This is a genomic window from Blastococcus sp. SYSU D00868 (assembly GCF_054050575.1).
This window is the reverse complement of sequence record NZ_JBJGZO010000009.1, coordinates 56,697-113,270: the sequence shown is the minus strand read 5'-3', so window position 1 is coordinate 113,270 and position 56,574 is coordinate 56,697. Positions and strand designations below refer to the sequence as shown.

General features: G+C 75.4%; 57 protein-coding genes (2 of these 57 running past the window's edge). 37 read left to right on the top strand and 20 right to left on the bottom strand.

Features of this window, described 5'->3' with window-relative positions; genetic code table 11:
• Positions 1–225, top strand: partial view of a diguanylate cyclase domain-containing protein gene (locus ACI79F_RS10665; protein ID WP_456545171.1) — the final stretch only. It extends 1,254 nt beyond the left edge of the window; only the last 225 of its 1,479 coding nucleotides appear in the window; the start codon falls outside the window, past its left edge; its stop codon occupies positions 223–225.
• On the opposite strand, the gene ACI79F_RS10660 is transcribed toward ACI79F_RS10665, so the two are convergent.
• From ACI79F_RS10660 to ACI79F_RS10595, 14 genes are all read right to left on the bottom strand, one after another.
• Entirely contained in the window at positions 222–1,064 is an 843-nt protein-coding gene (locus ACI79F_RS10660) for a tyrosine-protein phosphatase (protein ID WP_456545172.1), read from the bottom strand. The genes ACI79F_RS10665 and ACI79F_RS10660 overlap by 4 nt on opposite strands.
• Positions 1,061–1,996 carry a 3-methyladenine DNA glycosylase gene (locus ACI79F_RS10655; RefSeq protein WP_456545173.1) on the bottom strand — a complete coding sequence of 312 codons (936 nt, stop codon included), beginning with the start codon at positions 1,994–1,996 and terminating at the stop codon, positions 1,061–1,063. Before ACI79F_RS10655 ends, ACI79F_RS10660 begins: the two co-directional genes overlap by 4 nt.
• Positions 1,997–2,029: 33 nt before the next feature.
• Entirely contained in the window at positions 2,030–2,215 is a 186-nt protein-coding gene (locus ACI79F_RS10650) for a hypothetical protein (RefSeq protein WP_456545174.1), read from the bottom strand.
• 28 nt (positions 2,216–2,243) lie between these two features.
• The gene (locus tag ACI79F_RS10645; protein ID WP_456545175.1) at positions 2,244–2,459 is read right to left on the bottom strand and encodes a hypothetical protein; all 216 of its coding nucleotides are present in this window, start codon (positions 2,457–2,459) and stop codon (positions 2,244–2,246) included.
• Positions 2,460–2,611: 152 nt separating this feature from the next.
• On the bottom strand, positions 2,612–4,456 hold the full coding sequence (locus tag ACI79F_RS10640) for an acyl-CoA dehydrogenase (protein WP_456545176.1): 1,845 nt from the start codon (positions 4,454–4,456) through the stop codon (positions 2,612–2,614).
• Positions 4,457–4,631: 175 nt separating this feature from the next.
• Positions 4,632–5,084: an ester cyclase gene (locus ACI79F_RS10635; RefSeq protein ID WP_456545177.1), complete on the bottom strand. Its 453-nt coding sequence runs from the start codon at positions 5,082–5,084 to the stop codon at positions 4,632–4,634.
• A gap of 151 nt (positions 5,085–5,235) precedes the next feature.
• Complete coding sequence (locus ACI79F_RS10630; protein WP_456545178.1) at positions 5,236–5,652, bottom strand: LapA family protein; 417 nt, start codon at positions 5,650–5,652, stop codon at positions 5,236–5,238.
• Positions 5,653–5,703: 51 nt separating this feature from the next.
• On the bottom strand, positions 5,704–5,874 hold the full coding sequence (locus ACI79F_RS10625) for a hypothetical protein (protein WP_456545179.1): 171 nt from the start codon (positions 5,872–5,874) through the stop codon (positions 5,704–5,706).
• A gap of 88 nt (positions 5,875–5,962) precedes the next feature.
• Positions 5,963–6,388: a hypothetical protein gene (locus ACI79F_RS10620; RefSeq protein WP_456545180.1), complete on the bottom strand. Its 426-nt coding sequence runs from the start codon at positions 6,386–6,388 to the stop codon at positions 5,963–5,965.
• A 56-nt stretch (positions 6,389–6,444) separates the two neighbouring features.
• Positions 6,445–7,092: a TetR/AcrR family transcriptional regulator gene (locus ACI79F_RS10615; RefSeq protein ID WP_456545181.1), complete on the bottom strand. Its 648-nt coding sequence runs from the start codon at positions 7,090–7,092 to the stop codon at positions 6,445–6,447.
• A gap of 219 nt (positions 7,093–7,311) precedes the next feature.
• On the bottom strand, positions 7,312–7,452 hold the full coding sequence (locus ACI79F_RS10610; RefSeq protein WP_456545182.1) for a hypothetical protein: 141 nt from the start codon (positions 7,450–7,452) through the stop codon (positions 7,312–7,314).
• A 79-nt stretch (positions 7,453–7,531) separates the two neighbouring features.
• Positions 7,532–8,452 (bottom strand): metal ABC transporter permease, encoded by a 921-nt coding sequence (locus ACI79F_RS10605; RefSeq protein ID WP_456545183.1) that lies wholly within the window; start codon positions 8,450–8,452, stop codon positions 7,532–7,534.
• A complete protein-coding gene (locus tag ACI79F_RS10600; protein ID WP_456545184.1) occupies positions 8,449–9,273 on the bottom strand; it encodes a metal ABC transporter ATP-binding protein in 825 nt (274 codons plus the stop codon). The genes ACI79F_RS10605 and ACI79F_RS10600 overlap by 4 nt, the downstream gene beginning before the upstream one ends.
• Positions 9,270–10,199 (bottom strand): metal ABC transporter solute-binding protein, Zn/Mn family, encoded by a 930-nt coding sequence (locus ACI79F_RS10595; protein WP_456545185.1) that lies wholly within the window; start codon positions 10,197–10,199, stop codon positions 9,270–9,272. Before ACI79F_RS10595 ends, ACI79F_RS10600 begins: the two co-directional genes overlap by 4 nt.
• Before the next feature lie 167 nt (positions 10,200–10,366).
• On the opposite strand from ACI79F_RS10595, the gene ACI79F_RS10590 reads away from it, so the two are divergent.
• Together ACI79F_RS10590 and ACI79F_RS10585 are read left to right on the top strand one after the other, a co-directional pair.
• Positions 10,367–11,476 carry an acetamidase/formamidase family protein gene (locus tag ACI79F_RS10590; RefSeq protein WP_456545186.1) on the top strand — a complete coding sequence of 370 codons (1,110 nt, stop codon included), beginning with the start codon at positions 10,367–10,369 and terminating at the stop codon, positions 11,474–11,476.
• A gap of 133 nt (positions 11,477–11,609) precedes the next feature.
• A complete protein-coding gene (locus tag ACI79F_RS10585) occupies positions 11,610–12,488 on the top strand; it encodes a DUF559 domain-containing protein (protein WP_456545187.1) in 879 nt (292 codons plus the stop codon).
• A 73-nt stretch (positions 12,489–12,561) separates the two neighbouring features.
• Here the strand turns inward: ACI79F_RS10585 and ACI79F_RS10580 are convergent, their stop codons facing one another.
• Together ACI79F_RS10580 and ACI79F_RS10575 are read right to left on the bottom strand one after the other, a co-directional pair.
• The gene (locus ACI79F_RS10580; protein WP_456545188.1) at positions 12,562–14,802 is read right to left on the bottom strand and encodes a cytochrome P450/oxidoreductase; all 2,241 of its coding nucleotides are present in this window, start codon (positions 14,800–14,802) and stop codon (positions 12,562–12,564) included.
• Positions 14,803–14,871: 69 nt separating this feature from the next.
• Complete coding sequence (locus ACI79F_RS10575) at positions 14,872–16,332, bottom strand: aldehyde dehydrogenase family protein (protein WP_456545189.1); 1,461 nt, start codon at positions 16,330–16,332, stop codon at positions 14,872–14,874.
• A 61-nt stretch (positions 16,333–16,393) separates the two neighbouring features.
• On the opposite strand from ACI79F_RS10575, the gene ACI79F_RS10570 reads away from it, so the two are divergent.
• The 19 genes from ACI79F_RS10570 (at position 16,394) to ACI79F_RS10480 (ending at position 35,603) form a co-directional block, all read left to right on the top strand.
• Entirely contained in the window at positions 16,394–17,494 is a 1,101-nt protein-coding gene (locus ACI79F_RS10570) for an NAD(P)-dependent alcohol dehydrogenase (protein ID WP_456545190.1), read from the top strand.
• Positions 17,495–17,672: 178 nt separating this feature from the next.
• Positions 17,673–18,737 carry a zinc-binding dehydrogenase gene (locus ACI79F_RS10565; protein WP_456545191.1) on the top strand — a complete coding sequence of 355 codons (1,065 nt, stop codon included), beginning with the start codon at positions 17,673–17,675 and terminating at the stop codon, positions 18,735–18,737.
• A gap of 26 nt (positions 18,738–18,763) precedes the next feature.
• Positions 18,764–20,191 carry an amidohydrolase family protein gene (locus ACI79F_RS10560; RefSeq protein ID WP_456545192.1) on the top strand — a complete coding sequence of 476 codons (1,428 nt, stop codon included), beginning with the start codon at positions 18,764–18,766 and terminating at the stop codon, positions 20,189–20,191.
• On the top strand, positions 20,188–20,850 hold the full coding sequence (locus ACI79F_RS10555) for a flavin reductase family protein (protein WP_456545193.1): 663 nt from the start codon (positions 20,188–20,190) through the stop codon (positions 20,848–20,850). The genes ACI79F_RS10560 and ACI79F_RS10555 overlap by 4 nt, the downstream gene beginning before the upstream one ends.
• 83 nt (positions 20,851–20,933) lie before the next feature.
• Positions 20,934–22,031, top strand: a complete 1,098-nt coding sequence (locus ACI79F_RS10550) for a BMP family lipoprotein (protein WP_456545194.1) — start codon at positions 20,934–20,936, stop codon at positions 22,029–22,031.
• 2 nt (positions 22,032–22,033) lie between these two features.
• On the top strand, positions 22,034–23,662 hold the full coding sequence (locus ACI79F_RS10545; RefSeq protein WP_456545195.1) for an ABC transporter ATP-binding protein: 1,629 nt from the start codon (positions 22,034–22,036) through the stop codon (positions 23,660–23,662).
• The gene (locus tag ACI79F_RS10540; RefSeq protein ID WP_456545196.1) at positions 23,659–24,861 is read left to right on the top strand and encodes an ABC transporter permease; all 1,203 of its coding nucleotides are present in this window, start codon (positions 23,659–23,661) and stop codon (positions 24,859–24,861) included. The genes ACI79F_RS10545 and ACI79F_RS10540 overlap by 4 nt, the downstream gene beginning before the upstream one ends.
• Positions 24,861–25,769, top strand: coding sequence for an ABC transporter permease (locus ACI79F_RS10535; protein ID WP_456545197.1), 909 nt, complete (start codon positions 24,861–24,863; stop codon positions 25,767–25,769). The genes ACI79F_RS10540 and ACI79F_RS10535 overlap by 1 nt, the downstream gene beginning before the upstream one ends.
• Positions 25,770–25,822: 53 nt before the next feature.
• Positions 25,823–26,284 (top strand): VOC family protein, encoded by a 462-nt coding sequence (locus ACI79F_RS10530; RefSeq protein ID WP_456545198.1) that lies wholly within the window; start codon positions 25,823–25,825, stop codon positions 26,282–26,284.
• A complete protein-coding gene (locus ACI79F_RS10525) occupies positions 26,281–26,736 on the top strand; it encodes a nuclear transport factor 2 family protein (RefSeq protein ID WP_456545199.1) in 456 nt (151 codons plus the stop codon). Before ACI79F_RS10530 ends, ACI79F_RS10525 begins: the two co-directional genes overlap by 4 nt.
• Positions 26,737–26,913: 177 nt before the next feature.
• Positions 26,914–27,960 (top strand): zinc-binding dehydrogenase, encoded by a 1,047-nt coding sequence (locus tag ACI79F_RS10520; RefSeq protein ID WP_456545200.1) that lies wholly within the window; start codon positions 26,914–26,916, stop codon positions 27,958–27,960.
• A complete protein-coding gene (locus ACI79F_RS10515) occupies positions 27,957–29,045 on the top strand; it encodes a methyltransferase family protein (RefSeq protein ID WP_456545201.1) in 1,089 nt (362 codons plus the stop codon). The genes ACI79F_RS10520 and ACI79F_RS10515 overlap by 4 nt, the downstream gene beginning before the upstream one ends.
• A gap of 2 nt (positions 29,046–29,047) precedes the next feature.
• Positions 29,048–30,472, top strand: coding sequence for an amidohydrolase family protein (locus tag ACI79F_RS10510; protein ID WP_456545202.1), 1,425 nt, complete (start codon positions 29,048–29,050; stop codon positions 30,470–30,472).
• 32 nt (positions 30,473–30,504) lie between these two features.
• On the top strand, positions 30,505–30,972 hold the full coding sequence (locus tag ACI79F_RS10505) for a VOC family protein (RefSeq protein ID WP_456545203.1): 468 nt from the start codon (positions 30,505–30,507) through the stop codon (positions 30,970–30,972).
• A 192-nt stretch (positions 30,973–31,164) separates the two neighbouring features.
• Complete coding sequence (locus ACI79F_RS10500) at positions 31,165–32,076, top strand: aldo/keto reductase (RefSeq protein WP_456578899.1); 912 nt, start codon at positions 31,165–31,167, stop codon at positions 32,074–32,076.
• A gap of 80 nt (positions 32,077–32,156) precedes the next feature.
• On the top strand, positions 32,157–33,029 hold the full coding sequence (locus ACI79F_RS10495; protein ID WP_456545205.1) for a fumarylacetoacetate hydrolase family protein: 873 nt from the start codon (positions 32,157–32,159) through the stop codon (positions 33,027–33,029).
• 49 nt (positions 33,030–33,078) lie between these two features.
• The gene (locus ACI79F_RS10490; protein ID WP_456545206.1) at positions 33,079–34,263 is read left to right on the top strand and encodes a hypothetical protein; all 1,185 of its coding nucleotides are present in this window, start codon (positions 33,079–33,081) and stop codon (positions 34,261–34,263) included.
• A gap of 147 nt (positions 34,264–34,410) precedes the next feature.
• Entirely contained in the window at positions 34,411–35,199 is a 789-nt protein-coding gene (locus ACI79F_RS10485; RefSeq protein WP_456545207.1) for an aldolase/citrate lyase family protein, read from the top strand.
• Positions 35,196–35,603 (top strand): AraC family ligand binding domain-containing protein, encoded by a 408-nt coding sequence (locus ACI79F_RS10480; RefSeq protein ID WP_456545208.1) that lies wholly within the window; start codon positions 35,196–35,198, stop codon positions 35,601–35,603. The genes ACI79F_RS10485 and ACI79F_RS10480 overlap by 4 nt, the downstream gene beginning before the upstream one ends.
• Positions 35,604–35,664: 61 nt before the next feature.
• Here ACI79F_RS10480 and ACI79F_RS10475 read toward each other — a convergent pair whose 3' ends face one another.
• Complete coding sequence (locus ACI79F_RS10475; RefSeq protein WP_456545209.1) at positions 35,665–36,354, bottom strand: cysteine hydrolase family protein; 690 nt, start codon at positions 36,352–36,354, stop codon at positions 35,665–35,667.
• A gap of 140 nt (positions 36,355–36,494) precedes the next feature.
• Between ACI79F_RS10475 and ACI79F_RS10470 the strand changes: the two genes are divergently transcribed.
• The 14 genes from ACI79F_RS10470 to ACI79F_RS10405 all read left to right on the top strand — a co-directional run bounded on the left by ACI79F_RS10470 (position 36,495) and on the right by ACI79F_RS10405 (position 52,261).
• Entirely contained in the window at positions 36,495–37,883 is a 1,389-nt protein-coding gene (locus ACI79F_RS10470; RefSeq protein ID WP_456545210.1) for an amidohydrolase family protein, read from the top strand.
• Positions 37,868–39,178, top strand: coding sequence for an amidohydrolase family protein (locus ACI79F_RS10465; protein WP_456545211.1), 1,311 nt, complete (start codon positions 37,868–37,870; stop codon positions 39,176–39,178). The genes ACI79F_RS10470 and ACI79F_RS10465 overlap by 16 nt, the downstream gene beginning before the upstream one ends.
• Positions 39,175–39,867 carry a cysteine hydrolase family protein gene (locus tag ACI79F_RS10460; RefSeq protein WP_456545212.1) on the top strand — a complete coding sequence of 231 codons (693 nt, stop codon included), beginning with the start codon at positions 39,175–39,177 and terminating at the stop codon, positions 39,865–39,867. The genes ACI79F_RS10465 and ACI79F_RS10460 overlap by 4 nt, the downstream gene beginning before the upstream one ends.
• A gap of 34 nt (positions 39,868–39,901) precedes the next feature.
• Positions 39,902–40,573: a cysteine hydrolase family protein gene (locus tag ACI79F_RS10455; protein ID WP_456545213.1), complete on the top strand. Its 672-nt coding sequence runs from the start codon at positions 39,902–39,904 to the stop codon at positions 40,571–40,573.
• Positions 40,574–40,795: 222 nt separating this feature from the next.
• A complete protein-coding gene (locus tag ACI79F_RS10450) occupies positions 40,796–41,788 on the top strand; it encodes an ABC transporter substrate-binding protein (RefSeq protein WP_456545214.1) in 993 nt (330 codons plus the stop codon).
• Between the two features lie 41 nt (positions 41,789–41,829).
• On the top strand, positions 41,830–42,747 hold the full coding sequence (locus ACI79F_RS10445; protein ID WP_456545215.1) for an ABC transporter permease: 918 nt from the start codon (positions 41,830–41,832) through the stop codon (positions 42,745–42,747).
• Entirely contained in the window at positions 42,744–43,631 is an 888-nt protein-coding gene (locus ACI79F_RS10440; protein WP_456545216.1) for an ABC transporter permease, read from the top strand. The genes ACI79F_RS10445 and ACI79F_RS10440 overlap by 4 nt, the downstream gene beginning before the upstream one ends.
• Before the next feature lie 58 nt (positions 43,632–43,689).
• Positions 43,690–44,505, top strand: coding sequence for an ABC transporter ATP-binding protein (locus ACI79F_RS10435; RefSeq protein WP_456545217.1), 816 nt, complete (start codon positions 43,690–43,692; stop codon positions 44,503–44,505).
• Entirely contained in the window at positions 44,495–45,874 is a 1,380-nt protein-coding gene (locus tag ACI79F_RS10430) for a dihydroorotase (RefSeq protein WP_456545218.1), read from the top strand. The genes ACI79F_RS10435 and ACI79F_RS10430 overlap by 11 nt, the downstream gene beginning before the upstream one ends.
• On the top strand, positions 45,871–46,359 hold the full coding sequence (locus ACI79F_RS10425; protein ID WP_456545219.1) for a (2Fe-2S)-binding protein: 489 nt from the start codon (positions 45,871–45,873) through the stop codon (positions 46,357–46,359). The genes ACI79F_RS10430 and ACI79F_RS10425 overlap by 4 nt, the downstream gene beginning before the upstream one ends.
• Positions 46,356–49,673 carry a molybdopterin cofactor-binding domain-containing protein gene (locus tag ACI79F_RS10420; RefSeq protein ID WP_456545220.1) on the top strand — a complete coding sequence of 1,106 codons (3,318 nt, stop codon included), beginning with the start codon at positions 46,356–46,358 and terminating at the stop codon, positions 49,671–49,673. The genes ACI79F_RS10425 and ACI79F_RS10420 overlap by 4 nt, the downstream gene beginning before the upstream one ends.
• Complete coding sequence (locus tag ACI79F_RS10415) at positions 49,670–50,185, top strand: thiamine pyrophosphate-binding protein (protein ID WP_456545221.1); 516 nt, start codon at positions 49,670–49,672, stop codon at positions 50,183–50,185. The genes ACI79F_RS10420 and ACI79F_RS10415 overlap by 4 nt, the downstream gene beginning before the upstream one ends.
• Positions 50,182–50,781 carry a thiamine pyrophosphate-dependent enzyme gene (locus tag ACI79F_RS10410; RefSeq protein ID WP_456545222.1) on the top strand — a complete coding sequence of 200 codons (600 nt, stop codon included), beginning with the start codon at positions 50,182–50,184 and terminating at the stop codon, positions 50,779–50,781. Before ACI79F_RS10415 ends, ACI79F_RS10410 begins: the two co-directional genes overlap by 4 nt.
• A 13-nt stretch (positions 50,782–50,794) precedes the next feature.
• A complete protein-coding gene (locus ACI79F_RS10405) occupies positions 50,795–52,261 on the top strand; it encodes an amidohydrolase family protein (protein ID WP_456545223.1) in 1,467 nt (488 codons plus the stop codon).
• A 12-nt stretch (positions 52,262–52,273) separates the two neighbouring features.
• Here ACI79F_RS10405 and ACI79F_RS10400 read toward each other — a convergent pair whose 3' ends face one another.
• The 3 genes from ACI79F_RS10400 to ACI79F_RS10390 all read right to left on the bottom strand — a co-directional run bounded on the left by ACI79F_RS10400 (position 52,274) and on the right by ACI79F_RS10390 (position 55,157).
• Positions 52,274–53,263 carry an isopenicillin N synthase family dioxygenase gene (locus ACI79F_RS10400; protein WP_456545224.1) on the bottom strand — a complete coding sequence of 330 codons (990 nt, stop codon included), beginning with the start codon at positions 53,261–53,263 and terminating at the stop codon, positions 52,274–52,276.
• A gap of 44 nt (positions 53,264–53,307) precedes the next feature.
• Positions 53,308–54,270, bottom strand: a complete 963-nt coding sequence (locus ACI79F_RS10395) for an isopenicillin N synthase family dioxygenase (protein WP_456545225.1) — start codon at positions 54,268–54,270, stop codon at positions 53,308–53,310.
• A gap of 98 nt (positions 54,271–54,368) precedes the next feature.
• Complete coding sequence (locus tag ACI79F_RS10390) at positions 54,369–55,157, bottom strand: IclR family transcriptional regulator (RefSeq protein ID WP_456545226.1); 789 nt, start codon at positions 55,155–55,157, stop codon at positions 54,369–54,371.
• A gap of 271 nt (positions 55,158–55,428) precedes the next feature.
• On the opposite strand from ACI79F_RS10390, the gene ACI79F_RS10385 reads away from it, so the two are divergent.
• Positions 55,429–56,574, top strand: partial view of an aromatic ring-hydroxylating oxygenase subunit alpha gene (locus tag ACI79F_RS10385; protein ID WP_456545227.1) — the 5' portion only. 297 nt of this gene lie beyond the right edge of the window; 1,146 of the gene's 1,443 nt are visible here — the first part of the coding sequence; its start codon is at positions 55,429–55,431; its stop codon lies beyond the right edge, outside the window.

Here is a 56,574-nt window from a genome sequence, read left to right as displayed (position 1 = left end):
GCCGGCGCCGACGAGTTCGTCGTCGTCCTGCCGGGCCTGACCGCCGCCGGGGACGTCGAGGCGGTGCTGACCCGGGTCCGCGCCTGCTTCCGCGAGCCGTTCCGGCTGGCGCGCCGGCCGGTGGAGGTGGCCACCGCCGTCGGCGTCGCCGTCCACTCCGGCGAGTGGGGCGTGGCCGACGACCTGCTCGCCGCCGCCCAGGCCGACTGCCGCCGGGCGGGCTAGTCGCGCAGCCGGGCCCGCAGCGCGGCCTGCTCGGCCGGGCCGAACCCGTGCGCGGTCAGCCAGCCGGCCGGTCCGCCGTGCCGCTCGTCGAGCAGGTCCAGCACGCGGGCCATCGTGTCGGCGCGCGGGGTGTGCCGGGCCAGGTCGGAGTGGTCCATGTCGCCGCGGTAGGTCGGCGAGCTCGCCAGCTTGGCGACCAGGGCCTCGATGACGTCGGCGGTCATCGCGTAGTCGGCGACGATCTCCTCGTGCGGCACGCCGGCCACGGCGAGCGAGAAGGCCACGATGACGCCGGTGCGGTCCTTGCCGGCCGCGCAGTGCACGACCGAGGCGCCCTCGGCGGCGGCCAGGGCGCGCAGCGCGCCCACCACGTTCTCCGGCCGGTGGTCCAGGTAGCCGAGGTAGGAGCGCACGGCCGGCGGCTCGTCCTCGTCCTGCTCGGCGACCTGCCGGGGCAGCAGCGACTCCAGCCAGCCGCCGGGCAGCTCGGGCGCCTCGGCCTCCTCGACGGCGAAGACGTCGGTGTGGTGGCCGCGCTCGGGGAGCAGGCTGAAGTGCCGGTGGGTCACCTCCGGGACCGCGCGCAGCGGGCCGCGGCCCTCCAGGAGCACCTCGGCGGTGCTGCGCAGGTCGACGACCTCGCGGAGGCCCAGCTCGCCGACCAGCCGGCGCACGTCGTCCGCGCTGAGGGTCTGCAGGTTGTCGCTGCGCAGGACGCGCCCGTGCCGCGTCGTCCCTCCGTCGAGAGTGGGCAGCCCGCCCAGGTCCCGGGTGTTGGTGGTCCCGTCGAGGGTGAGCCAGCGGTCGGTGCGCACGGGGTCGGCGGAGCGAGAGGTCACGTCCCGACGGTACGGCGCTCCGGGGACGGGACGGTGACGGGCGGGTGGCCGCCGAGCAGCGCCGCGCAGACGTCGAGCAGCCGCCGCCGCAGGCCGGCGCCGCGCGCGGCGAGCTCCCGCTGCCGGCGCGCGTACTCCGCGCGGCCCTCCGGCGTCTCCACCGCGACCGCCGGCTCCCCGTAGCCGCTCAGGTCGTAGGGGGAGGCCTGCATGTCCAGCACCCGGACGTCGGCGGCCAGCGCGAAGCAGTCCAGCGCCAGCTCGCCGGGCACGGCCGGGCCCAGCTTGAGCGACCACTTGTGCAGGTCCATCCCCGCGTGCAGGCAGCCCGGCTGCTCGAGGTCCACCTGGGTGGCCCGGGTGGGCTGCAGCGCGTTGCGGCCGACGGCCTCCGGGGTGAAAAAGCGGAACGCGTCGTAGTGGGTGCAGCGGATCGGGTGCGCCTCGACCACGGCGTCGGTACCCGCCCGGCCCAGCCGCAGCGGCAGCGGGTGCCGGCGCTCGCCGGCGCGGTAGACCATCGCCCACTCGTGCAGCCCGAAGCAGCCGGTGAAGGCGGGCCGCCCCGCGGTCGCGGCCAGCAGCCGGGCGACGAACCGCACCGTGTCGCCGCGGTCGGCCAGGTAGGCGTCGGCGTCCAGGGCGACCACGCCGTCGGCGTCCGTGGCGTACCAGCGGGTGCCGCCCTGCGGCGCCGGCGTCCCGTCGTCCGCGGGCAGCAGCGCGGCCCCGGCCCCCGGGTGCCAGCGGCGCAGCAGCGCCGGGCGGGTGTCGTAGTAGGTGTAGAGGAAGTCCTCGACCGCGTGCGTCTCCCCGCGCGCCCGGCGGGCGCGGTGCCCCGCCGTCAGCGCGTCGGCGCGCTCGGCGTGCGCCGCGGCCCGCCGTCCCCACTCGCCCGCCGGGAGGCGGGCGGGCGGGAGGTCGGACGGCACCCGTCCACGATAGGAGGGGTGCCGTCCGCGGGGTCAGGACGCGTCGTTGCCGCCGCGGACGACGGAGTCGTCGCGCTGCGCCTCGTCGTCCGTGGTGAGCGTCGTGTCGAGCTCGCCGCGGTCGCCGGCGTTGTCGCCGGTCTGCCCGTCGATCAGGTTCTCGCTGCTGTCGGCGGTGTCCGGGGACTCGCCGTAGCCGGTGCTCTGGGGTTCGCTCATGTCGTCTCCTCGGGTCGCGTCCGCCGGCTCATTCCCCGCCGGGCGGATCGGCACGCTCGGAGAGGGCGACGTCACCCACCGCGCGGGCGGGCAGGTCGTCGCCGTGCTCGGCGTCGCGCTCGAGGGCGTCCTCGCGGGTGAGCGGCACGTCCTCGAAGGAGGCGCCGCTGTCGCCGTCGTCGCCGGTGGCGGAGGACGTGCCGACGTCCTGCTGGATGCGGTCGCTGCCCTGGGGGTCGGTCATGCGGTCCTCCATGCCCGCCGGGGCCGCCCCCACACGCGGCGAGGGCCGCCTCCCGGCGGGGGAGACGGCCCTCGCTCGTGACGTGCTGGAGCGGCCGTCGTGCAGGGGCCCACCGCGAGCTCGCGAGCGGTGGGGGGCACGGGGGTCCTCCGTCAGAACGCGGCCTCGTCGACCTCCATGAGGGAGTTGTCGGTGGCCTCGACGATGGCCCGCTCCCCGGCCAGGCGCGGCAGCACCTGGCTGGTGAAGAAGCGGGTGGCGGCGAGCTTGCCCTCGTAGAAGTGCCGGTCGCGCTCGCTGACCTCGCCGGCCAGCGCGGCCAGGGCCACCTCCGACTGGCGGATCAGCAGCCAGGCGGTGACCAGGTCGCCGACGGCCAGCAGCAGGCGGGAGGTGTTCTGGCCGATCTTGTAGACGTTGGCCATGTCGTCCTGCGCGGCGGTCAGGTGCCCGAACATCGCCGTGAGCATCGTCTGGACCTCGCCGAGGGCGGTCGCCAGGTGCGCCCGCTCCTCCTTGAGCCGGCCGTTGCCGGCCTCGGCCTCGATGGTCCCCTGGATCTGGGAGGCCAGCCAGGTCAGCGCGACGCCGCCGTCCTTGACGATCTTGCGGAAGAAGAAGTCCTGGCCCTGGATCGCCGTGGTGCCCTCGTAGAGGGTGTCGATCTTGGAGTCCCGGATGTACTGCTCGATCGGGTAGTCCTGCAGGTAGCCCGAGCCGCCGAGGGTCTGCAGCGACTCCTGGGTGAGCAGCTGGGTGGCGCGCTCGGAGCCGAAGCCCTTCACCACCGGCAGCAGCAGGTCGTTGACGCGGGCGGCGAGCCGCGCCTCCTCGCTGTCGGCCTGCCCGGCGGCCTGGGCCTCCACCACCTGGTCGCGGAAGCTCGCCGCGTACAGGTACAGGGCCCGCATGCCCTCGGCGTAGGACTTCTGCAGCATCAGCGAGCGGCGCACGTCCGGGTGGTGGGTGATGGTCACCCGCGGGGCGTCCTTGGCGGTGGCGGCCATGTCGGCGCCCTGCACGCGGTTCTTCGCGTAGTCCAGGGCCACCTGGTAGCCGGCCGACAGCGTCGCGATCGCCTTGGTGCCGACGAACATGCGCGCGTACTCGATGATCTTGAACATCTGGGCGATGCCGTCGTGCACCTCGCCGACCAGCCAGCCCTTGGCCGGGACCGGTCCGTCGCCGAAGGTGACCTCGCAGGTCGTGGAGACCTTGAGGCCCATCTTCTTCTCGACGTTGGTGACGTAGACGCCGTTGCGCTCGCCGAGCTCGCCGGTCTCGACGTCGACGTGGAACTTGGGGACGACGAACAGCGACAGGCCCTTGGTGCCCTGCTTCGCGCCCTCGGGGCGGGCCAGCACCAGGTGGATGATGTTGTCGCTCAGGTCGTGCTCGGCCGAGGTGATGAACCGCTTCACGCCCTCGATGTGCCAGGACCCGTCGGCCTGCTGCACCGCCTTGGTGCGGCCGGCGCCGACGTCGGAGCCCGCGTCGGGCTCGGTGAGCACCATGGTGGCGCCCCACTGGCGGTCGATCATGAGCTCGGCGAGCTTCTTCTGCTCGGGGGTGCCCAGCTCCCACAGGACGGTGCCGAACGTCGGGCCGGAGCCGTACATGAACACGGCCGGGTTGGCGCCGAGGATCATCTCGAAGGCGGCCCACCGCAGCGCCACGGGAGCGCCGAAGCCGCCGAGCTCCTCGGGCAGGTCCAGCCGGAACCACTCGCCCTCGGCGAGGGCCTGCACCGACTTCTTGAACGCCTCGGGCAGGACGACGGAGTTCGTCGCCGGGTCGAACTCCGGCGGGTTGCGGTCGGCCTCGGTGAAGGACGCCGCGATGGGGCCCTCGGCCAGTCGGCGGATCTCGGCGAGCACGCCGCGCGCGGTCTCGGCGTCCATCTGGGCGAAGGGCCCGGTGCCGAACCTGTCCTTGGTGTCGAGGAACTCGAAGAGGTTGAACTCGAGGTCCCGCAGGTTCGCGGTGTAGTGGCTCATGCGCGTGTGGCTCCCGTGCTCCATGCCCGTGTACGGCGGGTCCGTACCCGCCAGTAACAAACGCTATTACCGGTCGGTAACAACGGCAAGCGTGCCGGCCCGCGACACGCTCGGACGGAGGAGGACGGGGACGCGCGACGGCGCCGGCCCGGGCGGGCTGGCGCCGGACGCGCGGTCAGGCGGGCTGGGGCTGCTGCCCGATGGACGCCGGGTCCACCAGCCCGAGCTGCACGAGGAAGTCCAGCTGGTCGAAGTAGAGCGCGTGCGAGACGGCCACCCCGCCGGCGACGGTCAGCACGTCGCACTCCCGCAGCCGGATGCGGCGCCCCGTGGCCGGCAGCTCGTCGCCGTCCGGCAGCGCCAGCGGGCCGGTGTGCGTGGCGACGAGGTGCCCCCGGTCGACGGCGGTGTCCCCGGCCTCCAGCTGGGTCGGCAGCTCGAACGTCGTGTCGGGGAACGCGCGCAGGAAGCCCATCAGGTACTCGACGACGCCGGCGCGCCCCTCGATGCGCCCCTCGTCGGGGGTGTCGAGGACGGCGTCGTGCGCGTAGAGCCGGCCGAGCTCGTCGGCGTCCCCGGCCGACAGCGCGGCGGTGATGCGGTCCATGATCTCCCGTGCCTGGCCCATGACGGCTCCCTCCGTCGCCGGACCGGCCGGCGGCCGCCGGCCGGGGAACGGGAGCGATCCTCGGGCGGGGCCGGGGCGGCGACCAGGGTCGTCGGTCGCTGGGCGCGGGGGCGGGCGCCGGCGGCGCGGGTTCAGCGGTGGCGGCGCCGGGTCAGCGGTTCCGGCGCCGGGCGCGCAGGACCGCGCCGGCCAGGCCCGCCACGAGGGCGCCGAGGACCGCCGCGATCAGCAGGGCGAGCACCAGCGGGGCGTCGACGTTGCCGAAGACCAGGCTGATGTCGACGGTCTGGGTGTTGAAGACGACGAACAGCACCAGCACGACGGTGACGAAGAGCAGGAGCGCCAGCGCCGCGCTCCGCCCGACCGTCTTGCCGGTGGATCGGCCCGTCGTCGCGGGCGCGCCGGTGCCGGTGCGGCCGGGTGCCCCGGCCGTGCCGCCCGGGGCGCCCAGGGGTGCACCGCCGGCGGGGCCACCGGGTGAGCCGTGGCCGCCCGGGGCACCGGGGGCCCGCGGCGCGCCGGGGGTGGGGCCGGGATAGGGGTCCGCGGGGGAGCCAGGCGTCGTCACGCCGTCCAGTCTGCCCCTCGAAGGGCAGGTCAAACGGGCGCGAGCGCGCGATCAGTGCGCGTCGGGCTCCGTGCCGGCCGGCGGCCAGGCGGGGCCGGCGATCCCGTCGGCCGGGCCCTCGGTGGCGCCGAGCGACTCACGGTCCTCGCCGGGCGCCTTCTCGGCGCCCAGTGGCTTCGCCTCCCGCTCGGATCCGGCGTTGTCGGCGTCAGGCATCGTCATGGGTCGGCCCGTGCCCGCCCGGCCCCGAGGGGAAACCGGGGGACGGCACGTGGCCGCGGTGCGGTCCGCAGGACCGCCGTGTCGCGGCTCAGTCGCTCAACGCGGGGCCGGCCTCGTGGCGCGGGTGGCCCTGGGTGCGCTCGCGCTGCTTCATCCGCGCCTCGTAGACGTGCCGGTCGCCGCCGGACAGCTCGTTGCGCGCCCGCTCGTCGAACGCGCGGAAGGTCGACCAGTAGCTGGCGTCGTAGTCCTCGACGATCTGGAAGGTCCAGCGGTCGGCGATCACGTTGCGGCCGACGAGGTCGCGGTCGAGGTCGTCGGCGAGCTCGGTGTGGCCGGCCTTGCGGAAGAGTTCGACGGCGTCCTGGAGCAGGAGGTCGGCCTTGCCGGAGTGCTGGTGGAACCCGTAGAGCTGGCCGCGGGCCTGCTCGATGGTCTCCAGGGCCTCCGAGAGCTTGCCGAGGCCCTCCACGGTGGTGTCGTCGAGGTCCGGACGGCTGCGGTCGTTCGTCACCCCTGCATCCTGCGGTCCGGCAGGTCCGGCCGCGCGTCCAGAGGGGACGGCGGTGGTCAGACGGCCGCGGGGGCGGCCACCGCGGCGTCGATCAGCCGCTCGGCCAGCTGGCGCCCGTGGGCTGCCGGGCCGTCCGGGCCGAGCAGGCCGCCGGAGAGGTACATGCCGTCGATGACCAGGTGGATCTGCGCGGCCAGGTCCTCGCCGGCGCCGGGCAGCAGCTGGTCGGCGAGGCGCTCGAGGCGCGCGTGCAGCTCGAACTTGTAGTCGGCGGCCGCGCTGCGGGCCGGGTGCGTCGGGTCGTCGTACTCGCTGCTCACGTTGGTGAAGGGGCAGCCGCGGAAGCCGGCGCGGGTGACGTCGCGCTCGACGATGTCCACGACGGCCAGCAGCGCGGCGCGGGCGTCGCCGTCTAGGCGCGCGAGCTCGGCGTCGACGGCGGCGAGCACGGTGGCGGCCTTGCGGGCGAGGTAGGCGCCGACGAGCTCGTCCTTGCTCTTGAAGAGCCGGTAGACGGTCATCTTCCCGAGCCCGGTCTCCCGGACCAGCTCGTCCATGCCCACGCTGCGCGAGCTGCGCGCGGCGAACAGCCGCTCCGCGGTGTCGAGGACGATCGCCTGCCGCTCCGCGCGGCTGCGGCGGACGGGCACGCCGTCGGGGCCGGAGGCGTCGGCGGGAGCGAGGGAGAGGGCGGCTGCGGTCACGTCCGGATCGTGCACCGGGTCGTGACGGAGCAGTTCGCGGCACGCCGGTCGGTCGGCCAGGTTGGTTGCACTGGGTGACGAGAGGCGCCCGGGTGGGCCGGGGCTCCGGGTGTCGGTGGGACTTCTGTGACGATGCGTGACGCCGCGTCAGGGGTGCGAGGTGCCCGCGTGGCCCCGCCCGGTCGCTCCCGCCGGGCTCCGCGAGGCCGGCGGCGTGCGTCAGGCCCGGCGGATCCGGCGGGGGTTGGCGAGCAGGCGCGAGACGGGACCGGCCGTCGACTGCTGGTCACGGGCCTCGTCGACCAGCTGGTCCACGGTGTCCTCGGTCGCTACTCGGGCGTCGCGCTGCGTGTCCTCCATGCAACACAGGGTCCCCTCCGGACACCGCCGGAAAACAGCCCCCGGGGAGTGAGATGCAGCCCAAAGGCTGAGATCTCCCTCACAGCGCGGTCGCGCGGCCCGTCGTCGGGACGGCGTCGTGGGTGTGCCCGCCGGCGTGCCCGGGGCCGGGGTGCGGCCGGCTGCCGCGCCGCCGGGTCCCCACCAGGACGCCGGCCCAGACCAGCACCGAGACGGTGACGACGAAGAAGCTCGGCGGCAGGTCGACCATCGCCGCCAGGACCAGGCCCACCCAGACCGACAGCAGCGCGACCCCGACGGCGATGCCCGCCACGCGCCCGGGCCGGGCGGTCAGCCGCAGGCCGGTCGCCGCCGGGGTGACGACGAGCCCGAACAGCAGCAGCGTGCCCACCACCTGGACCGCCATCGTGATCGTCAGGGCCAGCAGGACGACGAAGGCGACGCCGAGGGCCCGCACCGGGACGCCGCGGGCCTCGGCGACGGCCGGGTCGACCGAGGCGAAGACCAGCGGTCGGGCGATCAGCGCGAGCGCCAGCGCGACCGCCGCGGTGAAGAGGGCGAAGAGGGTCAGCTCGCCGTCGGAGACCGCGAGCAGGTTGCCGAACAGCACCGACGTCGTCGTGCTCGCGTTGGCGCTGGCCAGCGAGCCGAACAGGACGCCGAGGCCGGTGGCGAAGGCGAGCACGGTGCCGGTGGCGATCTCCCGCTCGGCGACCCGGCGCCCGAGCAGGCCGATGAGCAGACCGCCGCCGACGCAGAACACCGCCAGGCCCAGCGTGATCGGGGCGCCGACCAGGATGGCGCCGGTGGCGCCGGGGAAGCCGATGTGCGCCAGCGCGTGCGCGGCGAAGGCGTTGCTGCGGGTGACGACGAAGTAGCCGAGCAGCCCGGCGGCGACGGCGACCAGCGACCCGCCGATCAGCGCGTTGCGCATGAAGTCGGTCTGCAGCACCTCCCACCAGTCGGACTGGAACTGCACGGCGGCGGCGAGCGCGCTCATGCGAGGTCCGGCCCGGTGGCGCGGGTGAACAGGTCGCCCTGCGCCGTCCGCACGACGCGCACGGTGGTGCCGTACAGGTGGGTCAGCAGGTCCTCCTGGACCACCTCGCCGATCGGGTCGTGGTGGGGGTGCCCGTCGAGCAGGTAGACGGCGTCGGTGAGGACCGGCAGCAGCGGGTTGAGGTCGTGCGCGACGACCATGATCGTGACGTCGCGCTCGCGGCGCAGCTCGCCGAGGAGGGTCACGATCTCCTGCTGGTTGCGCAGGTCGAGGTTGGCCAGCGGCTCGTCGAGCAGCAGCAGCTCGGCGTCGTCGACGATCGCCTGGGCGATCGCCACCCGCTGCTGCTGGCCGCCCGAGAGCTCGGACATGCGCCGGTCGGCGTACCCGAGCGCGCCGACGCGGCGCAGCGCCTCGTCGACGCGCGCCCGCTCGGCGGCCGTGGTCCGGCGCAGGCCGAAGCGGTGGCCGGTGACGCCGAGGGTGACCAGGTCGCGGCAGCGGATCGCGTCGCCGAGGGCCGCGGTGTAGTTCTGCGGCACGTAGCCGATCCGCCGGTCGCCGCGGCGCGGCGTCGCGCCCAGCACCTCCACCCGGCCGGCGGCGACGGGCAGCAGGCCGAGCGCGACCTGGAACAGGGTGGTCTTGCCGGCGCCGTTGGGGCCGATCACGCCGACGACCGCGCCGGCGGGCACGGCCAGGGTGCCCTCGGACCAGACCGTCTGCCCCCCGCGGACGACGCTGACGTCGTCGAGGACGAGGGCCGGCGGCCGCACCACCCCCTCCGCCCCGGCTGGGGCGAGCCCGGCGGGGACGCTCATGCCTCGTCCGCGAGGGCGTCGGAGAGTGCTCCCAGTTGCGCGACCTGCCACTCGACGAACGAACCGTCGTCCTCCGGCGCGGATTCCGTGACGTCCACGACGGGGACGTCGGCCTCCTCGGCGGCGGCCCGCAGCTGCTCGGGGAGGCTGCCGGCGGTCTGGGCGTTGTAGACCAGGACGTCGACCCGGCCCTCGGCGAGGGCGGCGGCGAACGCGGCGAGGTCCCCGGGCGCCGGCTCCCCCTCGTTGCCGACGGCGTCGCGGTAGCCGGCCGGGGTGGCGTCGGTCAGGCCGACCGCGCGGGCGGTGCGGTCGAACACCGGCTCGGTGGCGGCGTAGGTGCGCCCGGCGGCGAGCTCGCGCAGCCGGGCCAGCGCGGCGACGTAGGGCTGCAGCTCGGTGGTGAACAGCTGGCGCTGCTGCTGCAGGTAGGGCGCGGCGTCGGCGGAGAGGTCGGACAGCGCCCGGGTCACCGCGTCGGCGAACCGCGGGACCAGTTCGGGCTCGTACCACAGGTGCGGGTCGTCGCCGGTCCGGGCGCCGGCCACCTCGGCGACCTCGAGCACGACCGGCCGGGGCGAGACGCCGTCGGCGGCGTCGGCGGCCCACTGGTCGTAGCCGAGGCCGTTGTGGACGACCAGGTCGGCGTCCTCGAAGGCGGCGACGTCCCCGGTGCTGGCCTCGTGGTCGTGCGGGTCGCCGGCGCCGGAGCCCAGGACGGTCGTGACGTTGGTGCAGTCGCCGCCGAGCTGGTCGACGATCGAGCCCCACTGGGCCACCGACACCACGACGTTGAGGACCTCGCCCGGGCAGTTGGCCGGGTCGCCGGCGTCGGTGACCGGGCCGGGGTCCCCGCCCGAGCAACCGGTCAGGGCGAGTCCGGCGAGGACCGCCAGGGCGGCGGCGGTGGTGCGGGGGGCGGGCACAGCACTCCTGAGAATGGTTATCGGTCGCAGACCAGTATGGCGCATGGGCCGGGGTCCGACCCGGCCGCGGCGCCGTCCCGCCCGCTGCGCACGCCGTCTCGCGATGCGATATGACATGTCACGAGGTGGAAACGGCGCGGTAACGCGCACGCGGTGCGATGGCGGGCATGACCACCGCCACCTCCCTCCTGGCGCTCTCGCCGCAGGCCGAGCGCACGTTCGCCGCCCCGGCACCCTCGCAGCACGAGCTCCCGGCGACGCCGGGGACGGTGCGCTGGGGGGCCATCGACCCGGCCGCCGAGCCGGTGCTGGAGGTCGCCTCCGGCGCCGGGCTGGCCCTGGAGGCGGTGAGCCACCACGCCGGGGACGCCCCCGAGCTGATGATGGACGCCGGGCTGGACGCCATCTGGGCGGCGATCCCCGAGGGCGAGCGGGGGCCGGGCGTGCACGTGCTGACCGGCCCGGTGGCCGTCGCCGGCGCGCGACCGGGCGGGGCGGTCGCCGTCCGCATCGAGACGATGGCCCCGCGGGTGCCCTACGGCTCGAACTGCGCCGCCAACTGGGGGCTGCTGTACGACACGTACGGCAAGGAGCGGATCACCGTCTACGAGCTCGACCACTCCGACGGCACGCCGGCCACGGACTTCCCGACCATCGCCCAGCCGGTGTTCGGCTACGACTTCACCTCGCGCGCCCTCTACGACGTCCCGGGCTGGCGGACGCCGGCGTCCGCGCGCGTGGAGGAGCCGTTCACCCGGCCGGTGCGGGTGCCGGTCCGCCCGCACTTCGGGCTGATGGGCGTGCTGCCCGGCGGCGACGACGTCCTGTCCAGCATCCCGCCCGGCGTCTTCGGCGGGAACGTGGACAACTGGCGGTTCGGGCCGGGCGCGACCGTCTTCTACCCGGTGTTCCGCGAGGGCGCCGGCGTGTACTGGGGCGACCCGCACTTCGCGCAGGGCGACGGCGAGGTGTGCGGCACCGCGATCGAGGCCTCGGCCAACGCGACCGTGCGGCTGGCGGCGGTCGACGACCTGCAGCTGCGCGCCCCGATGCTGGAGACCGGCACCCACTGGTACACCCACGGCTTCGGCGCCGACCTCGACGCGGCCGCGCGGATGGCGGTGGAGGAGATGATCACCCTGCTGCAGTGGCGGGTGGGCCTGTCGGCCGACGACGCCTACTCGCTGTGCTCGGTCGCCGTGGACATGGGCGTTACCCAGGTCGTCGACGGCACGCTCGGCGCGCACTGCGGCATCCGCCGCGACATCTTCGGCTGATCTCCCCGCCGCCCCCCTCGACGAGATCTGCACAGTCGTCACCATCAGCGGTTGATGCCGCCCACTGTGCAGATCTCGTCGAGGCTGTGGACGGCGTCAGCGGGCGACGCGCCGTTCCGGGCACCCTGCGCCGGTGCCCAGTCGCCCGCCCCGCCTCCGCGTCTCCGGCCCCACCACCCGCTCCGCCGTCCTGGCCGAGGGGTTGGGTGAGCGGGCGCTCCGCCATCCGGGCGTCCGCCGGCTCTCCCGTGACACCTACCTGCCCCGGGCGCTGGTGGACGACGTCGTCTCCCGCGCCTCCGCCGTCCTCCTGACCGCACCACCCGACGCCGTCGTCAGTCACCGCACGGCAGCGGAACTGTGGGGGCTGGAGATCCCGCTCCAGCCGCGGGACGCGCGGGTGCACGTGACCGTCGACCCCGGGAGCGCCGTCCGCGCCCGCTCGGACCGCTGCGTCCACCGGACCGCGCGGGTGCCCGGGGACCTCACCGAGACCAGGGGCGTCCCCGTCACGACGCCTGCCCGGACGTGGCGCGACCTCGCCTCGGTGCTCCAGCCGGCCGCCCTGCTCGCTGTGACCGACCAGGTGCTCCGGCGGTGCTGCACGCCCGCCGACCTCGCCGACGCCCTGGCCCGGCGTCCGGGTGGGCGGGGGGCCAAGCGGGCGCGGGACGTGCTGCCGCTCGGGAACCCCCGCGCCGGGTCGCCGATGGAGTCGGTGCTCCGGTGGCTGCTCCACGAGGCGGGCCTGCCGCAGCCCGTGCTCCAGTACCGGATCGTCGACCGGGCCGGGCGCGTGCTGGCGGAGGTGGACATGGCCTGGCCCGAACACCGCCTCGTCGTCGAGTTCGACGGCGACGTGCACCGCGAGCGCGACGTCTTCGTCCGGGACCTCCGCCGGCAGAACGGGATCGTCCTGACCGACTGGACGGTCCTGCGCTACACCTCCGCGGACACCCAGAGCCGTCCGGACGCCGTGGTGGGCGAGATCGGCGCGGCGCTCGCGCGCTGAGGCCCGGGCGAGATCTGCACAGTCGTCGGCATCAGAGCCTGATGGTGACGACTGTGCAGATCTCGTCGAGGAGCTAGAGGTCGAGGGTCAGCGACGGGGTCCTCGCCCGGCCGACGCAGACCATCATCGAGCGGCCCGCCGCGCGCTCCTCCTCGGTGAGCACCGAGTCGCGGTGCAGCGGCTCCCCGGCCAGCACCCGCGTCTCGCATGCGCCGCAGTAGCCCTGCTCGCAGTCCGACGACAGCGAGGGGACGACGTCGCGCAGCACCTCGACGATCCGCCGGTCGGCCGGCACGGTCACCGTCGTCCCGGTGCGGGCCAGGTGGACGTCGAAGGGCACGTCGCCGGAGGTGTCGATGACGACCTCCTCCGCGGGCGCGGTGAACCGCTCGACGTGCAGCCGGTCGCTCGCGCCGACCGCGGCGCAGGCGGCCTCGACCGCGGCGATCATCGGCGCCGGCCCGCAGCAGTAGACCGCCGTCCCCGGGCCGGTCGCGGCCACCGCGGCGGCCAGGTCCGGGATGCCGTGCACGTCCTGCGGCAGCAGCTGCACGCGGTCGCCGGCCAGCGCCACCAGGTCGTCGGCGAAGGCCATCGACGCCGCCGTCCGCCCGCCGTAGAGCAGCCGCACCGGCGCGCCCCGGCCCACCAGCTCGCGGGCCATCGCCAGGATCGGCGTGATGCCGATACCGCCGGCGACCAGCAGGTAGTCCGGCGCCTCGACCAGCGCGAAGTGGTTGCGCGGCCCGCGCACGCTCAGCCGGGCGCCGCTGCGGGCCAGCTCGTGCAGCTCCACCGAGCCGCCGCGGCCGGCCGCCTCGCGCAGCACGGCCACCGTCCAGGTCGGCTCGGTGGGGTCGCCGCACAGGGAGTACTGCCGCAGCCGCCCCGAGGGCAGCCGCACCTCCAGGTGCGCACCCGGCGCCCAGGCGGGCAGCGGGGCGCCCGACGGGTCGGCGAAGGTCACCGCGACGACGTCGGTGGCCACGGTGCGGACCTCGGTGACCTCGAGCTCGCGGGTGACCGGCGTGGAGGGGACGGCCCCGGCCGAGCCGAGCCGCGGCCCGGGGGTGAACAGCGCGGGGATGGCGTCCCAGCCGGTCTGGTTGCCGCGGGTGGGGTAGGGGACCAGCCCCTCCGGCAGCACCCGGTAGTCGGGCAGCCGGGTGAGGACCTGGCGCATCATCTCGCCGAACATCGCCCGGGCCAGGTGGGCGCCGGCGCACCGGTGGGTGCCGATGCCGAAGGCCAGGTGCCGCTGCGGGTTGCGGTCGAGCACCACCGTCTCGGGGTCGGGGAAGACCTCCGGGTCGTGGTTGGCGGCCACCCACGGGATGAGCACCCGCTGGCCGGCGGCCATCCGGACGCCGCCGACCTCCGCGTCGGCCAGCAGCGTGCGGGCCATCGACTGCGACGGGGCGAACACCCGCAGGAACTCCTCGACGGCGACGTCGAGCAGGTCCGGGTCGTCGATCAGCCGCTGCCGCTCCTCGGGGTGCTCGGACAGCCACACCAGGGTCGAGCCGGTGAGCGACGTCGTCGTGTCCACCCCGCCGGCGACCAGCAGGTACATGACCGAGACGAGCTCCTGCTCGGTGAACGGCCGGCCCTCGGGGTGCTCGGCGTGCACCAGCGCCGACACCGCGTCGTCGCGCGGGTCCTCCCGGCGCGCGGCGATGAGCTCGCGGATGCGGCTCTCCAGGTACATCAGCCCCTCGACGCCGCGCATGGCGCGCTCGGTGCCGGGGACGCTGGCGAAGATGTCGTGCACCGGGCCGGCGAGCTTCTTCCAGTCGTCGGTCGGGAAGCCGAGCCAGTCCAGCGTGACCGCGGCCGGCACCGGGTTGGTGAGGTCGCGGACGAAGTCCACCGAGCCGGACTCGACGAACGCGTCGATCGCCGCGGTCGTGTGCCGGGCGATCATCGGCTTCAGCGCCTCGACGGCCTCGAACGACAGGAGCGGGTTGATCAGCTCCCGGTAGGGCGTCGCCCTGGGCGGGTCGAGCTCGATCGGGTACTGCTCCAGCCCCGGGCCGAAGGGGATGACGAAGGAGATGCCGCGGTCCCCGGCCGGCGCCCGCTCGGAGGAGAAGGTGGCGTCGTCGCGCGCGATGCGGACGACGTCGGCGTGCCGGGTGGTGAAGAAGAAGCCCTCGTGGGCCTCGGTCCAGCCGACCGGCCGCGTCTCCCGGAACCGGCGGTAGTAGGCCACCGGGTCGGCGTTGGCCGCGGGGGAGTGGTGGTCGAACTGCTCGGCCGCGGGGTCGACGGGAGGCTCGGCGACGAGGTCGGGGCTGGGGTCGGTGAGGGTCAACTCGTGCTCCGGAGGGGCTCGAGGCGGGACGCGCGGTGTTGCCCGGCCGCGCCACCGGGAGTCGCGAGCCTAGACGGCACGCGGCGGGAGCAGGCGGATGGCCACGGCCTTCTCCTGGGTGTACTCGCGCATCGCGGCGTAGCCGCCGCCGCGGCTGAAGCCGCTGTCCTTCTGCATGTTGAAGGGGAAGCCGATGACGCCGGCGTCGTGGAACTGGTTGACCGCGACCTGGCCGCTGCGTACGCCGGCGGCCATCCGCAGCGCGCGGGAGACGTCGGAGGTCCAGATGCAGGACAGCAGCCCGAAGTCGGTGCGGTTGGCCAGCTCCAGGGCCTCGGCGTCGTCGGCGAAGGTCTGGATCGCCAGCACCGGGCCGAAGACCTCCTCGCGGACGATCCGCGCGTCCGGCGAGACGCCGTCGACGACGGTCGGCTCGACGTACCAGCCGGCGTCCCGGTCGCCGGGCACGCCGCCGCCGGTGAGCACCCGGGCGCCGGTCGCGGGCAGCTCGGAGAGGAAGCCGAGCACCCGGTCGCGCTGGGTGGCGTTGACCAGCGGCCCCATGTCCAGGTCCTCGTCCCAGGCGCCGATCCGCACCGCGCGCATCGCCTCGACGACCCGCTCGCGGACCTCGTCGGCGATCGACTGCTGCACCACCAGGCGGGAGCCGGCGTAGCAGTTCTGCCCGGCGTTCTCGGTGATCGAGCCGACGATCGCCGGGATCGCGGCGTCGAGGTCGGCGTCGGCGAAGACCAGGTTCGGCGACTTGCCGCCGAGCTCGAGCTTCACCGGGACCAGGTGCTCGGCGGCCGAGCGCATGATCGCCCGGCCGGTCGCGGTCGAGCCGACGAAGCTCAGGTGGTCGATGTCGCGGTGGCCCGACAGCGCGGCGCCGGCCTCAGGCCCGCCGGTGACGACGTTGAGGACGCCCGCCGGCAGCCCGGCCTCGGCGGCCAGCTCGGCCAGCGCCAGCACGACCAGCGGCGCGACCTCCGAGGGCTTGAGGACGACGGTGTTGCCGGCGGCCAGCGCGGGCGCGGCGTTGGCCGCGGTGAGGACGGCGGGGACGTTCCACGGCGTGATGACGGCGCAGACACCCAGCGGCTCGAGCAGCGTGTAACCGTGGAAGTCCGGCGTCCGGGTCGGCAGGGTGACGCCGGTCAGCTTGTCCGCGGCACCGCCGAAGTAGCCGATGATCCCGCCGGCGATGAAGGCGTTCATCCGGCCGCCGGACAGCGGCTTGCCGACGTCCTGCGCCTCGAGGGCGGCCAGCCGCTCGGCGTTCTCGAAGACCAGCTGCGACCAGCGGGAGATCAGCGCGCCGCGGTCGGAGGGGTTGGTCGCGGCCCAGCCCGGGGCGGCGGCGCGGGCCGCGGCGACCGCGGCGTCGACGTCGGCGGCCGTGCCCTGCGCGACGGCGGCGAACGGGCGGCCGGTGGCGGGGTCGACGAGCTCGAGGCGACCGCCGCCGGCCGCGGGCGCCCACTCGCCGCCGATGAACTGGAGCCCCTCGCGCACGGACGTCGTCATGCGGGAATCGTCGGGTGAAGCATCTCGCCAGTCAAGACGGTCTCTCGTAACGTGACACGACATGACCGGTCGACCGACTGCCGTGACCGCCGCCGTCCTGCGCGACCCCGCGGGGCCCCTGGAGCTCGTGGAGCTGGAGCTGGCGCCGCCCCGGGCCGACGAGGTGGTGGTGCGGCTGGTGAGCACCGGCATCTGCGGCACCGACCTGGAGTTCCGCTCCATGATGACCCCGCCGGTGGTGCTCGGTCACGAGGGCGCGGGCGTCGTGGAACAGGTCGGCGAGGGGGTGACGGACCTGGCCGTCGGCGACCCGGTCGCGATGACCTTCGCCTTCTGCGGCGAGTGCGGGCCGTGCCGCGCCGACGCCATGGCCTACTGCGAGAACTTCTGGGCGTACAACTTCATCGGCACCCGCCCCGACGGCAGCACCGCCCTGTCCGAGGGCGGACAGCCGGTGCACGGCCACTTCCTCGGCCAGTCCTCCTTCGCCACCCACGTGGTCGCCCGGCGCGGCAGCGTCGTCAGGGTCCCCGAGGGCACCGACCTCACCGTGGTGGGGCCGTTCGGCTGCGGCTTCCAGACCGGCGCCGGCGGCGTGCTCAACGTCCTGCGCCCGGCGCCGGGCGCCTCGATCGGCGTCTTCGGCGCCGGCGCGGTCGGCGCGGCGGCGATCCTGGCCGCCGTCGAGGCCGGCTGCACGACGATCGTCGCCGTCGACGTCAACCCGGCGAAGCTGGAGCAGGCGCGGGCCCTGGGGGCGACGCACACCGTCGTCGCGGGCGGGCCGGACCTCGCCGAGCGGGTCCGGGCCGAGGTGCCCGGCGGGCTGCAGTACGGCCTCGACACCACCGGCCGGGCCGACGTGCTGCGGGCGGCCGTCGAGTCGCTGGCCCCGCTCGGCGTCTGCGGCGTCATCGGCGTGGGCGCCAGCGCCGAGATGTCCTTCGAGTGGCGCTCGATCCTGGGCACCGGCCGCTCGGTCGTGGGCATCACCGCGGGCGCCAGCGTCCCCGAGGAGTTCCTGCCGCGGCTGGTGGAGCTGCACCGGGCGGGTCGCTTCCCGGTCGACGGGCTGCTGACGCACTACCCCTTCGCCGAGGTCAACCGCGCCCTGGACGACGTCCGCGCCGGCCGCGTCGGCAAGGCCGTCCTGACCTTCTGACGGGCCGCCCCGCGGCGGTGACCCTCGTCACGGGGGGCGCGTGACCGGGGTCACACGGTCGGCCGCGCCTGTTACAACCGCGTTGATTCCGTAACGGCCTCGACGTGACCGTTGACAGGGCCTGCGACCCCGACAACAGTGACCGGCACTGGTCCGCATCGTGAACCAGTGATTCACCATGCGAGACGGCAGCGAGACCGGGACGGAGGTGCGGGCGGGCATGCGGGCGATGGTGCAGACCGGCTTCGGCGGTCCCGAGGTGCTCTCCCTCGAGGAGCGCCCCCTGCCGGTGCCCGGGCCCGCCGACGTGCTGGTGCGCGTCGCCGCCTGCGGCCTGAACCAGCTCGACGTCCTCCAGCGCCGCGGCGACGTCCGGCTGCCCGGCCTCGAGCTGCCGCACGTCGCCGGGATGGACGTCGCCGGCGTCGTGGAGGCCGCCGGCGAGGAGTCGCCGGTGCCCGTGGGCGCCCGGGTCCTCCTCGACCCCAGTGTCCCCTGCGGCGCCTGCCCGCTGTGCCACGAGGGCCGCGGCGGCCACTGCCCCAACCTGCGGATCGTCGGCGCCACGATCGACGGCGGCCTCGCCGAGTACGTCGTCGCGCCCGCCTCGGCCGCGCACGTCGTGCCGGACGCCGTCGACCTGGTCGACGCCGCCTGCCTGCCCACCCCGTGGGCGACCGCCCACTCCGCCGTGGTGCGCGTCGGCCGGCTGCGCGCCGGGGAGACCCTGCTGGTGCACGCCGCCGCCGGGTCGGTCGGGCTGGCCGCGGTGCAGATCGCCCAGCGCGTGGGCGCCCGCGTGGTCGCCACCGTCGGCAGCCCGGAGAAGGCCGCGGCGCTGGCGAAGGTCGGCGTCGAGCACGTCGCCACCAGCGCCGACGCCGTCGCGCCGCTGGTCGCCGAGGTCACCGAGGGCCGCGGCGCCGACGTCGTCCTCGAGTACCTCGGCCCGGCGACCTGGGCCCGCTCGATGGCCGCCCTGCGGGTCGGCGGCCGGCTGGTCTTCCTCGGCAACACGACCGGCGACCAGGTCACCTTCTCCCTCTCCGACGCCTTCCACCGCGGCCTGGAGCTGCTCGGCGCCGGGGGCTACCTGCCCAGTGACACGGCCGCCGCGCTGCAGCTGTTCGCCGACGGCGGGACGGCGCTGGTGGCCGGCAGCTTCCCGCTCGAGGAGACCGGCGCCGCCCAGGACCTGCTCTGCGCGCGGAGCACCGTCGGCCGGGTCCTGGTGATCCCGTGACCCCACCCCACGAGAGCGCTCCGCCGGTGCTCCACGCTTCCGCGGGGACCCCGAGAGGGGGCGACCTGCTCGTCGTCGACGGCGACGTCGTCACCATGGGCCCCGACCGGGCGGTGCTCGAGCGCACCACGGTCGCCGTCCGCGACGGCGCGATCGTCGCGCTCGGGCCGGCCGCCGAGCTGCGGGCCGCGCACCCGGGGGCCGCCGAGATCGACGCCGCCGGCTGCGTGGTGACCCCCGGCCTGGTCGACGCCCACCAGCACACCACCGGCGACCCGCTGATCCGCAGCACCATCCCCGACGACATCGACGCCCAGCAGGCGATCTTCGACTGGGCGGTGCCGGTGCACTCCGGCCACGAGCCCGGGGACGACGAGGTGTCGGCGACCCTCACCGCCGTCGAGGCGCTGGTCAACGGCGTCACCACGATCGCCGAGCCCGGCACCGTGGCCCACCCGCTCGCCGTCGCCCGGGGACTGTCCGCCGCCGGGATCCGCGCCCGGGTCGGCCGGTGGGGCTGGGACGCGCCGGGGCTGCCCTGGTCGGCGCCGGCCGCCGAGGTCCTCGCCCGCCAGGAGGCGCTGCTCGCGCAGCTGCCCGCCGGCGGCGTCGTGAGCGCCTGGGTGACCCTGGTCGGCCACGACCTGGCCAGCGACGAGCTGTTCGCCGGCGCCGCGGAGCTGGCCGAGCGGGCCGGTACCCAGGTCACCTGGCACCTGTCGCCCAGCGCCGCCGACGGGCTGGCCTACGCCGCGCGCAGCGGCAAGCGGCCGGTCACCCACCTCGCCGACCTCGGCGTCCTCGGCCCGCGGCTGGTGCTCGGGCACGCCGTCCACCTGGACGACGACGAGCTCGCGGCGCTGCTGGAGTCGCGGACCGCGATCGCCGTCTGCCCCGGGGCCTACCTGCGGCTCGGTCAGGGCTACACGGGCGCGTCCCGCCACGCCGAGTTCCTCCGGGCCGGCGGCCGGCTCGCGCTGGGCTGCGACTCGCACAACGCCGGCGACACCCCCGACGTGCTCCGCGCGGCCTGGCTGCTGGCCGGGGTCTCCCGCGACACCGGCGCCGGGGCGCCCCCGCTGACCGCGGCCGACGCCTTCGCCGCCGCCACCTGCGGCGGCGCCGAGGCGCTCGGCTCCGGCGACCTCGTCGGCTCCATCGAGGTGGGCAAGCGCGCCGACCTCGTCGTCTTCGACGGCACCGCGCCGGCCTGGACGCCGCGCGGCGACCTGGCCCTGCAGCTCGTGTGGGGGGCGCCCAGCGGCACCGTCCGCGACGTCCTCGTCGACGGCCGCCCGGTGGTCCGCGACGGCCGGGTCACCACCGTCGACCTCGCCGCCCTGCGCGAGGAGGCCGCCGGCCGCCGCGCCGCGCTGCTCCGCCGGGCCGGCATCGAGCCGCCCGTCAGCTGGCCGGCCCGCCCGGCCCTCGTCCCGGGAGGCGCCCGACCATGAGGACCATCGACCTGGGCGGCCGCACGCCCGCCCAGCTCCAGGGGCTGCTCTCCCAGCTCGTCGTGCCGCGGCCGATCGCCATGATCACCACCGACGGGCCGGCCGGCCCCAACGTGGCGCCGTTCAGCTACTTCATGCCCGTGTGCGGCCAGCCGCCGACGATCGCGGTGACCATCGGCACGGTCCGCGAGGAGACCCCCGAGCCCAAGGACACCTGGGTCAACCTGGAGGCGACCGGCGAGTTCGTCGTCAACCTGACCACCACGGCGCTGGTCGACCACATCGAGACCGTGGCCCGGGAGTACCCGGCGGACGTCGACGAGGCCGCGCTGGTCGGCTGGACCACCCGCCCGTCCGAGGTGGTGGCCGCGCCGTCGCTGGCCGAGAGCCCCGCGCACCTGGAGTGCCGGGTGCTGGAGAGCATCGACCGCGGCGACCCGACCTCCTGCTTCTCCGGGGTGCACATCGTGCTCGCCGAGGTGGTCAACGTCCGCGTCGCCGAGGAGCTGCTCGCGGCCGGCAGCGAGACCCGCATCGACCCCACCCGAGTCGCCGCGATCGGCCGGATGGGGTTCCCCATGTTCGTCGCCGCCACTGGCGACGCCGTCTTCGAGCAGGAGCGCATCGCCTATGCGGACCTGGTCGACAGCGCCGGCTGAGCCGGTCGCGCAGCACATGCACCACCGGCTCCACAGCACCGCCCACCATCCCCCCACCCCCTGAGACCCAGGAGGCAGAGCCCATGTCCACCACCAGACCGCTGCGGCGCACCGCCGCGCTGGCGGCCGTCGCGGTCGTCGCGCTGAGCGCCTGCGGCAACAACGCCGAGGACTCCGACAGCGGGTCCGACGGCGGCTCCTCCGGCGGCGGCAGCAGCGCCGCGGGCGAGCAGCCCGACGTCAACGGTGACGGCGACGTCACGATCGGCGTCCTGAGCCCCGGCGACCTCAACGACAACGGCTACTACGAGTCCTTCGTCGTCAAGGCGCAGGAGTTCGTCGACAGCCAGGACGGCTGGGAGCTGATCAAGGTCGGCTCGATCAACCCGGCCGACGCGCTGGAGCAGGCCCGCAACATGTGCCGCCAGGGCGTCGACATGGTCGCGCTGGCCGCCTCCGAGCTCGCCGACGCGCTGCCGGCGGCCGAGGAGGACGTCTGCGCGAACACGATCTGGTACCTGCCGTCGCAGACGGAGGGCTACGAGCTCGCCGACAACGTCGTCCTCTCGCAGGACTCGGCGTCGGAGTCGCTGCTGGCCGCCGGCTACGCCCTGGGTCTGCTGATGGAGGGCAGCGGCGCCACCACGGCCGGTTTCGTCACCGGCCCGGAGCTGGACTTCAGCATCATCGCCGCGCAGGCCTTCCAGGCCGGCATCCGACAGGTCGTCCCCGACGCCGAGGTCGTCACCACCTACACCGGTGACTTCGACGACTCGGGCCTGGCCGTGGAGGCCACCCAGGCGCAGATCGGCCAGGGCATCGGCGGCCTCTACCCGTACCTGGGTGGCGCCACCGACGCGTCGGCGCAGCTCGGCTTCGACGCGGACATCCCGGTCCTGACGCCGGGCACCGACCGCTGCAGCGAGGGCACCTACGCCATCTCGGTCATCTTCGACCCGGGTGAGTACTTCGCCGCCGCGCTGGACGACTTCGCCAACGGTGAGCTCGAGGGCGGTTCGACCCGCGTCTGGAAGATGGGCGTCGACCCGCTCCCGACCGTCCAGTTCTGCGACGCCTCCGGCGCCACCGCGGAGCAGCAGCAGCAGCTGGCGGACTTCATCGCCTCCGTCGGGGACGGCACGATCGACCCCGACGCCGAGGTCGAGCGCCTGGGGAGCTGAGCATGAGCCACGACCGTGCCCGTACCGACGGGCCCGTCCCCGCGCTGGAACTGCGGGGCATCAGCAAGAGGTACGGGCCGGTCGTGGCCTGCGACGCCGTGGACCTCACCGTCCAGCGCGGTGAGGTGCACGGCCTGCTCGGGGAGAACGGCGCCGGCAAGTCGACGCTGATGAAGGTCCTCATGGGCCTCGTCCCCGCCGACGCCGGCGAGGTCCACCGGGACGGCGTCCGGGTGGACGTGCACACCCCGCTGCAGGCCGCCGAGCACGGGCTCGGCATGGTCCACCAGCACTTCAGCCTCATCGAGCCGCTCACCGTGTGGGAGAACGTGGCCCTCGGCGAGCCCGGCCGGGTCGACCGGGACGCCATCTGCACCGACGTCGAGGCCGTCGGCGCCCGCTACGGGCTGGCCATCGACCCCACCGCGACCGTGGAGCGGCTCTCGGCCGGCGAGCGGCAGCGGGTCGAGCTCATCAAGGCGCTGCGCCGCGACCCGAAGGTGCTCATCCTCGACGAGCCGACCTCGGTGCTCACGATCGCCGAGTCCGCGGCGCTGTTCGAGGTGCTGCGCACCTCGGTCGTGGCCGAGGGCCGCGGGGTCATCCTCATTAGCCACAAGCTGGCCGAGATCACCGCGGCCACCGACGTCGTCTCGGTGCTGCGCCGCGGCCGGCTGGCCTTCCACTGCCGCACGTCCGACACCTCCGCGCCGGAGCTGGCCCGCCAGATGGTCGGCCGCGACGTGTCCCTGCAGTCCGAGGGCGCCGCGCTCGGCCTCGTCGTCACCGACGACCCCGCCAAGCACCTGAGCCCGGTGCTCGCCGGCGGCCTGGACGCCGTCCCCGCCGAGCCGCCTGCCCCGCAGGTGTCCGCCGACGTCCAGGGGACGGCGGCGCTGGCCCTGCACGGCCTGTGCGTCTCCGGCCCGGACGGCCGGGTGCTGCTCGACCACCTCGACCTGCAGGTGGCGACCGGCGAGATCGTCGCCCTCTACGGCGTCGAGGGGAACGGCCAGGCCACCCTCGGCGACCTCCTGTCCGGCCTGCTCGAGCCCGACGCCGGCGAGGTCCGGGTCGGCGGGCGGCCGGTCGGGCTGGCCCGCCCCGGCGCCCTGCACGAGGCCGGCGTCGGGGTCATCCCCGAGGACCGGCACCGCTCCGGCGTCGTCCTGGACCTGAGCGTGGCCGACAACCTCGTGATGACCGACCTGCGCCGGTTCAGCGGCCGGCTGCTGATGCGCCGCGGCCAGATCCGCGTCCAGGCGCAGGAGCTGGTCGAGCGCTTCGCCATCCGCACCCCCTCGATCGACGCGCCGCTGCGCACGCTGTCCGGCGGCAACCAGCAGCGCGTGGTCCTCGCCCGCGAGCTGTCGGCCGGGCCCACCGTCCTGGTCGCCGCCCAGCCCACCCACGGCCTGGACGTCGGCGCGATCGAGGACATGTACGCCCGGCTGCGCGAGGCGGCCGCCTCCGGCGTCGCCGTCCTGCTCATCTCGACCGAACTGGAGGAGGTCATGGCGCTGGCCAGCCGCATCGCCGTCATCTCGTCGGGCCGGATCACCGGGGTCCTCGACGTGGCGGACGCCTCCCCGCAGCGCCTGGGCATGCTCGTGGGCGGTGAGGCCGCGTGACCACGGTCGCCGGCCCCACCGGCAGCCCCCGCCGGCCGCTGGTCTCCCACGTCGTCGGCAGCACCGGCCTGCGCCGCCCCAGCGCCGACGCGTGGCGCACGGCCGGCATCACCGTCGCCTGCGTGGCCGTCGCCGTCGGGCTGGCCGCGCTGCTGGTCACCATCGCCGACGGCTCGCCGTCCGAGGTCGTCGACGCCCTCTACACCGGCAGCATCGCCGACGCCGCCGGCTGGTCGCAGACGCTGGTCAACGCCGCGCCGCTGCTGCTGGTCGCCCTCGGCGCCTGCATCGCCAACCGGGCCGGGGTGTTCAACATCGGCCAGGAGGGGCAGCTGCTCATCGGCGCGATGGTGGGCTGCTTCGTGGCCCTGCGCCTGCAGGGGCCCGGCTGGCTCGTCATCACCGTGGCCCTGGTCGCCGCGGCGGCGGGCGGCGGCGTGTGGTCGGGCATCAGCGCCGCGATGTACTACACCCGCGGCGTCAACGTCGTCGTCACCACGCTGCTGCTGACCTTCATCGCCGCCCAGGTGGTGCAGTTCGCCGTGCTGAGCCCCTCGCTGCTGCAGGAGACCGGCATCGGCAACGGCCCGGCGCGGCCGCAGTCCGACGCGGTGCCCGAGTACCTGCGGCTGGCCAGCTTCGGCGAGTACCCGGACCTGACGATCGGCGTCGGCGTCATCCTGGCCGTCGTCGCGACCGTGGTCCTGGCCGTCCTGCTCGGGCGCAGCCGCTGGGGCTTCCGGCTCAACATGCTCGGGTTCAACCCGCTGGCGGCCCGGCACGCCGGGATCCGCGCCTCCCGCCTCGGCGGCTCGGCGCTGGTGCTCTCCGGCGCCTTCGCCGGCCTCGCGGGCGGGGTCATCCTGATGGGCACGGTGTTCCGCCTGCAGCCGGCCATCTCCAACAACTTCGGCTGGGACGGACTGCTCGTCGCCCTGGTCGCCCGCAGCCGCCCGGGCCTGGCCCTGCCGGTCGCCGTGCTGTTCGGCGGCCTGCGCGCCGGCTCCAGCTACCTGGCCGCGACCGGCGTGCCGGACTACCTGGTCGACGTCATCCAGGCGCTGCTGGTGCTCGCGTTCGTCGTCCCGCCGGTGCTGTCGGCGATGTGGGGCCGGCGCATCCGCAACCGCTCCGCGCTCCCCACGCCGCCGGCCCGGCCGTCGGCCGCCGCGCCCGCCAAGGAAGAGGTGCCGGTCTGATGTGGCTCGACGACGGCGGCACGGTGCTCTCCAGCGCCCTGCGCCTGACCGCGCCGCTGGCCTTCGCGGCCTGCGGCGAGTACCTCGCCGAGCGCGCGGGGACGCTCAACATCTCCGTCGAGGGGATGATGCTCTCCGGCGCCTTCGGCGCGATCGCGGTGGGCAGCGCGACGGGCAGCCCCACCGTGGGCCTGGTCGCCGGCGCGCTGGTCGGCCTGCTGGTGGCGCTGGTGCACGCGAACCTGTCGCACCGGATCCAGATCAACACGTTCGTGGTCGGTCTGGTGATCAACATCTTCGTCCTGGGGATGACGAGCTTCCTGCTGCAGACCATGGAGTTCTCCCGGACGCAGGTCGGCGTGCTGGAGATCCCCGGGCTGTCGGACATCCCGCTGATCGGTGTAGTCTTCGAGCAGCGCTGGCCGCTGTACCTGCTGGTCGTGGCCATCCCGCTCACGTGGTTCCTGGTCAACCGGACCCGGTGGGGCCTGGAGCTGCGCGCGGTGGGCGAGAACCCGCAGGCCGCCGACGTCAGCGGGATCAAGGTGAACCTGCGCCGTCGCCAGGCGCTCATGTACTGCGGCGTGCTGTCGGGGCTGGGCGGGGCCTTCCTCTCGGTCGGCCTGGTCGGCTCCTTCAACAACAACATGACCGCCGGCCGCGGCTTCATCGTCATCGCCGCGGTGATCTTCGGCGCGTGGCGGCTCAAGGGCACCATGCTCGGCTGCTTCCTGTTCGGCGCCGCCGACGCGCTGCGGCTGGCCCTGCCCTCGCTGGGCGTCGAGCTCAACGCCCAGCTGCTGGTCGCCGCGCCCTACCTGCTGGCGCTCGCCGTCATGGTGCTCATGGCCAAGTCGCAGCGCGAGCCCCGCGCTCTGTCGAAACCGTTCGAGAGAGGGCTGGTCTGAGTGGTCCCCCGCGACCACCGCCGACCGGCCCGAGGAGAGAGGAGCACCACCCGATGACCGGACCCACGCTGACCGAGGCGCGCTGGACGCACGTCGCGCTGCCGACCGGGGACCTGGACGCCGCGATCGAGTTCTACACGTCGCTGACCCCGCTGGTCGTCGTCGAGCGGTTCTCCGACGACGACGGCGAGAGCGCCTGGCTGTCCAACGACAAGCAGGCCGACTCGCCGTTCGTCCTCGTGCTGGTGTCGTTCAACAGCGCCAAGGGCGGGCAGCTGGGCCTGCTCAAGCCGTTCGCGCACATCGGCATCGAGGTGCCCAACCGCGAGGACGTCGACGCGATCGCCGCCAAGGCCCGCGAGGCCGGCAACCTGCAGTGGGAGCCGCGGGACATGCCCGGCCCGGTCGGGTACATCTGCGCGCTCAACGACCCCGACGGCAACGTCATCGAGATCTCGCACAACCAGAAGGTGTACGAGCTCGTGCGCGCGAAGTGGGGCACCGGGGCTCCGTGAGCGAGCTCGCGAGCTCACCCCGTGAGCTGGGTGACACCCGCGCCGCGGTCGCGTCGTTCCTCGCCGCGCTGAACGCCGGCGACCCCGACGCGATCGCGGCGTGCGTCACCGAGGACTTCGTCAACGAGCACACCAGCGCCCGCGGCCGCAGCCTCACCGGCCGCGCCGCGTACCGCGAGCGGCTGCCCGGGTTCCTGGGCGGCTTCGCCGGCCTGCGGTACGAGGTCGAGGACCTGCTGGTGGACGGCGACCGCGCCGCGGTGGCCTACCGGATGACGGCGCGGATGCAGCGCGACGGCGCCCCGGAGGTGCCGATCGACGTCCGCGGGGTCTTCCGGTTCCGCGTGCGCGACGGCCTGGTCGCCGCGCGCGCGGACTACTGGGACGGCGAGGTCGTGGCCGCCCAGGTCGCGGCCGTGGACGGTCCCGCGGCCGGCGCACAGGGGGGTTGACGGCCTCCCGCGAGACCTGGTTCCTTCTCCTCGACCCACCCGGGCTGGCAACAGGCCCGGGAGGGGGAGCGCGGCGACGCAGCCCGCTGGATCCCACCGTTGCATGCCGATCGGGCGTGCCGCGGAACCCAGCGCCCGGTCGGACCACATGTCGGTCCACCTCCGGGAGCCCCTCCAGTGAAGAGCCTTCTCTACCGCGTCCACGGCGACGCCGACGTCCTCGAGGTCGCCGAGTCCGACGTCCCCGAACCCGGCCCCGGTGAGGTGCTGGTCGAGGTCGCCGCGTGCGGGCTCAACCACCTCGACGTCCTGCAGCGCCGGGGTCCGGCCCTCATCCCCGGGTACGCGCTGCCGCACGTGGCCGGGATGGACGTCGCCGGCACCGTCGCCGCGGTCGGGCCGGACGTCGACGCCGCCGCGCACCCCGCCGCCCGCGCCGGCGCCCGGGTCGTGGTGAACCCGGCCGTCCCCTGCGACGACTGCCCGGTCTGCGCCGGCGGGGCCGACGGGATGTGCCCGGACACGAGGGTGGTGGGCGGCAACGTCGCCGGCGGCTACGCCGAGTACGTCGTCGTCCCGGCGGCCAACGTGCACCCGGTCCCCGACGGCGTCAGCCTGGTCGAGGCCGCGGTCGTGCCCACGATCTGGATGACCGCCTGGCACGCCCTGGTCGAGGTGGCGGCCGTCGCCGCGGGGGAGACCGTCCTCGTCCACGCGGGCGCCAGCGGGGTCAGCACCGCCGCCATCCAGCTCGCCAAGGCGGCCGGGGCGCGCGTCGTCACCACGGTGAGCAGCCCCGCGAAGGTCGCGTACGCCGCCGACCTCGGCGCCGACCTCGTCGTGGACACCTCCACCACCGACCTGGTCGGCGCGGCCCGCGCCTTCACCGACGGCCGCGGCGTGGACCTGGTCGTCGACCACGTCGGCCCGGCGGTGTGGGACGCCTCGGTCTACAGCCTCGGCCACCGGGGCCGGATGGTGTTCCTCGGCAACACGACCGGCGACCGGGCCTCGTTCGACCTGGTCTACGCCTACCACTTCGGGCTGCGGCTGCTCGGCTCCGACCCCTACGACCGGCGCGAGTTCGCCCCGATGCTGGAGCGGTACTGGTCCTCGGGCTTCCGCACCCCGGTCGACAGCGAGTTCGCCCTCGTGGAGGCGGCCGACGCCCAGCGGCACATGGAGTCGCGCCGGGCCACCGGCAAGATCGTGCTCCGCCCGTGAGTGCCCCGCCCGGAGGTGCCGCCTCCGCGCCCCCGGTCGGCCCCGGGCCGGTCTGGGACGTCGTCAACGGCCTGGCCGGCTTCGGCGCCCTGGCCGCCGCCCTCGAGCTCGGCCTCGTCGACGCCCTGGCCGCGGCCGGGGACGACGGCCTGACGGCGCCCGGCCTGGCCGCGGCGGTGGGCGCCGCGGACGCCGAGGCCGTCGAGCTGCTCGCCGAGCTGCTGGTCTCCCTCGGCCTGCTCACCACCGACGGCCACGGCTTCGGGCTGACCCCGGTCGCCGCCCGCTTCCTCGTCTCCGGCTCCCCGGCGTCCATGGCGGCCCTGGCGCCGCTGTCCCCGGGCCCGTGGTCGGGCTGGCGGCACCTGGCGCAGACCGTCCGCACCGGGCGTGCCCCGGAGGCGACGGTCGCCGAGCTCGACGCGATGTGCCCGGACCTGGTCCGCGCCACCGCCCCCACGCAGGCGGCCGTCGCCGCGGGGGTGGTGCGGGAGCTGGCCGGGCGCGGCCTGTGGCCGCAGGCGCCCCGCGTCGTCGACCTCGGCTGCGGGTCCGCGGCCTGGCTCACGGCGATGCTCGCCGACCGCCCCGGCGCCGCGGCCGTCGGCGTCGACCTGCCCGGCGTCCTCGGCGTGGCGCGGGACGCGGTGGCCGCCGCCGGCCTCGCCGACCGGGTGACCCTGCACGCCGGGGACTACCTCGAGGTCGACCTGCCCGCCGGCGCCGCCGACGTCGTCGTCCTCGCGCACGTGCTGCGGGCCGAGCCGGCCGACCGCGCCCGCCGCCTGCTGGCCCGGGCCCTGGAGCTGACCGCGCCCGGCGGGGTCGTCGTCGTGGCGGACTACCCCCGCCCGGACCGGGCCGCCGCGCCGGACCCCGGCCGCGACGCCGTCCTCGCGGCCGCCCGCCACGAGCTCGTGCTCTCGCTGACGATGGCCGCCTCGACCGCCGGCCGCGGCGTCTCCGTGGCGGAGCTGCGCGCGTGGGCCGCGGACTGCGGCGCCGCCCTGACCGACGTCCTGCAGCCGGTGCCCCGGCAGACCGTCTTCCTGATCCGCCGCCCCGCCCCCGAGACCGAGAGGTGACCATGACCGAATCCCCGGACAGGGCCCCGACCCGCCCCACGGGCGAGCCCTGCGACACGCTCGTGCTGGGCTCGCACGTCGTCACCATGGACGACGAGCGCCGCGTGTTCCGCGACGGCGCCGTGGCGATCCGCGACGGCCGGATCGTCGCCGTCGGCCCGGCCGCGGAGCTGACCGCGCGGTTCGTGCCCGCCGAGACCGTGGGCGGCGAGCGGTTCGTCGTCACCCCCGGGCTGATCAACACCCACGTGCACATCACGGGGGAGCCGCTGACCCGCGGCTTCGTGCCCGACGACACCCCGTTCCTCGAGAACGTCTTCGAGTGGCTCACCCCGATCCACACGCACTACACCGAGGAGGACGAGCGCGTGTCGGCGCAGCTGGCCGCGCTGGAGATGCTCAGGTCCGGGACGACGGCCTTCCTGGAGGCGGGCACCGTCCGGTTCATCGACCCCGTCGTCGACGGGCTGTCCGAGATCGGCATCCGGGCGCGGGTCGGGCCGTGGGCGTGGGACCTGGTCGGCGAGTACGAGGCGCTGCGGATGACCACCGCCGAGGCGATCGGCGCGATGACCTACGCGATGGACACCTACGGCTCGGCCGCCGACGGCCGCGTGCAGGCCTGGCCGATCGTCATCGGCCACACCACGTGCAGCGACGAGCTGTGGCAGACGGCCAAGAAGATGTCGGACGAGCGCGGCACCGGGATGAGCGCGCACATGTCGCCGGCCGCGATGGACCCGGAGGGCTTCCTCGCCACGTTCGGGCAGCGGCCGATGGTGCACCTGGACGAGATCGGCGTCCTGGACCGCAACGTGCTGCTGACCCACGCCGTCCACGTCGACGACACCGAGATCGCCGCCCTGGCCCGCACCGGCACGTCGATCGCGCACTGCCCGACGACCGCGCTCAAGGTCTCCTACGGCGTCACGCAGATCGGGAGGTTCCCCGAGATGGTCGCCGCCGGGGTCAACGTGGCGATCGGCACCGACGGCAACAACGCGTCGAACTACCACGACCTGATGCGGGCCACCTACCTCGTGGCCGGCCTGTTCAAGGACGCCCGCCGCGACGCGACGATGTTCCCGGCCGAGGACGCCTTCGCCATGGCCACCCGCAACGGCGCCCGCGCGCTGCAGGCCGAGGACGAGCTCGGCTCCCTCGAGGTCGGCAAGCAGGCCGACCTGGTCCTGCACGACACCCACCGCCCGGAGTGGCGGCCGCTGCACAACGTCGCCAACCAGCTCGTCTGGTCCGCCGACGGCCGCGGCGTGCACACGGTCCTCGTCGGCGGGCGGGCGGTGGTCGAGGACTACCGCTGCACCACGGTCGACGAGGACGACCTGCTGCGCCGCGCCCAGGCCGCCGGCGAGGGCGTCGTCGCCCGCTCCGGCCTGCCCGACCGGGCCAAGTGGCCCTCGCACTGAACCCCCACCACCCCACAAGAGGAGGAACCGCCATGCCCCAGCTGACCGAGGCCCGCTGGACCCACGTCGCCATCCCCGTGACCGACATCGACCGGTCGATCGAGTTCTACACGTCGGTGACCCCGCTGGTGCTCGTCCAGCAGAACGCCGACGAGAGCGGCCGCAGCGCCTGGCTGTCCAACCCCGGCCAGGTCGAGACGCCGTTCGTGCTCGTGCTCGGCGAGTTCATCCCGGAGGTCGGCGCCCGCTTCGGCATCGTCGACGGCAAGCCCGACCCGACCTTCTCGCCGTGGGCGCACATCGGCATCGAGCTGCCCCACCGCGAGGACGTCGACGAGGTCGCGGCGAAGGCCCGGGAGCTCGGCCGGCTGCAGTGGGAGCCGACGCAGATGGCCGAGCACATCGGCTACATCTGCGCGGTCCTGGACCCCGACGGCAACGTGCTGGAGTTCTCGCACAACCAGAAGGTCTTCGCGACCATCCAGGACCTCTGGGGCTGATCCCGCCCGCCCCGACGACCTCGCCCGCCACCCGGCGGGCGAGGTCGCCGGCGCGCCCTCACGCCGCATCTCTGCTGTCACCGCGCAGCGCGACAGCAGCGCTGCCGGGTGACAGCGAGGCCAGGGGACGCGCCGGGAGGGCGGACGAGGACCGCCGTGGGTGGTTCACATGACGGGACGTCGTCTCGTACCGTGAGCCGTCCCCACGAGCGAGGAGGAGTCGGCGTGCGCACCCGTGCGATCGGTACACGACGGGTCGGAGCGGTCGGGCTGGGTGCCATGCACCTGTCGAGCTCCCCGCAGCGGCCCGACCCCGACCGGGCGCGCGCGACCGTGCACGCCGCGCTCGACGCGGGCGTCACGGTGGTCGACACCGCCGACGTCTACTGCGCCGACGAGACGGAGATCGGCCACAACGAGCGCCTGGTCGCCGACGCGGTGCGGACCTGGACGGGCGACCCCGACGACGTCCTCGTCGCGACCAAGGGCGGCCTCGTCCGGCCCTGGGACTTCCGCGCCACGCCCGAGCACCTGCACGCCGCCGCGCGCGCCAGCGCGAAGGCGCTCGGGGTCGCCGAGATCGGGCTCTACCAGCTGCACTGGCCCGACCCCTCCGTGCCGTACGCCGAGTCCGTCGGGGCGCTCGCCGAGCTGGTCGACCAGGGGGTCGTGCGCGCGGCCGGCGTGAGCAACGTGGACGTGGCGAAGCTCGACACCGCCGCCGAGGTGCTCGGGGACCGGCTGGTGAGCGTGCAGAACCCGTACTCGGTCGAGGACCGCTGGGGCGAGCCGATGCTGCGGCGCACCGAGGAGCTGGGCCTGGCGTTCCTGCCGTACACGCCGCTGGCCGGGGTGACCGGCGCCGGCGTCCGCGCGGCGGCCACCCGGGAGGTCGCCGCGGAGCTCGGGGTCTCGCCGCAGCGGGTGGCGCTGGCCTGGCTGCTCGCCCACTCGCCCGCCGTGGTCGCCATCCCCGGCTCCACCCGGCCCGAGTCCATCCGCGACAGCGCCGCGGCTGCCGACCTCGACCTCTCCGCGGAGCAGGTGGCGCGGATCGACGAGGCCCCGGCGGACCCGTCCCGCCCCACCACGTTCGCCCACTGAACCGCCGCCGCGTCTCACTCCACGCAATGCCGTCTCGTATTGCTTGACAAGACGGCGTCTCGCATCGAAGGATCGCCGACATGGACCTGCTCGCGACGCCGGAGGGCCTGGCGCGCCGGGAGGGCGACGAGGTCGCCGTCCTGGACCTGCCCCACCGGGACGTCGGGGCGCTGGTCGCCGACACCGGCTCGCTGGCCGCGGCGGCCCGCGCGCGCGTCGTCCGGCGGGTGCCGGCGGCCGAGGCGCTGGCCACCGCGCTGGCGCCGCTGCCGGCGCCCGGCACCGTCTGGGGCGTGGGCCTGAACTACCGCTCCAAGGCCCGGGTCACGGGCCGGGACGTGCCCGCCGAGCCGATCCTGTACGTGTCGGCCGCCTCCTCCGTGGCCGGCCCGAACGGCCTGCTGCCGCACCCCTCCGGCGTCACCGAGCAGCTGGACGCCGAGGCCGAGATCGCCGTCGTCGTCGGCCGCCGGCTGTACCGCGCCTCCGAGGGCGAGGCCTGGGCCGCCGTCGCCGGCGTCACCGCGGGCAACGACCTCACCGCGCGCGACGTCATGAAGACGACCGGGACCCCGGCGCTGGCCAAGAGCTTCCCCGGCTGCACGCCGCTGGGCGCCTCGGTGCTCGACGCCCGCACGCTGGCCGACGCCGGGGCGATCGGCGTCCGCGGGTCGGTCAACGGCGTCCGGCACCAGGACGACAGCAGCGCCGACATGATCTGGTCGATCCCCGAGCTGCTCGCGCGCATCTCCTGGTACGCCGCGCTCGAGCCCGGCGACGTCTTCCTCAGCGGCACGCCCGCCGGCACCGGCCAGGACCGCGGCGTCTTCCTGGTCCCCGGCGACGTGGTCACCGTCGAGGTCGACGGCGTGGCGCCGCTGACCACCACCGTCTCGTCCGCCGCCGCGCCGGTCGTCCCGGCGCCGCGCGCGGACGCCGTCCCGGCGCACTGACGCGCTCCCGAGCCCCCGCCGTCCCACCGAGCACCCCGGAGTCCACCGCATGTCCGCACCCGCCGACACCCGCACGGACGCAGCGAGCGCCGTCCACGACCTCGTCCTGACCGGCGGGCGGGTCCTCGACCCGGCCAACGGCCTGGACGGCCGCTACGACGTCGCGGTCACCGACGGGCGGATCAGCGCGGTCGCCCCGTCGATCGACGACGCGGCCACCGAGCGCATCGACTGCACCGGCCGGCTGGTGCTGCCCGGCCTGGTGGAGGGCCACACGCACATCTTCGAGCACGTCTCGAAGGTCGGCGCCAACCCCGTCGAGGCCCACCTGCGCCGCGGCGTGGTCGCCGCCGCCGACGCCGGCACCGCGGGCGCCTCGACGTTCGCCGCGTTCAAGAAGCTGGTCGTCGAGCCCAGCGGCATGCGGATCCTGAGCTTCCTCAACGTCTCCGTGCTCGGCCTCATCGACTTCCGCTTCGGCGAGCTGCTCAACCCCGACACCCTCGTCCCCGAGGACGCCCTGCAGGTCGCGGCGGAGAACCCGGACGTCGTCCGCGGCTTCAAGATCCGGCTGTCGACCGACGTCGTCCCCGCCGAGCAGTGGCGCCCGCTGCTGGAGAAGTCCATCGCCATCGGCGAGCAGGCCGGCCTGCCGCTGATGGTGCACATCGGCGAGACCCCCGAGCCGCTGACCGAGGTGCTGCCCTACCTGCGGCCCGGCGACATCGTGGCCCACTGCTACACCGGCAAGCCGTTCAACATCCTCGAGAACGGCGCGGTCCAGCCGGCCGTGGCCGAGGCCCGCGCCCGCGGCGTCCTCTTCGACTCCGCGCACGGCAAGAGCAACCTCAGCTTCGAGGTCGCGCGCCCGGCGATCGCCGAGGGCTTCCTCCCCGACATCGCCTCCTCCGACACCAGCGGGCGCAACTGGCGGGGGCCGGTCTTCGACCTGCTCACCAGCCTCTCCAAGCTGGTCGCCCTCGGCGCCCCGCTGCCGGAGATCATCAAGCGCGCGACCATCGACCCGGCTCGACTGCTCGGCATCGCCGACGAGGGCTACGGCGCCCTCACGGTGGGGAACCCCGCGCACGTCACCGTCGTCGAGGAGGTCAGCGACCAACTGCTGCCCGACGCGGCCGGCAACTCGATCGTGGCGCCGCGCTACGAGCCCGTGACGGTGCTGCACGCCGGTGCGCCGGTGGAGCTCGTACCGTGGCGCGGACTCGGTGCCTGAGTGCCGAGCGCGGACTCGGTGCCTGAGTGCCGAGCGCGGACTCGGTGCCTGAGTGCCGAGCGCGGACTCGGTGCCTGAGTGCCGAGCGCGGACTCGGTGCCTGAGTGCCGAGCGCGGACCGGACGCCTGGCTGACGGGAGACCCACGGTGAGCGACGTCCACCGGGTGCGCGCGGGGCTGCGCGCCGCGCTGGCCTCCGGAGAGCGGGTCACCGGGGTCTTCGTCAAGCTGCCCTGCCCGGACGTGCTGGAGCTGGTCGCCTCGGCGGGCTTCGACCTCGTCGTCGTCGACCTGGAGCACTCCTCGCTCGGCGAGCACGAGGCGTTCACCCTGCTGCGCTACGCCGACGCGCTGGGCCTGCCGGCCCTCGTGCGGCTGGCCCGGGTGGATCCGCCGCTGGTCAACCGCGTGCTGGAGGCCGGCGCCGTCGGCATCCAGCTGTCGATGCTCACCTCGGTGGCGCAGCGCGAACAGCTCCAGGACGCCGTCGCCTACGGACCCGCGGGACGGCGGTCGGTGAGCCTGGCGCACACCGGGGCCGGCTTCGGGTCGGTGGGCCTGGGCGACTACCTGGCCGCCGAGCGGGCCGACCCGCCGCTGCTGGTGGGGCAGATCGAGAGCCGCACGACCGACCCGCTCGAGCAGCTCGTCGCCGGCCTCGACGTCGCCTTCGTCGGCACCACCGACCTCACCGTGGCGCTGGGCCTGGACCCCGCCGACGCGACGGGCATCCGCGCCGAGGTCGACGCGGTCGCCGCCGCGGCCCGCGCCGCCGGGGTCGCGTTCGGTGGCTGGGCGCCGCGCCCCGACGCCGCCGAGGGGCTGGGCCTGGGCCCGGCGGGCTACCTCGTGGTGGGCTCGGACCTGCAGTTCCTCGGCGCGGCGCTGCGCTCCGCCGCGCCGTCCCGTGAGCCGTCTTCCCCGGAGGCCCGATGAGCACCGACCCGACCCCGTCGCGCAACGCCGCCCTCTACGGGCGGGTGGTGAACTGGGACGACATCCCCGAGGAGACGGTGCGGCCCGGCGTCCGGCGCCGGGTGTACAGCACCGACCAGGTGATGATCGCCTGGCACAGCCTGGACGTCGGGATGGACCTCAACCCGCACTCGCACGCCGACTTCGACCAGCTGGTCTACATCGCCGAGGGCGTGTGCGACTACCACGTGGCCGGGACCCCGCACCGGATGCGGGCCGGCTCGTTCCTGCTGGTGCCCGCCGGCGCCCAGCACTTCGTGGAGCCGCTCGAGGGCCCCTGCATCAACATCGACCTGTTCGTGCCGCCGCGGGCCGACTTCGCGTCCGCGCTGGGGTGGCTCGCCGCCGTCCCCGCCGCCTCCTGAGCGAGGACCTGCTGCCCCCACGCCTCGCGAGCTCGGCGCGGGCCCCTGCAGCGGGGCCGACTCAGCCGACGGCGGCGAGCAGCAGGGCCGCGGTGGTCACCGCCCCGAAGGGGCCGCTGCGCAGCATGTCGACCGCGGCCTCGTGCCGGCCCGGCCGGGGCGCGGCGGTGCAGTCCTCCAGGACCAGGCACTCGTAGCCGCGGTCGATGGCCTCGCGCAGCGTCGAGGTCACGCAGACGTCCGTGGTGACCCCGGTGAGCACGAGGTGCCCGATGCCGCGGCTGCGCAGCCGCAGGTCGAGGTCCGTGGCGTAGAAGGCGCCCTTGCCGGGCTTGTCGACGACCCAGTCGCCCGGCTCCGGCCGCACCTCCTCGACGATCTGCCACCCGGGCTCGCCGCGCACCAGGACCCGCCCGCCCGGTCCCGGCTCGCCGATCCCGGCGCCGAGCCGCGCCATCCGCCAGGCCTTCGCCGGCGGCAGGTCCGACAGCGTCGGGTCGTGCCCCTCGCGCGTGTGCACGACCAGGAACCCGGCCGACCGCAGCCGCGCCAGCACCTGCGCGGTGCGCAGCAGTGCGGGCCGCATGAGCCCGACGTCGAGCCCGGCCCGGTCGAGCATGCCGCCGGGGGAGCAGAAGTCGTGCTGCCAGTCGATGGAGAGGACGGCGGTGTCGGCCGGGCCGAACGAGCCGTCGAACGGCCAGTCGTAGGGCTCGGCCGGCACCGGGCCGCAGCAGGACGAGGGGCTCATCGCCAGGACGGTAGGGCCGACCGGCCTCCGGCGTCTTGAGTGTCGAGTCACATCGCGAGACAGTGACCCGCGATGTAACACGGGTCGGTCACGCTTCCCGGAGCGGGACGGCGCCACGGGACGCCGGATGGGAGGTCCGCATGCGGGAGCCGGCCGACGTCGTCGTCGAGTCGGCCGTCGTCGTGACCATGGACCCCTCCCGGCAGGTGTTCGCCGACGGCGCCGTCGCGCTGCGCGGCGACCGGATCGTGGCGGTGGGCCCGACGGCCGAGGTGCTCGCCGCGTGGGCGCCCGCCGAGCGGGTGGACGGCCGCCGCTTCGTCGTCACCCCGGGGCTGGTCAACACGCACGTGCACGTCGTGGGGGAGCCGCTCACCCGCGGGTTCGTCCCCGACGACACGCCGTTCCGGGAGAACGTGCACACCTGGCTGCGCCCGCTCTACGCCGCGCACACCGAGGAGGACGAGCACCTGTCCGCGCAGCTGGCGGCGGCGGAGATGCTCCGCTCCGGGACGACGGCGTTCCTGGAGGCCGGGTCGGTCCGGCACGTGGCCGCGGTGGTCGACGCGCTGACCGGCATCGGCATCCGGGCCCGGTTCGGCGTCCGCGCCGAGGACAGGAGCACCGAGCCCGCCGCCTTCCGGCAGACCACCGCGCAGGCCGCCGCGGCGGTGGAGTCGACGCTGAGCCGCTACCGCGAGGTCGCCGGGGGCCGGCTGCAGGCGTGGGCGATGCTCGTCGGCCACACGGCGTGCTCCGACGAGCTGTGGCAGGCCGCCGCCCGGTCGGCCCGCGACTGGGAGACCGGGCTGAACTTCCACATGTCCCCGGCGGCCGGCGATCCTGAGTGGTTCCTGCGCGAGCACGGCGCCCGGCCGCTGGTGCACCTGGACCGCCTGGGCGTGCTGGGGGACAACTGCGTGGTCGTGCACGCCGTCCACGTCGACGACGCCGAGATCGACGTCCTCGCGCGGCGCGGCTGCACCGTCTCGCACTGCCCCACCACGGCGCTCAAGGTCGCCTACGGGGTCACCCGGATCGGCCGGGTGCCGGAGATGGCCGCGGCCGGGATCAACGTCGCCATCGGCATCGACGGGAGCAACGCGTCCAACTACGCCGACATGATGCGGGCCACCTACCTGGTGGCCGGGCTGTTCAAGGACGCCCGGCAGGACGCCTCGCTGTTCCCCGCGACCGAGGCGTTCGCCATGGCGACGCTCGGCGGCGCCCGCGCGCTGCTGGCCGGGCACGAGATCGGCTCGCTCGAGGTGGGGAAGAAGGCCGACCTGGTTCTGCACGACCGGCGGCGGCCGGAGTGGACGCCCCTGCACGACGTGGCCAACCAGCTGGTCTGGTCGGCCGACGGCCGCGGGGTGCACACCGTCTTCGTCGACGGCCGCCGCGTCGTCGACGACTACCGGCTGACCACGGTCGACGAGCCGGCGCTCTACGCGCGGGCCCAGGCCGCCGGCGAGGCGCTGGTGGCCCGCAGCGGCCTGCGGCGGACGCCGGCGTGGCCGGTCCGGTGACGGCGCCGGACCCGGGCGGGGACGCCGTGGTCGACCTCGTCGTCGAGGCGTGCGACTCCGTGGTGTGGGGCGGCCGCCCGTTCGAGGTGCTGCGGCACGCCTCGCTCGTGGTGGACGGCGGCCGGGTGGTGGCCGCCGTGCCCGCCGGGGAGCCGCTGCCGCCGGCCCGCCGGGTGCTCGACGGCCGCCGCGCCGTGGCGCTGCCGGGGTTCGCCAACGGCCACACGCACACCGCGTTCTCCGGGCAGCGGGGTGCGGAGCCGGAGCTCCCGCTGGACCTGTGGCTGCCGCACGTCTTCGCCGCCTCGGAGCGGATCGGCCCGGCCGAGGCGGCCGCCGCGGCACGCGCGGGGTACGCGGAGCTGGCCGGGGCCGGGTTCACCGGCGTCCTGGACTTCCACTACGCCCAGGCCGACCGCGGCAACGCGCTCGCCGTCGCCCGCGCGGCCGCCGGGTCCGGGGTGCACGCGGCCGTGGCGGTCACCGGGTCCGACGTGGGGGACGGGGCCGTGCCGCTGGACGACGCGCTGGCCACGCTCGCCGACCTGCGGGCGGCGTGCGACGAGCCCGGCGCAGGACGGGTGGACCCGTGGGTCGCCCTCGCCTCGCCGGGGCGCCGGGAGACGCCGGAGCGCTGCCGGGCGCTGGCGGCCGCGGCGCGCGGGCACGGCATGCGCCTGACCTACCACTACGCCGAGACCCGGGCCTGGTTCGCGCTGGCCGCCGAGCACGGGCTGCGGCGGCTGGTCGACCTGCCGCGCCGGCTGGGCCTGCTCGGCGAGGACGTCGTCATCGCCCACGGCGTCTGGTTCGGCCCCGACGACCTGGAGGTGCTGGCCGAGACCGGCACCTGGATCTCCTACAACCCCGTCGCCAACGGCTACATGGGCGACGGGGTGACGCCCGTGGCCGCGATGCTCGCCGCCGGCGTCCGGGTGTGCCTGGGCACGGACACGGTGCAGTGCTGCGGCCGGGCCGACCCGTTCGAGACGATGAAGGTGGGCGCCATGCTGCAGAAGGCGGTGGCCGCGGACGCGCGGGCGCTCGTGGCCCGGGACGTCCTGCACCTGGCCACGGCCGCCGGGGCGGAGGCGCTGGGCCGGCCGGACGCCGGGGTGCTCGCGCCCGGCCGGGCCGCCGACGTCGTGCTGGTCGACCTGGACTCCCCGCACCTGCAGCCGGTGCACGACGTCGTCTGGACGGTCGTCTACGCGGCGTGCGCCCGCGACGTGCGGGCCGTCGTCGCCGGCGGCGACGTCCTGGTCGACCGCGCGCCGTCCGGGAGCGCCCGGTGACCGCGCCCGGCGGGCAGGTGCCCGCCCGCCCGTGGCCCTGGCCGGCCGCCGGGGGGCTGCACACGACCCGGGCGGCGCTGCTGTGCATCGACTTCCAGCACGACTTCTGCAGTCCCGGGGGGTTCGCCGACGCCCAGGGGTTCGACCTCGCGGCCGTCGCCGGCGCCCGGGCGCAGGCCCGCCGGGTGCAGGCCGCCGCCCGCGCCGCCGGGTGGCTGGTCGTGCACACCCGGGTCGGCTCGCCCGCCGACGTGGCGGTCGTGCCCCGCCGGGTCGGGGCCGGCCGGGGCGCCGGTCCGGTCCCGGGCGACCGCGGCCCGAGGGGCCGCTACCTCACCCGCGGCGAGCCCGGCCACGACATCGTCCCCGACCTGGCGCCGCTGCCCGGCGAGCCCGTCGTCGACAAGCCCGGCAAGGGCGCGTTCTACGCCACCGAGCTCGACCCGGTGCTGCGGTCGGCCGGCGTGACCCGCCTGGTCTTCACCGGGGTCACCAGCGACGTGTGCGTCCAGTCCACCTACCGCGAGGCCGCCGACCGCGGCTACGAGTGCCTCTGGCTGTCCGACGCCATCGGGTCCTACTGGCCCGAGGCGCACGACGCCGCCGTGCTGCTGGCCGCCGCCCAGGGCGGGCTGTTCGGCACGGTGGCCACCACCGACGACCTCCTGCACGCCCTCGCCCGGGCCTGAGCCCCGGGCCGTCCCCTCCCGAACGGAGTCCCCCGTGCCCCTCCCCGACTCGCTGCCCGCCGACCGCACCGGCCTGGTCGTCATCGACCTGCAGAACGGCTTCTGCCACCCCGAGGGCTCCCGGGCCCGCGCCTTCGGCCCGGACAGCGTCGCCACCCCGGCCGGGATCGTGCCCGGCGTCCTGGACCTCGTCCGGGAGTTCCGCGAGCGCGGCCTGCCCGTGTGGTTCACCCGGCAGGTCCACTTCCCCGGCGACCGGATGCGGGCCGCCCGGGTCATCCCCTCCCACCTGGAGCGCCGCGGGCTCAAGCTCGAGCTGTGCCAGCGCGGCACCTGGGACGCCGAGCTGCTGGACGAGGTGGGCGCGGCGGTGCGGTCCCCGGACGAGGTCGTCGTCAAGCACCGGGCCAGCGCCTTCTACCAGACCACCTTCGAGAACGAGCTGCGCATGTCCGGCGTGCAGGTCCTCGTGGTGACCGGGACGACGACGAGCTTCTGCGTCGACAGCACGATCCGCGACGCCTACGCCCGGGACTTCGACGTCGTCGTGCCGGCGGAGCTCGTGGCCGACACCGACCAGGCCGCGCACGACGCCGTCCTGGCGTCCACCGACCGGTTCCACGGCGTCGTCACCACCGCGCCGGAACTGCTGGCGGCGCTCGACGCGGCGACCGTCCGCGAGCCCGCGACCGCTGACCACGGGTGATCCGCCGGACCCTCGCATGTGACCTGGGTCATGCGAATCGAGTGACACGTGTCACTCGTGCATCCGGCCGGATTTCCCCGCCGTTAAGTCCTCGTTCCGGTCCCGACGACCGTTGACCCCCGCTCCCGGGTGCGCCACAGTCCTCATGTCGACACGACATCCCGCAATACGAGACGCAGGAGATGGCTGATGCGCGTTCGGTCCGTTCGTCCGGTCATCGCGGTGGCGGCAGCGTCCGCCCTCGTGCTCACGGCCTGCGGCGGGGGTGACGACGACGACAGCTCCTCCTCCGGCGGCGACGGAGGCTCGGGCGGCAGCAGCGAGGCCGCGGGCCCCATCGACGTCACCGTCACCTCGCTGAACCTCTGCGACGAGCTGTACGTCTACTACGGCATCGAGAACGGCGTCTTCGCCGAGCACGACCTGAACGTCGAGACCGTCCAGTCGACCGGCGGCGCGGCCGCGCTGGCCGCCCTGCAGTCCGGGGACGTCGACGTGGCCTTCGCCAACCCGTTCAGCATCATGCTGGCCGAGGAGCAGGGCATCGACCTGACGATCATCTCGGGCGCCTACAACAGCGCCGAGCCGCCGGACGACCCGGCCGGTGGTGTCGCGGTGCCGGTCGGCTCGGACATCCAGGGTCCCGAGGACATGGCCGGCAAGACGATGGCGGTCAACGAGTTGGGCGGCATCAACCAGATCATGACCGAGGCGTGGATCCGCGACGCCGGCGGCGACCCCTCGGAGACCGAGTTCGTCGCGCTGCCGTTCCCCGAGCTCGCGCCGGCCCTGATCAACGGCGACGTCGACGCCGCCAACCTGACCGCGGGCGCCATCGCCAGCAACGCGGACAAGGTGGAGCTGATCGGCAACCCGCAGGGCGCGACGGAGGAGGGCTACACCGTCTTCGCGACCTACGCGTCCAACACCTCGTGGCTCGACGACAACCCCGAGGCCGCGACCCGCTGGCACGACGCCTTCGTCGACATCCAGACGGCCCTGGAGGACGAGGCGAACCTGACCGCCGCCCGCGAGCTGGCCACCGAGCGCTGCGGCGTCCCGGCCGAGACCCTGGCCAGCCTGCCGTCCAACAGCCTGACCGCCGACGTCGACATGGCGGTCCTCGAGGAGATGGCCCAGCTCGGCGTCGACGCCGGCGTCCTCAGCGAGGTGCCGGACGTCGAGAGCCTCGTCGCCGAGGACGCCCGCGGCTGACCGGTCACGGCGACGACCGCAGCCGGGACCCGGGGGAGGACATGACCGCACCGACCGACCGCACGGCACCGCCCGCGGTGCCGGACGTGACCGCGGCGCCCGCGCTGCCCGACCCCGTGGTGGACCTGGGACCGCCGGCCTCCCCCTCCCCCGCGGGGGCGGGGGAGACCGCGGTCCGGCGCCACCGGGTCCCGCGCGGCCGGTCGGCCCTGCTGGGGCTGGCCGGCTGCGCGGCGCTCGTCCTCGGCTGGGCGCTGATCAGCGCCGCCGGCGTCGTGTCCGAGCAGTCCCTGCCGGGACCGGTGGCGGTGGCCCGGGCGCTGGGCGAGCTCGCCGTGGACCCCGACTTCCTCACGCAGGTCGGCGACACCGTGCTCGCCTGGCTGGTCGCGCTGCTGCTCGCCACCGTGGTCGCCGTCCCGTTGGGCCTGCTCATCGGCAGCGTGCCGTTCCTCCAGCCCCCGACCGCCGGGGTGGTGCACGCCCTGCGCTCCATCCCGGCGACCGCGCTCATCCCCGTCGCGATCCTGGCGTTCGGCATCGGCTTCCAGATGAAGGTGTTCCTCACCGTCTTCGCCATCGTGCTGCCGATCCTGCTCAACGCCCTGTACGGCGTGCGCTCCGTGGACCCGGTGATGCGCCGGGTCGCGCGCAGCCTGCGCTGGTCGTGGGCCCGGACGGCCCGCCGGCTGGTCCTGCCGGCCGCGCTGCCCTCCATCGCCTCGGGCATCCGGGTGGCCGGTGGCATCGGGCTGATCGTGACGGTGAGCACCGAGCTGCTCGGCGCCCGCAGCGGGCTCGGCACGGTCATCCGCACCTACCAGCAGAGCGAGCTGCCGGCCCAGGTGTACGCCAGCATCGTGGTCGCCGGCGTCCTCGGCATCGTCCTGGGCAGCCTGCTCCGCTTCGCCGAACGCCGGCTGCTGCCGTGGGCGCCGTCCCAGCGGAGCGGACGGTGACCGCCGTGGAGTCCCGCCCCGTGGGCGGGCACGTCTCCCCGGCGCCGGTGCGCGACCGCGGCCGTCGCGGCTGGACGCTCGTGCCGCGGGTCGCCTGGTCGGTGCTGCGCCACCTGTGGCTCGGCGTCCTGCTCGTGCTGCTCTGGGAGTGGGCGGCCACCGAGGCGGCCTCCCCGTTCTTCCCGCCGCCCTCGGCGATCGTCGAGCGGCTCGGCGAGGTGTGGTTCGGCGGCCCGGCGTCGCGGCTGTTCTTCAGCGAGGCCGGGTGGGCCGACTTCAGCGCGAGCGTGCAGCGGCTGGCGATCGGCTGGGCGCTCGCCGTCGTCCTGGGCATCGGCTTCGGCCTGCTCATCGGCCTGTCCACCACGCTGCAGGAGCTGACGTCCCCGCTGATCACCTTCGCGCTCAGCGTGCCGGCGACCACCCTGGTGCCGCTCGCGGTGGTCGCCTTCGGCATCACCTCGGCGATGAACACGGCGCTCATCGTGTTCGGCTGCGTGTGGGGGATCCTCGTCAACACGATCGACGGGGTGCGGCACATCGACCCCACCGCCATGCTGTCGGCCCGCAGCCTGCGCCTGCCGTGGCGCCGGCGGCTCACCCGGATCGTGCTGCCCGCGGCGTCGCCGCAGATCGCGGCCGGCATCCGGGTCAGCCTGGGCATCGCCCTGGTGCTCATGGTCGTCTCCGAGCTCTACGCGGCGCGCAGCGGCATCGGCTACGCCCTGTCGTTCTCGCAGCGCACGTTCCGGTTCCTGGACATGTGGGCGGCGATCGTGGTGATCGCCCTGCTGGGGCTGGTCGTCAACGGCCTGTTCGCCCTCGTCGAGCGGCGCTGGCTGCGGTGGCACACCGAGAGCCGCCGCGTCGGCGAGGCCGCCTGACCGCCGTGCCGCCCGCCGTGAACCCCGACCACCCGCCGGCACCACCGGAAGGACGACGATGACCACACCGATGCTCCGCGTCGCGGAGCTGTCGAAGAGCTACCCGTCCCGGTCCGGGCCGGTCCGGGCCATCGACAGCGTGACCTTCGACGTCGCGGCCGGGGAGTTCGTGTCGCTGGTCGGCCCCTCCGGCTGCGGCAAGACGACGCTGATGAACTGCATCTCCGGCCTGCTGCGCCGCACCTCCGGCACGGTGGAGCTCGCCGGGCGGGTCGTCGACGGGCCGCCCGCCGAGGTCGGCGTCGTCTTCCAGGACTACAGCCGGTCGCTGTTCCCCTGGATGACCTGCGGCAAGAACATCGCCCTGCCGCTCAAGGACGCCGGCCTGGACCGCGCGGCCCGCGCTGCCCGGATCCAGGAGGTGCTCGGGGCGGTCTCGCTCGACGGGGTCACCGACCTGTACCCGTGGCAGCTGTCCGGCGGCATGCAGCAGCGGGTGGCCATCGCCCGCAGCCTGGCCCTGCGCCCCAAGGTCCTGATCATGGACGAGCCGTTCGCCTCGGTGGACGCGCAGACCCGGGCGGTGCTCGAGGACCTGGTGCTCGAGGTGTGGGCGGGCTCGGGGACCACCGTCCTGTTCGTCACCCACGACATCGACGAGGCGGTCTACCTCTCCGACCGCGTCGTCGTCCTCTCCCAGGGCCCCTCGCACGTGGCCCGCGAGGTGGCGGTGCCGCTGCCGCGGCCCCGCCACCAGGTCACCACCAAGGAGCTGCCGGAGTTCGGGCAGCTGCGCGGGGAGATCTTCGAACTCGTCATGCAGTCGCAGCGACGCGGGTCGCTGCTCGGAACGGAGGCCGCTGGTGCGCGCTGACCTGGTCCTGCGCAACGCCCGGGTGGTGCTGCCCGACGCGGTGGTGCCCCGTTCCGGGGTCGTCGTCCGCGACGGGAAGATCACCGCGATCGCCGCCGACGTCGACCTGCCCGATGCCGACGAGGTGATCGACTGCGGCGACCGGCCCCTGCTGCCGGGGATCGTGGACCCGCACGTCCACCTGGGCGGCTCGACCCCCTACATCGAGATCTGCCGGAGCGAGTCGGTCACCGCCGCCGTCGGCGGGGTCACCACGCTCATGCAGTACAAGCGGTCGGCCACGTCGCTGCTGGAGACCTTCCCCGCCGAGCGGCAGATCGCCGCGGAGAACAGCTCGTTCGACACCGGCTTCCACTTCATCCTCAACAACATGGAGCAGGTGTACGAGATCCCGGACTACGCCCGGGAGTTCGGCGTCGTGAGCTTCAAGTTCTACATGGGCGGCTACTCGAAGGGGAACCCGATCGGCCTGGTCAGCGTCGACGACGCGATCCTCTACGAGGCCATGGCCCGGATCCGCGACCTGGGGCCCTACGCCTGGTGCATGGTGCACGCCGAGGACCACGCGCTGGTCGAGCACCTGACCGCCAAGGTCAAGGCCACGGGCGCGGAGGACCTCGCGGCCTACACGGCCTCGCGCCCGCACTTCGTCGAGGAGCAGGACGTGCTCCGGGCGATCTGGCTGGCCGAGCTACAGGGCTCCCCGCTCTACGTCCCGCACACCACGATCGGCGCGGCGGTCGCGGCCAGCGAGACCGCGGCGCGCAGCGGCCTGCGGGTGAAGCTGGAGACCTGCCCGCACTACCTGGCGCTGACCTACGACGACGTCCGGCTGGCCAAGCAGGGCGCCGGCGTCGGCAAGGTCGCCCCGGCGCTGCGCGACGACGCCGAGCGCGAGGCGCTGTGGGCCGGCCTCGCCAACGGCACCATCAAGACCATCGGCTCCGACCACGTGCCGATCGTCAAGACCGGCGCCGCGCTGTGGGAGGAGAAGCCGGGCTTCGCCGGCCTGGCGACCTCGCTGCCGGTCGTGCTGACCGAGGGCGTGGCGAAGGGGCGCATCGACCTGCTGAAGGTGGCCGAGGTGATGTGCCGCAACCCGGCGGCGACCTTCGGCATCGCCGACAAGGGCAGCATCGCCGTCGGGATGGACGCCGACCTGGTGCTGGTGGACATGGAGACGGAGAAGGTGGTCGCGCCGGAGACCACCCGCAGCCTGTACACCAGCGCCTTCGAGGAGATGCCGCTCGTCGGGTGGCCGGTGCTGACCGTGCGCCGCGGCGAGATCCAGCTCCGCGACGGCGAGGTCACCGTGGTCCCGGGCAGCGGGCGGATCCTCACCCCGCAGCCGGCACCGACGGCGGCGTGAGGCGCCGGCCGCGCCGCCGGCCGGTGCCGCCGGCCGTGCGGCTCGTCGTCGACGGGACGGCGGTCGAGACGCCGGCGGCGCCGGGCGAGCCGCTGCTGGCCGTGCTGCGCGACCGGCTCGGCGTGACCTCGGCCAAGGGCGGCTGCTGGCGGGGCGAGTGCGGCACCTGCACCGTGCTGCTGGACGGCGCCCCGGTGCTCGCCTGCGTGACGCTCGCGGAGCAGGCCGCGGGCGGCGAGGTGACCACCGCCGCCGGGGTCACCCGGGCCGACCCGGCGCTCGCCGCCGCCTTCGCCGACGCCGGAGGGCTGCAGTGCGGGTTCTGCACGCCCGGCCAGGTGGTGCGCGCGGCGGCCGTGCTCGCCGAGGGGGTGCCGACCGACGACGCGGGGCTCGCCTGCGCCATGGCGGGCAACGTCTGCCGCTGCACCGGCTACGCGCAGATCCTCGACGCCGTCCGCACCGCCGCGGCGGGCCGGGCATGACCGGCGTCGACGACCGGCCGGCGGCCGCGGTCGGGGCGCCGGGGGAGCTGCGCGTCGTCGGCCGGCGGCAGCGCCCCGCCCGCTGGGCCGAGCGCACCGCCGGCACCGACGCCTACACCGGCGACGTGCCCGTGGACGGCGCGCTGACCGCCCGGGTGCTGCGCTCGCCGCACCCGCACGCCCGGATCCTGCGGCTGGACGTCACCCGCGCCGCCCGGATGCCGGGCGTGCGGGCGGTGGTGACCGCGGCCGACCTGCCGGGCCGCCGGTACCTGCACGAGGGCGGGGCCCGCGCCGACCGGCTGCCACTCGCCGACGGCGTCGTCCGGTACGTCGGCGAGGAGGTCGCCGCGGTCGCCGCCGACACCGCCGAGCAGGCCGAGGCCGCGCTGCGGGCGATCCGGGTCCGGTACCGCCGGCTGCCCGCGCCGCTGGACGTCGACGCGGCGCTGCGACCGGGGGCGCCGCGGCTGCACGACCGCGCCGAGGGGTCCAACGTCTCCGTCGACGACCGCGGCAGCTGGGGCGACCCGGACGCCGGTGACCGCGCCACCGACGTCACCGTGACCGGCACCTGGTCCCACCCCCGGGTCACCCACACCGCGCTGGAGACGCACGGCACCGTCGCCCGCTGGTCGGCGGCCGAGCAGCGGCTGGAGGTCTGGACGTCGACCCACGCCCCCTGGTTCGTGCGGCGGGAGCTGGCCGAGGTGCTCGGGCTGCGGGAGGAGCAGGTGGTCTGCCGGGACGTCGCCGTGGGCGGCGGCTTCGGCGCCAAGGGCAAGATCGGCGAGCACGAGGCCCTGGCCGCGGCGCTGGCGGTGCGGGCCGGCCGCCCGGTGCGGCTGCTGCTCTCCCGCGAGGAGGAGTTCGCGGCCACCAAGCCCCGGCACGCGTTCCGCACCACGCTGCGGGCCGGCGCGGACCGGGCGGGGCGGATCACCGTCCTCGACGCGGACATCACCGCCGACAACGGCGCTTACAACCACTTCGGCCCCTCGGTGCTGAAGGTCGGGGTGAAGACCCTCGGCACGCTCTACCGGCCCGACGGCGTCCGGTGGCGCGCCCGGCTGGTCGACACCGCCCTGCCGCCCGGCGGCCAGTTCCGCGGCTACGGCAGCCCCCAGGTCGCCCTCGCGCTGGAGACGGCCGTCGACGAGCTCGCCGAGCGGCTCGGGGTCGACCCGCTGGAGCTGCGGCTGCGCAACGCCAACGAGCCCGGCACCACCACGCTATCGGGCGCCCGGCTGGGCTCGGCACGGCTGCGTGAGTGCCTGGAGGTCGTGCGCGCCGAGCTCGACTGGGACGCCCGGCACGGCGCGCTGGGGCCCGGCCGCGGGCTCGGCGTCGCCGCCGGCATGCACGGCAGCGGGTCCTACGCCTTCGAGGGCGCCAACCGCAGCGCCGCCACCGTCGACCTCTCCCGCGACCGGCGGGTCCGCGTCCGGTTCGGCGGCCTGGACCCCGGCACCGGACAGCGCGGCGTCCTCGCGCAGATCGCGGCGGAGGAGCTCGGTGTCCCGCTCGAGGCGGTCGACGTCCTCATGGCCGACGGCGAGCTCACCCCGCCCGATCACGGCGCCTGGTCCTCCCGCGGCACCCACATGGGCGGGCACGCCGTCGCCTGCGCGGCGCGGGCCGCGCGGGTGCGCCTGGCCGCGGCCGGCGGGTGGGACGCGCTTCCGGCCGAGGGGCTGTCGGTCACCGAGGAGTACCTGGACCCGCGGATGGAGCGCTTCGGCGCGGGCAACCCGCGGCCCAACGTGTCGGCCAGCTACACGTTCGCCGCGCACGGGGCCGAGGTCGCCGTCGACCGGCGCACCGGCGAGGTGCGGGTGGTCGACTACGTCGCCGCGCACGACGTCGGCCGGGCGATCAACCCCACCACGGCGGAGGGGCAGGTCGTCGGGGGCGTGGTGCAGGCGCTCGGGGCGGCCCTGCGCGAGGAACTGCTGCACGAGGGCGGCCGCGTGGTGAACCCGGCGTTCGTGCACTACGGCGTCCCGCGCGCGGCCGACGTCCCCCGGGTGCGGCCGGTGCTGGTCGAGGGGCCCGAGCCGGCCGGGCCGTACGACGCCAAGAGCGTCGGCGAGCTGCCGGTCATCCCCGTGGCGCCCGCGGTGCTCAACGCCGTCCACGACGCGACCGGCGTGCGCTTCCGCTCCCTGCCGCTGACCCCGGACGTCGTCCTGCGCGGCATCGCCCCCGACCGCGTCGCCGCGTGGGAGGGGCTGGTGCCGCGCACCCCGACGGCCTGGTGGGTCGCCGCGGTCCGCCGCGCCTACCCGCTGGGGCTGCACGCGCTGCTGGACCGGGTGGGCACCCGGCTGGCCCGCCGCCGGCGGCCGCGGGCGCTGCGGCGGGTCGAGCAGCCGGCCGGCACCGCGGAGCTGGTCGCGGCGGCCGCGGGACGGCGGGCCGTCGTCGTCGGCGGGGCCACCGACGTCACCGTCCAGCGCCGGCAGGGGCTGGCGGCGCCGGAGGTCCTGGTCCGCGCCGGCGCGGTGGCCGCCCTCCGGCGGGTGCACCGCGACGACGAGCACGTCGAGGTGGGCGCCGCCGTGACGCTCGAGGAGTGCGCCGAGGCGTTCGCCGCGGACCTGCCGGAGCTGTCGGCGCTGGTGCGCACCATCGCCTCGCCCCAGCTGCGGCGCACGGCGACCGTGGCCGGCAACCTGCTGCAGGAGAAGCGGTGCTGGTTCTTCCGCAACGGCTTCGACTGCTACAAGCGGGGCGGGCCGACCTGCCCCTGCTACGCCGTGCAGGGCGACCACCGCTTCTCCCACGCGGTCCTGGGGGCGCACCGCTGCCAGGCGGTCACGCCCTCGGACCTGGCGACGGTGCTGACCGCGCTGGACGCGCAGGTGCGCGTCGCCGGCCCGCGCGGCGAGCGGACGCTGCCGGTCGGGGAGCTGTACCGCGGGCCCGGGGAGACGGTGCTCGGCCCGGCGGACGTGGTCCTCGCCGTGCGGCTGGGCCGCGCGGCGCTGGGCCGGCGGCTGGTCACGGAGAAGCTGGCCCTGTGGGAGGGCGACTTCGCGGTCGCCTCGGTCGCGCTGTCCTGGACCCCCACCGCGACCGGGGCCGCCGACGTGCGGGTGGTCCTGGGCGGGGTGGCCCCCACGCCGTGGCGGGCCCGGCGGACAGAGGCCGCCCTGGAGGGCACCGAGCCGACCGTCGCCGGGGTCGTCGACCGGCTGCGCGACGAGCTGCGGGCGGTCGCCCACCCGCTGCCGCGCAACGCCTGGAAGCTCGAGGCCACGATGGGGCTGGCCGAGCGCGCCGCCGAGCGCGCCGTGGCGGCCACGCCGTGACGCCCGCGGAGGCCGGTGCGGCGTGGTGCGCGGCGGCGGTGGCCGCCGGCGTGCGCGTGGTCGCCAGCCTGCCGGACTCCTGGCTCGCGCCGGTCCTGGACGCCGTCGCCGCCGAGCCCCGGCTGCGGCACGTGCGCGTCGCCCGTGAGGAGGACGCGTTCGGCCTGGCCGCCGGCGTGGCCCTGACCGGGTCGCGCGCCCTGGTCCTCTGCCAGAACGCTGGCCTGCTGCTGTCGGCGAACGCCCTCGGCGGCCTGGCCCACCACCACCGCATCCCGGTCGTGGCGGTCGCCGTCGACCGCGGGCAGCTCGACGACGGCTTCTACTACCAGGCCTACAAGGGCGCGGTGACCCGCCCGGTGCTCGAGGCGCTCGGCGTGCCGGCGCACCCGGTCGACGCCCCTGAGGCGGCGGCCACGGCGCTGCCCGCCGCGTTCGGCCAGGCGGCGCTGCACCGGCGGCCGGTCGTGCTGCTGGCCTCGCGGCGGGCGCTGACCGGAGACCCGACATGAGGCGCGGCACCCTGGCCCGCGCCCTGGCCGCGGCCGCCGCCCCCGAGACCGTGGTGGTGACGTCGCTGGGGTCGGCCGGGCGCGCCTGGCGGGAGTGCGCCCCCGCGCAGCGCACGTACGCCGCCTCCGACCCCATGGGGCTGGCCTGCTCGCTGGCGCTGGGCGTCGCCCTGGGCCTGGCCCTCGACGACCCGTCGCCGCCGCGGGTGCTGCTCGTGGCCGGCGACGGCGACCTGACGCTGGGGCTGACGGCGCTGGCCGCCGTCGGGGACGCCGCGCCGCCGCACCTGTCGGTGTGCGTCTTCGCCAACGGCCGGTACGAGACCGGCGGCGGGGCGCCGCTGGCCGCCCGCGGGGTGGACCTGCCGGCGGTCGCGCTGGCCGCCGGCTGGGCCGCGGCCGCCCGGCTGCCCGGGGACGCGACCGCGGCGGAGCTGGACGCGGCCGCCGCCGAGCTGCTCACCGCGCCCGGGCCGCGGCTGCTCGCCGTCGCGGTCGACCCGGAGCCGTCGCCGTACGGCGGGCCCGGGGAGCTGTCGCAGGCCGAGGTCCAACTGGACTTCCGCCGCGCGCTGGGCGCCCGCCCGTGGACCTGAGGAGGAGGAGACCGTGACCCTGGTGATCCGCGGCGGGTGGGTGTTCGACCTGTCGGGCGGCCGCCGGGCCGACGTCGTGGTCGAGGACGGCGTCGTCACCGCCGTCGGCCCGGACGCCGGGGCGCCGTACGCCGCGCCGGGGGCGGCCACGGTGCTCGATGCGACCGGCCGGATCGTCGTCCCCGGGCTGGTGAACGCCCACACGCACTCCAACCAGACCATCGAGTCGGGCCTGTGCGACGCGCTGCCGCTGGACGCGTGGATGGTGCTGGCCAGCTACGGCGGGGCCGGCGCCCGCCTCGGGCCGCGGGACCTCTACGTCTCCACGATGCTCGGTTGCCTGGAGATGCTGCGGCACGGGACCACCGCGGTGCTGGACTGCGCCCGGGTCGAGGACTCCCTGACGGGCGAGGGCCTCGACGCGGTCGTGCAGGCCTACGTCGACTCCGGCATGCGGGCCGCGGTCGCCGCCCAGTTCTCCGACCTGCAGTTCGTCTCGTCGCTGCCGACGTCGCTCGCCGACCCGGAGATGAGCCTGCCCACCGGGGTGCGCGCGGACCCCGACGAGGTGCTGTCCGGGGTGCTGGAGTTCACCGACCGCTGGCGCGGCCGGCACCGCCGGATCGAGCCGCTGCTCGGGCCCTCCTCCCTGCCCCGCTGCTCGACGCCGCTGTTCGAGGCCAGCGTGGACGTCGCCCGGCAGCGCGGGCTGCGGATGCAGACCCACCTGCTGTCGGCCAAGTCGCAGGCGGTCCTGGCCCGGGAGCGCTACGGCTGCTCCACCGTCGAGTTCCTCGACCGGATCGGCGCCCTGACCGACCGGGTCTCGTTCGCGCACGCCATCTGGCTCGACGACCGCGAGATCACCGCCTTCGGCGCCTCCTCCGCCGTTGCCGTCCACAACCCGGTGAGCAACATGAAGCTCGGCGCGGGCCGCGCGCCGGTCGACCGGCTGCTGCGTGCCGGGGCCACCGTGGCGATCGGCGCCGACGGCGCGAGCAGCAACGACGGCCAGGACATGTGGGAGACGCTGAAGATGTCGGTGCTCGTCCACCGCGGGGACGGCGACCCCGCCCTGTGGCCGGGCGCCCGCGACGCGCTGGGCATGTGCTGGACCGGCGGCGCGGCCGCCATGGGCCGGCCGCTCGGGGCGGTCGCCCCGGGCGCGTGCGCCGACCTGGTGCTGCTCCGGGACGACGTGCTGTTCCCGGCGCCCGACGACCAGCTGGCCCATCAGCTGGTCTACCGGGGCGCGGCGGCCGCGGTGGACACGGTGGTCGTCGACGGCGAGGTGGTGGTCGACGGCGGCCGGCTGACCCGGGTGGACGAGGGCGCGCTGCGCGCCGAGGCCCGCGAGCTCACCGCCCGGCTGTGGGCCGGGCTGGGGGAGCGGCAGGCCCGGTTCGCGGCGGTCGAGCCCATGCTGCAGCGGCTCGAGCAGCGGGTCCGGGCGCTGCCGTGGCCCCTCGAGGCGGTCTGACCCGGCGCGCCCTCAGCCGAGCCCGGTCCACGTCGCGCGGGACTTGGCCGCCATGTACTCGCCGGAGGTGATCGGGGCGAACCCCGCCTCCGGCGGGACGAACGGCAGCGGGCTGATCACGTACCCGGGCGGCGGCTGCTGGAAGAAGGGGATCGAGATCCGCGCCTCGCCCGGGCCGTCGGGCGGGTCGACGACTCGGTGGACGGTGGAGGCCCACCGGCCGCCGGTCCAGGTCTGCATGAGGTCCCCGATGTTGACGACGAACGTGCCGGCGATCGCGGGGACGTCGCGCCAGCCGGCCCCGTCCTGGTGGACCTGCAGCCCGCCGACGCCGTCCTGGTACAGCACGGTGAGGCTGCCCCAGTCGGTGTGCTCGCCCTTGCGCAGCTGCCCCGGCAGCGGCGGGGTCGCCCGCGCGGGGTAGTGGTTGGCCAGCAGGCGGGAGATGGCGTGGTCGGCGACGTCGGCGAAGAAGTCCTCGGGCAGGCCCAGGCCGAGCGCGAACAGCCGCATGAGCTCCGCGGCGAGGCCGTCGACGGCGGCGTCGTAGGCCAGCCACACCTCGCGGAGGTCCGCGGGACGCTCCGGCCAGGTGTTGGGCGCCGTCCAGTCGGCGAGGTCGTCCCGGCCGGGGTCCGCGGCGCCGGGCTCACCCAGGCGGCTGGCGCAGAACGTCTCGCACAGGTCCGGCGGGGTCTGCAGGCCGCGGCTGGCGGCGACGTAGGCCGGGGCGCGCCGGAAGCCGCGCCCGGGGTGCGGGGACGCCGCCCGGTCCTTCTCCGCCGCGGGCAGGGCGAAGAACTTCCGGGTGACCGCGTGCATCCGGTCGACCAGGTCGGCCGGCACGCCGTGGCCGGTCACGACGAAGAAGCCCGACCGGCGGCAGGCCTGGTCGATGCCGGCGGCCAGTGCGGCCCGCTCCCGGGGGCCGCCGGCGGCCGCGGACAGGTCGACGACCGGCACGAACCCGTCGACGACGACGGGTGCTGCGACAGCGGCCACGGTGGTTCTCCCCTCGGGTCGTCCGGGCCGGGCGGCGTCCGGTGTCAGGCGCCGGCCGCCCCGTAGGTCTCCCGCTGCCGTTCGCGGGTGTGCTCGGCGGGCGTCGTCGGGGGGTACCGGTCGGGCACGCCGGGGACATGGCAGGTGGGCAGGCAGCTCACCGGGTGGTCCGGGCGCCCGGAGAAGAACAGCGGCATGGAGTACCGCTCCCGGCCGGAGGTGTTGACCACCCGGTGCAGGGTCGAGCGGTAGAGGTCGTTGGTCCAGCGGGCCATGAGGTCGCCGAGGTTGACCACGAAGCTGCCGGGGACCGGGGGTGCGGCGACCCAGCCCCGTTCCCCCAGCACCTCGAGGCCGCCCACCTCGTCCTGGGCCAGCACGGTGATGGCGCCCCAGTCGGTGTGCTCGCCGGCGCCCTTCTGGCCGGGGGCGGCGTGTGCCGGCTGCGGCGGGTAGTGGACCAGGCGCAGCGTCGGCGCGGGGTCGGCGCAGAACTCGCGGAAGTGGTCCTCGGGGAGGTCCAGGGACAGCGCCAGCCCGCGCATCAGCGTGACCGCGAGGTCGGTCGTGGCGGCGTAGTACTCCTCGAACACCGCCCGGAACGCCGGCAGGTCCTCCGGCCAGCGGTTCCGCTTCCCGGCCGCGCCGTCGCGGCCGAGGTAGAAGCCCTCCTTGAGGTCGGCGGGCGTCCCGGCCTCCAGGGTCTGCCCGCGCAGCTCCTCGTAGCCGCGGTCGAACGCCGAGCGGTCCATGCCGGCGCGGCGCTTGCGCTCCAGGGGCAGGTCGAAGAACCGCCGGGCCTGGTCGAACGCGGCGTCCACCAGCTCCGGCGGCACGGCGTGCCCGGTGACGTAGAAGAAGCCCGTGTCGCGGCAGGCCGCCCGCAACCGGCCGCCGACGTCGGCGCGCTCGGCGGGGTCGTCGCTGCCCAGGCCGCGGATGTCGACCACCGGGAGCGCCGTCGTGTCGGTGCCCGCCACCGGGTGCTGCGCTCCGCCGTCCGCCACGAGGGCCTCCCGCGCCGAGGGACCGGACGCGACGGACGCTAGGGATCCCCCGCGTGTCTCGTCAAGAGAGACGACGTCCCGGGAGCCGGGATGCCGGGTCAGCCCACGGCGGGGGCGGGGGCCTCGGTGCCGAGGTGCGAGGAGATCTCCTTGGCGGTCTGCACGAGGGCGGCCGCCATCGGGCTGTGCACGTCGGGGTCGATGGACGCCGTCGTCCCGACGATGGCGACGGCCCCGACGAGGGCGGGGCCCTGGAAGACCGGGGCCGCGAGGGTGCGGACGCCGTTGACCGCCGGCACGTTGACCGAGACCCCGGCCGCCCGCACCGCATCGATCTCCGCGCGCAGCCCGGGATCGCGCTTGAGCGCGCGGGGCAGCCCGGCGACCTCCTCCGGGCGCAGCCACGCGCAGAACACCCGGCCCTGGGCCGACTGCACCGGGTCCAGCCGCGAGCCGACGCGGACGCTGATCCGGATCACCCGGTCGGTGTTGTCCACCGAGCGGACGACGATGGGCGACTCGCCGTCCCAGACGGAGAGGACGACGGTCTCGTCCACCTGGTGCAGCAGCCGCTCCATGAACGGCTCGGCCGCGCTGACGATCGGCAGGCCGGCGCGGGCCGCGGCGCCCAGGGTGAGCACCTGCGGGCCCAGGGAGAACAGCGCCGTCCGCTCGTCGTAGCGCAGCAGCTTCGCCGCCCGCAGCGCCTTGGTGTAGCGGTGCGCGGTCGCCTTGCTCGCCCCCAGGCGCTGCGTGATCTCGTTCAGGCTCAGGTAGGGCTTGGCCGGCGTGAACGCGTCGAGGATGAGCGCGGCCCGCTGCACGGTCTGGATGGTCGGGGCGGCCGCGTCGCCATCGCGTGCCGGGCGGCTGGCAGGCTCGGACACGGGCGCGCTCCTCGGTGCGTGGAGGGGAGGGTGATCGTCGGCGATGCTGTCTCCCGACGTGAGACAGCATCCTGACTCCCGAGACGGCGGCGGTCAACGGCCGAGGTCCGCCGGCACCCATGGTCCTCGCCGCGGCGCGGTGGTTGACATCCCCCCGCGTGCGGCACATGCTCAGTACCGCCATGCGAGACAGCGTCTCGCATGTGTTTCTGCCGAGTTACCGCGTAGTCGTCGTGCCGCCTCCGCCCCGGCGAGGCAGACGGGAGTCCCTGTGACGTCGCCCAGCCCGGTCTCCTCCTCCGCCGGCGCGCCGCCGCTGGTCGTGCAGGACTGGGACCGTCTCGCCTTCCGCGTGCACCGCCGCGCCTACCGCGACGCGGAGCTGTTCGCCGCGGAGCGCAGCCGGATCTGGGAGCGCACCTGGCTCTACCTCGGGCACGAGACGGAGCTGCCGAACCCGAACGACTTCAAGGTCCGCACCCTGGGCGGCCGGCCGCTGATCTTCACCCGCGACTCCACCGGGCAGCTGCACGCCTTCCTCAACAGCTGCCCCCACCGCGGCACCGTGCTGTGCCGCGAGACGCAGGGCTCCAGCAAGCACTTCAACTGCTTCTACCACGCGTGGGCGTTCCACAACACGGGCGAGGTGGCCGCCATCCCGGACCCGTCGGCCTACGCCGACGAGGAGTACAAGGCCAGCATGCGGCTGCGCGAGGTCGCGCGGCTGGAGGTCTTCGAGGGCTTCGTCTTCGTCTCCTTCACCGACGACGTCCCGCCGCTGGAGGAGTACCTCGGCCCCGCGGCCGACTACATCCGGATGATCGGCGAGCAGCACGTGGCCGGCATGGAGGTCCTCCCCGGCACCCAGCTCTACGGCGTCCGCGGCAACTGGAAGCTCGCCGTCGAGAACGCCATGGACGGCTACCACTTCTCCCCGACCCACAACACCTTCGTGGGCTACCTGCGGGAGAGCGGCTTCGCCGTCGACGACGACGACCAGTACGCCTACAACCTGGGCAACGGGCACTCGCTGCTGATCCTCACCGGCCACGGCGGGCGGATCAGCATGCTGTGGGAGCCGCGCTTCGGCGAGGAGGAGCGGGTCCGCACCGCCGAGCACCGCCGCGAGATGGAGCTGCGGCTGGGCTCCGAGCGGGCGCACCTGGTGGCCGACGAGAGCCACATCCTCTTCGTCTTCCCCAACCTCCTGCTGTTCGACCTCGAGGGCCTGTCGATCCGCCAGCTGGAGCCGGTCGCCCCCGGGCACACCGACGTGCGCGCCTGGCAGCTGGCCCCGCGCGGCGAGGACCCGGCCGTCCGCGACCTGCGGATGCGGACGATGGTCAGCTTCGTCGGCCCCGGCGGGCTGGCGACGCCGGACGACATCGAGGCCTACGAGGCCGTGCAGCGCGGCATC

Bases quoted from the DNA above. Each gene is read 5' to 3' on its own strand.
- ACI79F_RS10650 (WP_456545174.1), bottom strand. From the start codon at position 2,215: ATGAGCGAACCCCAGAGCACCGGCTACGGCGAGTCCCCGGACACCGCC.
- ACI79F_RS10645 (WP_456545175.1), bottom strand. From the start codon at position 2,459: ATGACCGACCCCCAGGGCAGCGACCGCATCCAGCAGGACGTCGGCACG.
- ACI79F_RS10640 (WP_456545176.1), bottom strand. From the start codon at position 4,456: ATGAGCCACTACACCGCGAACCTGCGGGACCTCGAGTTCAACCTCTTC.
- ACI79F_RS10635 (WP_456545177.1), bottom strand. From the start codon at position 5,084: ATGGGCCAGGCACGGGAGATCATGGACCGCATCACCGCCGCGCTGTCG.
- ACI79F_RS10625 (WP_456545179.1), bottom strand. From the start codon at position 5,874: ATGACGATGCCTGACGCCGACAACGCCGGATCCGAGCGGGAGGCGAAG.
- ACI79F_RS10610 (WP_456545182.1), bottom strand. From the start codon at position 7,452: ATGGAGGACACGCAGCGCGACGCCCGAGTAGCGACCGAGGACACCGTG.
- ACI79F_RS10605 (WP_456545183.1), bottom strand. From the start codon at position 8,452: ATGAGCGCGCTCGCCGCCGCCGTGCAGTTCCAGTCCGACTGGTGGGAG.
- ACI79F_RS10600 (WP_456545184.1), bottom strand. From the start codon at position 9,273: ATGAGCGTCCCCGCCGGGCTCGCCCCAGCCGGGGCGGAGGGGGTGGTG.
- ACI79F_RS10590 (WP_456545186.1), top strand. From the start codon at position 10,367: ATGACCACCGCCACCTCCCTCCTGGCGCTCTCGCCGCAGGCCGAGCGC.
- ACI79F_RS10575 (WP_456545189.1), bottom strand. From the start codon at position 16,332: ATGACGACGTCCGTGCGCGAGGGGCTCCAGTTCATCGGCGGCGAGTGG.
- ACI79F_RS10570 (WP_456545190.1), top strand. From the start codon at position 16,394: ATGACCGGTCGACCGACTGCCGTGACCGCCGCCGTCCTGCGCGACCCC.
- ACI79F_RS10565 (WP_456545191.1), top strand. From the start codon at position 17,673: ATGCGAGACGGCAGCGAGACCGGGACGGAGGTGCGGGCGGGCATGCGG.
- ACI79F_RS10555 (WP_456545193.1), top strand. From the start codon at position 20,188: ATGAGGACCATCGACCTGGGCGGCCGCACGCCCGCCCAGCTCCAGGGG.
- ACI79F_RS10550 (WP_456545194.1), top strand. From the start codon at position 20,934: ATGTCCACCACCAGACCGCTGCGGCGCACCGCCGCGCTGGCGGCCGTC.
- ACI79F_RS10545 (WP_456545195.1), top strand. From the start codon at position 22,034: ATGAGCCACGACCGTGCCCGTACCGACGGGCCCGTCCCCGCGCTGGAA.
- ACI79F_RS10535 (WP_456545197.1), top strand. From the start codon at position 24,861: ATGTGGCTCGACGACGGCGGCACGGTGCTCTCCAGCGCCCTGCGCCTG.
- ACI79F_RS10530 (WP_456545198.1), top strand. From the start codon at position 25,823: ATGACCGGACCCACGCTGACCGAGGCGCGCTGGACGCACGTCGCGCTG.
- ACI79F_RS10510 (WP_456545202.1), top strand. From the start codon at position 29,048: ATGACCGAATCCCCGGACAGGGCCCCGACCCGCCCCACGGGCGAGCCC.
- ACI79F_RS10505 (WP_456545203.1), top strand. From the start codon at position 30,505: ATGCCCCAGCTGACCGAGGCCCGCTGGACCCACGTCGCCATCCCCGTG.
- ACI79F_RS10495 (WP_456545205.1), top strand. From the start codon at position 32,157: ATGGACCTGCTCGCGACGCCGGAGGGCCTGGCGCGCCGGGAGGGCGAC.
- ACI79F_RS10490 (WP_456545206.1), top strand. From the start codon at position 33,079: ATGTCCGCACCCGCCGACACCCGCACGGACGCAGCGAGCGCCGTCCAC.
- ACI79F_RS10480 (WP_456545208.1), top strand. From the start codon at position 35,196: ATGAGCACCGACCCGACCCCGTCGCGCAACGCCGCCCTCTACGGGCGG.
- ACI79F_RS10475 (WP_456545209.1), bottom strand. From the start codon at position 36,354: ATGAGCCCCTCGTCCTGCTGCGGCCCGGTGCCGGCCGAGCCCTACGAC.
- ACI79F_RS10470 (WP_456545210.1), top strand. From the start codon at position 36,495: ATGCGGGAGCCGGCCGACGTCGTCGTCGAGTCGGCCGTCGTCGTGACC.
- ACI79F_RS10445 (WP_456545215.1), top strand. From the start codon at position 41,830: ATGACCGCACCGACCGACCGCACGGCACCGCCCGCGGTGCCGGACGTG.
- ACI79F_RS10435 (WP_456545217.1), top strand. From the start codon at position 43,690: ATGACCACACCGATGCTCCGCGTCGCGGAGCTGTCGAAGAGCTACCCG.
- ACI79F_RS10420 (WP_456545220.1), top strand. From the start codon at position 46,356: ATGACCGGCGTCGACGACCGGCCGGCGGCCGCGGTCGGGGCGCCGGGG.
- ACI79F_RS10410 (WP_456545222.1), top strand. From the start codon at position 50,182: ATGAGGCGCGGCACCCTGGCCCGCGCCCTGGCCGCGGCCGCCGCCCCC.